This window comes from Bacillus sp. FSL R10-2780, assembly GCF_038006125.1.
GTDB lineage: Bacteria > Bacillota > Bacilli > Bacillales > Bacillaceae_G > Bacillus_A > Bacillus_A cereus_U.
Window position 1 is genome coordinate 3343982 of sequence record NZ_JBBOUQ010000001.1, and the last position, 57671, is coordinate 3401652.

Below are 57671 nucleotides of genomic sequence, written 5' to 3' on the forward strand. Positions count from 1 at the left end.
TTTACTATAAAACATATAAAAAGGAGAAATCATCATGAAAAAATTAGTAGGAATCGGATTAGCAGCAGCAATTTCATTCGGAGCATTATCAGGTTGTTCTTTATTAGGAGAAAAAGCGAACGGCTTTGTATTATACGGAACAGAAGAACAAGTAGCGCAAATTGCAGATAAAAACAAAAAAGAAGTAAAAGAAAAAGATATGTATAAAATGAAACTTACAACACTTGAAGATAAAAAAGTTCTTGTAATGGATAAGAAAACTGGTGAAGAACTCGTAAAGAAAGAATTGCTTAAAAAAGTTGAAAAAGTTGGAAAAGATGAAAATACAAAACCACTTGATAAATTACCAGCTGTAACAGCAGACCAAGGTGTATTATTCGCAAAAGATAAAGTAGAAAATACTACAATTGATGGCGCAAAATTAAACTATGAAGGTAATACAATTATCGGAAGTGGCCGCGCATATGCAGACATGTTCGCAATTGTTGACGATGCAACTTACGGAAATGTAAAAGGTGAAGAAAAATCTGTAGGTGTACTAAAATTCGATAAGGACCCTAGTAAAGAATTCCCTGGAAAGAACGGTGTAGAAGCAGCTCAGCTTGTTACAATTAAAAAGTAAGTAAAAAAGCTTTGCGAAATTCGCAAAGCTTTTTTCTATTTATGGGCAATTTGCTCCATATCCGGACTACAAGTTTGCGACTGACATGACTTACTTAAAGAGCATGCTGCGCATTTTCCCTTTTTACTTCTCTTTACAAAATTAACTAACGTATATGCTGCATAACCAAAAATGATAGCTCCAATTATAATATTGACCATCATTGCAATACATCTCCTTCTAGAATCCGAGTAAGGATCCAACTTGGTATATAATGAGCGTTAATACATAAGCAACAACGAGCGGATAAACGACAGAGAAAACTGTCCATTTCATCGATCCTGTTTCACGTTTAATAACAGCTACTGTCGCTAAGCACGGAACATATAATAAAATAAAGAACATAAATGCATAGGCTGATAGCGCAGTATAATGTGCTCCCATTACATTTCCTAGCACATCTTCTTTAACCGCATAAATAATTGCCATTGTAGAAACGACAACTTCTTTCGCTAAAAATCCTGTTAAAAGGGATGCTGCAGCTTGCCACGTTCCAAAACCGAGCGGTGCAAATAGTGGTGCGATAAATCCACCAATCATTGCTAAGTAACTGTCTCCCATATCAACACCAAATCCTGATGGACCTGCATAGTTTAATAACCAAATGACAACAGAACCACCGAAGATGAATGTACCTGCTTTACGAACAAATCCTTTACCTTTCTCCCACGTGCTGAGCCATAACGTTTTCGCTTGCGGCACACGGTAAGGTGGTAGTTCAATGACAAAAATAGATTTTTCCGCTTTTAAAATAGTAAGAGACATAATTTTTGTAACAAGTAACGCAAGAACAATACCTGCGATATATAAAGAGAACACAACAGTTGCCTGACTATTAGGGAAGAACACTCCCGCAAATAATGCATATACAGGTAAACGTGCTGAACAAGACATAAATGGTGTTACAAGAACTGTAAGTAAACGTTCTTTTTCTTGTTCAATCGTTCTCGCTGCCATAATACCTGGAACGTTACATCCAAAGCCGATAATCATCGGAATGAACGCTTTTCCGTTTAAACCGAAAAACTCCATAATTCTATCCATAACAACTGCAATTCGTGCCATATATCCTGAGTCTTCTAATAATGAAATGAAGAAGAATAGTGCAAAGATTTGTGGAACGAATACTAATACCGCACCAACGCCAGCAATAATACCTTCTGTAACGAGTGCTTGAATAAAGTCAGAAGCGCCAACACTTGTGAGCCCAGCTGTAACCCAATCAGTAAGTTGTCCTCCAAAAAATCCATCAAGCATATCCGATAAAGGTGTACCAATCCACGTAAACGTAACCTGAAAAATAAAAAACATAACTGCTAAAAAGATTGGAAGTCCTAAAATTTTATGTGTAATTAACCTATCGATTTTTTCCGAAAAAGGAATTTTTCCTTCTTTCTCATGCTGCATAACATTTGTTTTTAACTTTTCAATATACGCTTCACGAGTCTTGTAAATGTGCTCCTCCAACGTACAATCAAGTTTTCCATCTAAACGAGATCGAATGGCTATAAGTTCCTTATAAATTGGTAGTGCTTTCATTTCTTTTTCTACTACTTCGTTATTGCTTAGAAATTGTAGGGCTAACCATCTCGGATGCTCATAATTCGCTGTCTCTAAAAGAGCGATTATCTCTCCAATTCCTTCATCCATTTGTACACCATATGAAATAATGAATGGCTTTTTCTCTTTTTGTTTCTCTTCATGCAGAGTAGTAAGTAATTCTTCACAGCCTTTTCCGGTTCTTGCGATGACAGGAACGACTGTTACACCTAATATTTCTGATAACCGTTTTACATTAATCACAATTCCTCTTTGCTTTGCCACATCAACCATATTTAAACCAATTGAAACGGGCTTACCAAATTCAAGTAATTGCAATGTTAAATGCATATTCCGCTCAAATTGAGAAGAATCCACTATATTTAACATATGATGAAATTCGTCTGTTAGTAGAAAATTCGTAACGACACCTTCATCACGTGAAACTGGATTCAAATCATAGACGCCTGGTAAATCAATTAATGTTCCTTGCTTATCTTTTAATTTACCAACCTTCTTTTCTACTGTTACACCGCTCCAGTTTCCTACATACTCATAAGAACCAGTAAGTGCATTAAATAATGATGTTTTCCCTGTATTCGGATTCCCTAGCAAAGCAACCTTATTCACGCTAATTCCACCTTTATCATTTTCGCGTCACAATGACGAATACTAATTAACTGCCCACGACACTCCAATGTACAAGGACCTTTAAACATCGCTTTCTGTTTTATGCGAAGTTCGCTTCCTTCCGCAAGACCAAAAGCAGCTAGTCTACGCTTTAATAACTGATCTAACGACTGAATACTTTTTACTAACACTTTCTCACCAATTTTAATATCTACTAAGCTCATAACCTTCCCCCTCAGAAGAGAATGATAATTATTTTCAAAAAAATTATATCATACTCTATTTCACTTGGACTATACCTTTTCACTTCATATTTATTAACATTTCAATACAATTCTATTTCAATAATTGTCATAAGGTATTCGTTTGCCATTCTCATCCATTTCGCTTACAATAAACAATAACAAATAAAGAATCTCGTTATCGCAGGGGGAGCCTTACCGCTGAGAGGGAACATTTCGTTCCGACCCTTTGAACCTGTTAGTTAATGCTAACGCAGGGATTGTGCAAACGTCCGAAATACATACCTCTTTTTTATTTACGTATTTCGTATCCTCCTATGATATCTATTCTTTTTTGTGCAACTTGGATTTAGGGGGAAACAACATGCGTAACACCAATTTACAAGCGATGATCGAATCTGCTATTCTTGCAGCCTTCGCCTTGATTATCGACATTTTACCATTATCAATTAAACTTCCAACAGGCGGTTCCATCTCATTTGCTATGATTCCTATTTTTATTATTGCATACCGCTGGGGCTTCAAAATGGCTTCCTTAGGAGGCTTAATTTGGGGACTTTTACAAATCGTCGTAGGTAATGCCTACATTTTAACGCCAGTTCAAGCATTCATTGAGTACTTCATTGCCTTTTCCTTTATCGGCTTTGCTGGTTTATTCTATCGTCCAATTCAAAAAGCACTTGCCTCAGACAACAGTGATGCAAAGCATTCAAGTTTTGGTAGTCGCAAAGATAAACCAAAACAAAACAAAGGAAAAAAAGCACTCGTTTACATTATCCTTGCCACATTTGTCGGCAGCTTTGCACGTTATTTCTGTCACTTTATTGCTGGTATTATTTTCTTTGGTCAATATGCACCTAAAGGACAATCAGCTGTCTTATATTCATTAATTGTAAACGGCAGTACAATGATCGGTTCTTTCATACTATGTACTGTATTACTAATTCTTTTATTTACAACTTCACCACGCTTATTCAAAAGCATCGGTGCTTATCAAATGAATACAAAAAAGAAGAGCGCTTAATTAGCGCTCTTTTTTCATATCGTAATATCAATAATAAATACAATAAATGCACAAAAGAAAATAAATACCATCACACCTAGTAAATTGCTATTCACGGCTAATCTACTCCTTACATAATCTCTTTTTCTAACCAGATTATATCGCTTAAAAATAAAGATTAGGTAAAGATAATATGAAATTAAATTAAAAAAAGCGTAACATGTATTATCTACGCTTTTTTCGGTAAATAGAAGTAAAATAACACACCATCTTCGGTATTCTTTACCCCATATTCAGCATTGTGCAGTTCTAAAATATTTTTTGAAATCGCAAGGCCAAGCCCTGTTCCACCTTGTGAACGTTTCCGTGCCGCATCCACACGATAAAAACGATCCCAAATTTTATCTAACTGCTCTTCCTCAATGTGGGCACTTTTATTTTCTATACACACTTTTATATGATTCTTCTCGTCTATTGCGGAAATAATAATATCCTCTTTGTTCGGTGTATAACGTATTGCATTCGTAATGAAGTTCACTATTACTTGTTCAATTCTATTTTGATTCCCAACCACTTCAGCTGGACATATATGCTTGTGCACACTCAGTTCTTTTTTCTCTATCTCCGATGAAAGCTGTTCACATATTTCTTCAATCATTCCATCGATATAGAAAGAATCCATCTTCATGTTGTATGTGCCAGACTCAAATTTAGCTAATTCAAGCATATCCAAAATTAGTATATCCATCTTGTCTACTTCTTTTTCCATCGCCTGAAAATAGTAGTCTTTCTTATGTTCAGCTACCCCATCTTTTAAAATAGAAATACAGCTTTTCATAATACTTAACGGTGTTTTTAATTCATGTGAAACACCTGAAATGAATTCTTTCCGCGTCTTTTCTAACTTTCTTTCCTTTTCAATATCTTGTTCTAACTGTCCAATGTGAGAATGGAGTTTATTAGATAGTACATTAATATTTTTCGATAAATCACCAATTTCATCTTTTGAAGTAATCGGTATTTTTTCTGTGAAATCTAGATGAGCTATTTTCTTCGTTGTATCATTTATTACTAGTAATGGTTTTGCAATTTGTTTTGAATAATAGAAAGAAGCTAGAAAAATAAGAATGACTACAAACGCAATAATGTAAATGTAATAATCTTGTACCATTTGTACAGCCTCATCTACAGGTTGTAAAGAAGCCATCGCGTATATGTATGTCACCGATCCATCTTTTTCTTTTATTGGTTTGATTAATAATTTATATTTTATATCATTCTTTTCATAGTCCATTGTTTGTGTTGCATATTGTATTTGATTGCTTTCTTTTAGTAATAAATCAGCTTGAAATTCTTTTATATTATCCAAAAATAAATTATTTTTATAAATTGGGTTTACAGGTCCTTTTACATTAGGGAACTGTACCTTCGTAATTTTCCCTGATATATTAAAATCTGAATTTTGAGCCGCCCTCTTCTTTTCCTCATCACTCATAATTCCAGCAATTTTTTTTCTTTCCACAGTGATAGAATCTTGAGCAACCTTTGGTTTTTCCTCGCTCATCTTAGGTTCTTTTTCAGCTAACTTCTTACCTAATGGTTTATGAAACCAACTCAAATTCACCTCATCTATCTTTAAATAAGATGTGATGAAACTATCGTCTCTTTTTAGTCCATCGAAATAAACTGGTCGTCCTTCCAAATCAGGTAGTGTTCCACCTTCAATCTCATCTATATTCATGAGATAGTACAAAGGAATGATAATTGTTTTTTGTCCCACTCGCTTCTCTTCTCGTCGATCTAAAGTAATTTCAAAATAAAAATCATCTGCGTGCTTTAAATTCCCATTATGATCTAACGTCGTAATCCAAGTATTATTTTCTCTTAAAAAATCTTGTTCCAGTTTCTGAACTTCCTCCGAACTCCCCGCATAATTTAAGTAACTCTTTTCAAAGGAATCTAAATTCACTTTAATATCTTCCACTTTTCGATTCGCATAATATTGTTTAAAAAATATCGTTTGTCCAATAAATATCGTCGCTAAAATCAACATGCATAAGGCTGTTGTAAGGGTAAATAATTTAAGTACAATCCCTTTTCTCATACATTCCCCTCGAATTTATAACCGGTTCGCACTACAGTTGTAATGTGCTTTGCTTTCTCACCTAATTTATTTCGTAAATTACGAATATGGCTATTAACAGTGCGATCATCTCCAGCAAACTCATATCCCCAAATTCTTGAAATTAATTGCTCTCGTGTTAGAACAATTCCTTGGTTTTTCATAAAATACACTAATATTTCAAACTCTGTATGTGTTAAAGCAATACTTTCTCCATCAACAGTAACAGTACGAGATGGGAAGTGAACATAAATTCCATGAATACATAGTGTGTCATCTTCACTATTTGGAGACTCTTTCAAAGCTTTTCTACTTTCCAATAATCGTTTCGCTCTCGCTAATAAAATTGGCGGGCTATACGGCTTCGTCACATAATCATCTGCTCCAAGTTCAAACCCAAGTAACGTATCATCTTCATCTACGCGTGCTGTCAGCATAATAATGGGTACTTGGGACGTTTTACGAATCCTTCGGCAAACAGACCATCCATCTAGTTCCGGCAACATAATATCGAGTATAACTAAATCAACCTCTTCTTCCTTAAACAAAGCTAAAGCTTCTTTCCCGTCTCTCGCTTCAAGCACTTTATATTGTTCACTCAAAAAATAATCCTTTAATATTTCACGTAAAATATCTTCATCTTCAACAATTAAAATCCTTTTTGACATAACTTATGTATCCCCCTCCCACTTTCAGAAACTACAATTTTATCCCGCTATTTGCGGGCGGTAAGACTCCCACCTCAAAATTCGGCACATGCGAGGAACTTAAGCGGGAGATTAACTTCCCGTAAAAGCCCGATTGGTGAGGGCTAATAATCAGAGGGGGGATGGACAAGACCCCCTCTGATTAAAGTTTCACTTTATTTTGAATAACTACCAGTTAACTTCGCCTCGATAATATATCTATCTGGTGCATCTCCTATATAATCAAATGGATAGCAAGTCGTCAGTGTTAATATTGGTTCTTCTTTTTTTATAATAACAGTACGATCATCCGCATGGGTAATCCATGTCTTTTGAATTTCATATGTGTAAGTTTTATTATCATACTCTAAAATAAGAGTATCCTTTTCTTTTAACTCTCCTAAATCTGTAAACACAGTATCTCGATGCCCACTGAGTACAGTATGTCCTCCTCCAGATGGAGTTGTCGTTAAATCACTAACAAACATACCAACTCCTTTTTTCAAAGTTGCATCATTCGCTCCCCAATAAACAGAAAATTTCTTCTTTATTTTCGGGATATTTAACATAGCCACTTTTTGGCCTTCTTTATGTTGTATTTGAGAAGAAGGTACTTGCGCGTTTACTGGTACTTCACTAGAATGCTGCTTAGATGTTTGCTGCTCAAAATTTTTAATCTCTTCCGTCGTCAAATCTTGTGCAGAACTTTTTCCTTTATACCATTCAAAAGAATAATAAGCCCCCATTAATAGACCTGCTATCATTAACGTAAACCCAATACGATTTAAAATCGTCACTTTTAATCCCTCCATGCAAAAAATGGTAGGGATATCCTACCATTTTTAATATATGAAATTATCCCATTCTTTATAGGCTAATAAACACTTTATTTTTATGCCTTCACTTTATTACGACGATTCAAACCAAATAATGTCCCTATCCCTACAAGACATGCGCTTAGCGCCATCATTGCTACATTATTTGATGCTGTGTTTGGTAATTTTTCACCTTGTACAACTGGCTTTGCTACTTCTTTTTTAACTGCATCATTTTTTTGCCCGTCTTTTATCGCTACTTCTTTTTTTGCCATATCACTTTTTAACTGTTCTTGCGCTATTCTCTTTTTCTCTTCTTCACTCTTTTTCTCTGCTTTTATTGCTTCCTCTTTTTTAGCCATATCACTTTTTTCTTGTACTTGTGCCGCTTGCTTTTTCTCTATATCATTTTTTTGCTGTATCTTAATTGCTTCTTCTTTTTTAGCTGCATCTTGCTGCATTTGCGCTGATTCTTCCTTTGTTAATGTTCCGGTAGAAGCACTCGCTACTGAAGAATATCCTACTGTTAAAAGTGCCATTGCACAAATTGGTAATAGTTTTTTTTTCATTTTATTTCTCTCCTCTTATACGTTTTACATCACTTCGCATCGGATGTATCACTAGAATAAACAACAGATATAAATATAAGATGCAGATGAAATATATTTCATTTAAAGATTTCATTGTAGAAAAATAAAAAAACATCGCAATATATACGATGTTTTTTCGGGTGTGTGTCTCGATATTTATTTGTTACTTTCGCGTGATTGAGAAGTAGAAAGGGCCGGAGTGATAACTAATTGTCTCGGCTCAGTTTTCTTGAAGTGATTTTTGACGTTACACTTACGACATTGAACGACCCATGCTTTAATAGGATTTGTTAAAATAATTTTTTGCCTGTCGTTAGGGGCCTCTTCTTCCAATTCACAACTATCGCTCCACTTACTCCATTTCATTGTAAATTTAGAAGAAGAATGATCGTCTTCTCGATCAAACATCTGCAAAAAATCCATTTCTCCAGCTAGCATTACGGTGTTACTAGTTGCTAAAAAAGAAAAGGTCGTCCAATGTTTCTCCATGCCCTCCTACTCCTTTTTCACATATAGAGTGCCTAAAACTTACTTTACCTAAAATATGCTTGCCTTTTACCTTACACTTATAGTTTATCCAAAACACTACTATGCAACTATCGATTTGTCTTACAAATCACCTTACATTTTTGTAAGAAACGAAAAAACCTTCACTCTATATACGTGAAGGTTTCTCATTTCTTATCTATAGAATCTTTCATATCATCAAGTCCAGCCTCTTGCAGCTGCGACATCATACCGTGGGAAATTGCGCCTAATACTAAAGTCATTCCAATTAGTGAAATGCGAATTGCAGGTACATCAATTATGTAAGCCAACATGCCAAGAACAATTGTTAAAAGCAATGCTTTTATAAATGTTACACTTGTATACTGTTTCTTTTTCATCATAATCACCCTTCATGGAAGCGTTTTCTTAATATAATCAGTATATCATATCATCTGATTATTTTGTGGGGATTTCTGTAAAAACCTTATATCTTCTTTGACTTTTTCCTTTCTATCCTTTACAGTCGAAATGTTCACAAGTTTTGCACTGTAGGAGGATTTAAATGAAAATTGAAATAAAAGACACTTTAATTTCTGAAGAACAATTACAAGAAAAAGTAAAAGAACTAGCTCTTCAAATCGAACGTGATTTTGAAGGAGAAGAAATCGTAGTAATCGCTGTATTAAAAGGATCTTTCGTATTCGCTGCTGATTTAATTCGTCATATTAAAAACGAAGTAACAATCGACTTTATCTCTGCATCTAGCTACGGAAATCAAACAGAAACAACTGGAAAAGTAAAACTATTAAAAGATATCGATGTAAACATTACTGGAAAAAACGTAATTGTCGTAGAAGACATTATCGATTCTGGTTTAACACTTCACTTCTTAAAAGATCACTTCTTTATGCATAAACCAAAAGCATTGAAATTCTGTACGTTACTTGATAAACCTGAACGCCGTAAAGTGGACTTAAAAGCTGAGTATGTTGGCTTCCAAATTCCAGACGAATTTATCGTTGGCTACGGTATTGACTGTGCAGAAAAATATCGTAACTTACCATTTATCGCTTCAGTTGTAACGGAATAATAAAATAAACTTCCATCAATTACTGATGGAAGTTTATTTTCTATCACGATTCGTAAAAGACAAAGGGAGAGAATAAAAATGACAAAGACAAAATTTGAAAAAGTACTCCTCATCGTAAATCCAAAAGCTGGACAAGGCGATTTACATACAAACTTAACGAAAATCGTACCACCACTTGCCGCAGCTTTTCCTGACTTACATATCCTTCATACGAAGCAACAAGGTGACGCAACAAAATATTGTCAGGAGTTTGCTAGTAAAGTAGATTTAATTATCGTCTTTGGTGGTGACGGAACTGTATTTGAATGCACAAATGGCTTAGCCCCTCTTGAAACTAGACCTACACTTGCAATCATTCCAGGCGGAACTTGCAACGACTTCTCTCGCACACTTGGTGTTCCGCAAAATATTGCAGAAGCAGCAAAACTCATTACAAAAGGACATGTAAAACCAATCGATGTCGCAAAAGCAAATGGACAACACTTCTTAAACTTCTGGGGTATTGGACTCGTCTCTGAAGTATCAAACAATATTGATGCAGAAGAGAAAGCAAAGCTTGGTAAAATCGGTTACTATTTAAGCACCATTCGAACTGTAAAAAACGCTGAAACATTCCCAGTAAAAATCACTTACGACGGACAAGTATATGAAGACGAAGCTGTACTTGTTATGGTTGGAAACGGCGAATATCTTGGCGGTATCCCGTCCTTTATCCCAAACGTAAAATGTGACGACGGAACACTTGATATTTTCGTCGTAAAATCAACAGGCATTCAGGCGTTTAAAGATTATATCGGAAAGAAATTATTTGAAGACTCAAATGAAAATGACATCTTCCACGTAAAAGCGAAATCCATTCATATTGAAACAGAAGAAGAAAAAGAAGTAGATACAGATGGAGAAAGTTCGCTTCATACACCATGCCATATTGAATTGTTACAAGGGCACTTTACGATGATTTATAATCCTGCGTTTGTATAATCACTATTTCACTATAACTTTAATAATTACTAAACTTCGCATTTTTCAAAAAAATATAGTATGATGAATAAATAAAAGGTTGTTAACAAAAACGTTAACAACCTTTTTTGTTTTTTCTAAAAAACTTTTCAATTTAAAGGAGCGATCACATGTATTGGAGAAAAAATGATAAACCTGTAGAAGAACCAGAAGCAATTGCTGTGTGGGAATGCGAAGCAGACGACTGCCTTGGATGGATGCGTAAAAATTTTTCTTTAGAAGATAAGCCGCAATGCCCGTTGTGTAAAGGCGACATGAAAAGCAGTGAACGATTACTACAGAAGTTATAATACCTTTCCCTCTTTATCTTTTATATACTGAAAAGATAGAGGATTTTATTTCTCTTTATCTACAGTACAAGTTGCTTCCTAATTATAAATAATGAAAGAAGCAGCTATTACGTAGAATAGCTGCTTCTTTCAATCTATAACTTCTTCATCGCTATAAATTCCATATAATATTCCCCTAAATTTATCTCTATTCATCATCCCCCTTACTCACTACATACTACACTTCTTTCGGAAGAACAATTTTTTTATACAATTGAACTGTAATGAAATAATAAAACACATAAATGACTAAGAAAATAATAATCGGCAGCCAAATACGGAAATATGGATTATCTATTAAGAACGAGAACATGTTCATTCCGACTAATACGTGCATTATACCTACGATCGCTGGGAACAAGAAAACTAAAAGTAACTCTTTATAAATTGATTTCGTTAATAGCTCATAACGCACACCAATTTTACGAAGCATTTGATAGCGAATAATATCTTTTGAAGCACCAGAAAGAATTTTAAACATTAAACAGCTTGCCAGCATCGCTAAGAAAGCTATGCCTAAGAAAAATCCCATAAATACTGTTCCACTGTAAGTACTGTAATATCCTTCATACAGCATATATTTACTCAAAAGATGTACGTCCTTCATATCTTTATATTTAGCTAGCTCTAATTCATCAATTTTTTTCCATTCTTCTTTATACGTTATAAAATTGTCCGTTTTCCCCAGTATTATAATTTCTTCTTTACCTTGTATCCCGTCATACATCTGTTGATCTACAATTTTTATCTTTTGGCTAGGATTCATATATGTCTTTTGAAGAGACCTTAAAACATTTCCCCACTCTTCTGGAATTACATTGGTATTATCCTCATTTTTTTCTTGCCTATGGCTTAAAACGGCTCCGACAATTAGCTCCCTCGAAACAGGAACGAATCGGCTACTATTCTCGTCTTTTCCAGTACGTGTTAGCGGACGATTTCTTTCTAAATCTTCTTTCAATTGATAAATAAACTGCTCATCTACTTTGTATCGATATTCATTCTTTTCTTTAAATGTAATGCTATCTAATATTTTCTTTTCTTCTGCTGTGGGATTTTTAATTTCGACATCATAGTATTCTGCACTCTCCACCATATTTGTGACATTATTTTTTAACGCCATACCACTGGAGATTGCACCCGCACCGAGAGCCACTAACATAGCAACTGTCGCTAATACTTTCGTTAAACTATTAATAGAAAAACTTAACTGTGCAAACGTAAACGCATTGATTCCTTTTTCACTACGATTTTTATTCGCTTTTAGTTTGTTAATAATAATGGGAAGGAATGATGCAAATAGCATGTAAGTTCCTAATGTGACTGTAATTGTAGCAATGATAAATCCTGATTCCTTTAACTCTTTCATATAAATCATCGAAGCATAACCAACTGCTAATAAAATAATTGATAAAAGTGCTACTATATTCGTTAGTTTTCCTTTAATAGGCGTACGCTCTGTGTGACTATTGGAGTGAACGAGTTGTAATAGCGGATTACGCACTAGTTTCATACCATTCATAATTGCGGACAACATAAATAATGCAATGAAAAAGATGAAAGTAACAATAATTGATGGTACATAAAATGCATGATAACCACCTCCAGTAAACTCCAGTTCCTTCATCAGTAAATGTCCAACGCCTTGCGCCAAGATTATACCGACTATCACACCTACTATAAGAGATACTATTCCTAATACAATTGTTTCAATAAACATGAGCAATGTAATTTTATGCTTTTTTGCCCCTAATACCATATACATACCAAATTCTTTTTGCCGAAGTGATAATAAAAATGAATTGGCGTATAAAATATAAAATAATGTAATGAAACCTAATAAAAATGATCCTGTTTGGAAGACTGAAAAAATTCCATCCATGGAATTCCCTTCGATAAACGTTTTATTTAACGCTAACGTTTGAAACATATAAAAAATTGAAATAGACATAATAAGCCCAACTAATAAGACCATATAGTCTTTTCGTTTACTTTTTAGTCCCGACATGGAAAGTTTGAATAACATGTTGAACCTTCTTCCTTATGCTTTTTGTGTGCCTAAATCCGCAAGCACATCTAAAATTTCTTTATAGAACTCATCACGCGTACCTCTGCGATGAATTTCTTTATACAGTTCTCCATCTTGGATGAATAAAATACGTCGGCAGTAACTTGCGCTTAACGGATCGTGTGTAACCATCATAATTGAAACATCCTGTTCTTCATTTAAGTTGGTCATCGCCTCTAATAAACTTTTCGCATTTTTAGAATCAAGCGCTCCTGTTGGCTCATCTCCTAAAATTATTGCTGGCTCATGTACAAGTGCACGAGCCGCCGCCGAACGTTGTTTTTGTCCACCAGATACTTCGGACGGATATTTTTGAAGAATCTCTGAAATTCCTAACATCTCTGCTACCTTTTTCACCTTTAATCCAATTCTTTTCGAATGAACACCTTGCAGAGAAAGCGGTAATGCAATGTTTTCATAGATTGATAAATTTTCAAGTAAGTTAAAATCTTGAAAGATAAACCCTAGTTTCTCTGAGCGAAAATCGGATAATTCCCCTTGCTTCATTTTCGTAATATCTGTTCCAGCAATTTCAACAATTCCACCTGTCGCTTTATCTAATGTAGAAATTACATTCAATAATGTTGTTTTTCCTGAGCCAGATGGTCCCATAATTCCAACGAATTCACTCTCTTGGATTGAGAACGATACATTCTTTAGTGCATGTGATTGACTCTCATCTTTTCTACCGTATACCTTTTGTACATTCTTTACCTCTACAACTGATGCTGTCATTTATATCCTCCTACACTTCTTTTCCTATTTTTATTTTCCTTACATATTTTCTGAGCATTTCTTAACCCATTTCTAAGTATAGATAGCATTTCTTAATAAATAGCAGCGGATATTCTTAACATTTCTTTAAGAATATGAAAAAGCCCCAAAGCTAGTAGCTTGGGACTTTTGGTTTCTATATTCTATTTTTGAGTAAGAAATAAAGACTTTATTTCTCCTCTTTAATCTTAATTTTTGCTTGTTTCTGAAGAGCTGCATCTTCCATTTTATCTATAGATTTATGAACTGATTTTACTTCTTCTCGTGCTTTTCCAAAAACTTCTTTTTCTTTGTTCCATACTTTTTCTTATTCCTCTTAATCTTACTCTACCTAAAAAAAGAAATGATATTCATCTCTTCTTCACTTTTAATAGACACTATTCTTTGCTACTCTTTAGGTTCTACTAAAATGACATCTTCTAAATCATATAAATTCGCCTTGGGTTTTGCATAAATAATATGTGCAAGACCATATTTATCCGGCTCTTGATCTATTACCTCTGCTACTTCAAGACCAGGTGGTATTTTCTGGCTCAATTCAGAGGTAATAATGCTATCACCTATTTTTATTTCTTTCGCTTTATCTGATGGAATATTATTAATTCGAAGAGCTTGTTTTTCCTTATCATACCCTGTGACAAATCCTAAAATGGATGAGTTATTTTGGAAGGTGATTGCTAAACGATTTGTTCGTTCATCTTTCGTAATTAATTTCACAATAGATGTAAATTGATCTACACTCTCTACCTTTCCAATAAGACCACTCACCGTCATAACAGCCATATCAACCTTTACACCATGTTGTACCCCTCTATCAAGAGCGATTTTTCCATACCAATCTTCTGCTACACGCCTTACTACTGTAGCTTGAATTAAATTATATTTTCCTTGTTCCTTTAATTCTCTCGTCTTGTTGATAAGCTTAGTAAGGTTTTCTTTCTCCTCACTTAACATTTGTACTTCACTCTTTAACGATTCTTGGTTCTCAATTTTTTCTTTCAATAATTGATTCTCTTTATATACTTTATAAATGTCTTCTATATTGTGAATAATATTTTGTACATGCCTATTATTCGTACATACATACATCATCAATAAAACAACAAGAATACTTGAAAGAAATAATAATATTTTCCTCTTAGAAACCTGCATAATCATCCTGTTACTCCCTACCATTTTTTATCTACACAATATAGAATACTAGTAGTTGTATACAGAAGAAATGCAGTTTAGATAAAGTTCAGATAATCTTTATCTTCTTTATAAAAAATTTAGAAATTATCATATACTTCCATTACATTTGAAGCTTGATCGTTACTTTATCTATTGAATACAACTTATCATTTCTATAACTAGACATGCTTTATTGTTACTTTTTCTTTTGCTTTAGCGGGCATTTCGTCACCTTGTATTTCTTCCCATTTCATACCATAAGTCCCTTTAGACTTAATCTTTACATATGCTCCTATTCGTAAATGTTTTGAAGAAGTCATCATAATTTTTTGTTCTTTACCAGATTCATCATATCCTTTAAATTTATAGTTCCATCTACCAAAACCATTACTTTTGGCTTCATATTCCCCATCACTGTCGACAACAGCATAATAAATATCTTCTTTAATAAACGGATTGAGTTGATCTACAATCGGTCCACCTTTCACTACAAGTAATGTAACTCCAACTATAATCAATACGATAAACGCACTTAATTTTTTCATATAACTTTCAATTCTCCACTTCTCTGTTTTATTAGTCAACGTCCACCTGAATGATGGAATAAGACTCTCTCTAAATCGATAGCAACACTATCGCTCATTCTTCCCTAATTAGAAGGTAACCGATATTTCTAATGCCCTTCTAATTAAATTGGCAATAAGATAATAAATTGAATAACCCCATTTTCATATTCCGCTCGAATTTCTCCTTTATGCAATTCAACAATGCTTTTTGCAATTGCAAGCCCCAAGCCTGAACCTTCTACAGCTCTACTTCTAGATTGATCTTTTTTATAAAAACGCTCAAACAAGTTCTCTAACTCTTTTTTTGTAAATTCTTCACTATGATTCGCTATAGAAATTTTGATATGCTGTTCTTCTCTTTGAAGTGAAACTTGAATTTCTGCTTTATCTATACTGTATTTAATTGCATTTATTAAGAGGTTTTCAAACACACGCACCATTTTTTCCGAGTCCACAACGGCATATATACGATCTTCCTGAAATTTTTTCACGAATGAAAGATTATGTTCCTCCGCTTGTGGTACTAGCTCTTCTATTAACTGATCAAGTAGTTCATTCATACACACTTCTTGTGAATCTAACACCATATTTTCATCTGTTAGTTTTGTATACTCAAACAAATCCTCTATTAACATCTTCAACTGCTCTGATTTTGAAAAAGCAATTTTTATATACTCATCATGCTGTTCTTTATTTTCATATTTCGCATCACCTAGTAAGCGTAAATACCCCATAATAGAAGTAAGTGGTGTTCTTAAATCATGTGATACATTTGTAATCAATTCACTTTTTTGTTTCTCTATTTGTTTTTCTTTTTCTATATTAGCCAAAAGCTTTTCTGCCATTTGATTAATATTTGAAGTTAATACACCTATTTCATCTTGACCTGCCTGTTTGATTTTGTATTGTAAGTTCCCTTTCGAAAACTCTCTTACTCCTTCTGCCATTGCTTCAATTTGATTCATCTTCCTTTTCGTTATATAAAAGAAAGAAAGTAGAAAAGTAATAAAACCTAGTAAAGATGGGAATGGACTACTACCGTTCACTACATACTTTACATTTCCTTGTGGTATACCACTTGCAATGATATACATATTTTCCGTATTAACAGTAACTGGATAAAAGGTTGTAAACTCCTTACGCTTTTGTTCAGCTCTATCTTGAATTAAATTCTGTGCCTCTACATATCGTACTTGATCCATTTTAAAATCCATTACATTACGCATCGTCTCATGAAGATTAATCTGTTCTTCCGGTGCTCCCTTTGTTTTATAAACCACTTTCCCATTCTCATCTATTATTAAAACCTTCAATTGATTTTGATGATTCAATTGATCAAGCTGTTCTTGTATATTAATTTCCTTCCCTTCTTCCGTTATACTTTCAACAAGTCTTTGTGTCTGTCCATCAATGGCTTCCATACCTGATGCATAATCAATGATAGAAACTTTATTCGCATCCTCGAAAAAGGAAGATGAAGACCACCCTACTAATACACCAAGTAATGTACAGAAAGTAAATGTAGCAATCAACTGTACACGTATACTCTTTTGCAAATAACTAACTGTTTTACCTATCATTTTTTTAAAAACTTGATTCATCCATATTATCGGTTCAAATATCTTTCTCAATCTTGTAGCCAACTCCCCATACTGTTTTAATGTAACGAGGCTTCCTTGGAATTGCCTCTATCTTTTCACGTATTTTCCGAATATGTACCATCACAGTATTATCGGATTGGAAAGCTTGCTCTTTCCATACTCTTTCATAAATTTGTTCTGCATTTAATACCATTCCTTGATTTCGTGCAAGCAATTCTAATATCTCAAACTCTCTCGGTGTCAATTTCACCTCTTCATTTGCAATAATGACCTGCCGCGTTGCTATATTTATCTTTATATCTCCAACTTCAAATACATTTTCATCTTTTACACTTGCCCCGCTCATTTTCATATATCTCCGAAGTTGTGATTTAATACGAGCAATGAGTTCAAGTGGATTAAATGGTTTTGCTACGTAATCGTCTGCTCCAGTTGTTAACCCTAAAATCTTGTCCATATCTTGCGTTTTTGCCGACAGCATAATAATGGGCATTTCCGCTATTTCTCTCACTTTCATACACATATGAATACCATCTATTTTCGGCATCATAATATCAAGTACAATTAGATGCACGTCTCTTTTCCTTACTATTTCTAACCCCTCTTCACCATCTCCAGCTTGTAATACTTCGTAACCTTCATTCTTCAAATAGATGGCGATAAGTTTTCTAATTTCCTTCTCATCGTCCACGATAAGTATCGTTCCTTTACTCACAAAATCTCCTCCAGCATCATTTACCAAACTATGAATGTTGCTTTATTTCACTCACTACTGCATTCTTCTTATGCATATACACATAAGAAATACTAGAAACCATGATAACGATGCCACCAAAATATATACCATACTCGGTCACAAGGGTTACTATCATTTCTATATGCTTTCCAAATATAGAGCCTAGTACAAAGTAAACTAACGTCCAAACAAATCCTGTTACATATGAATAAATCGCATACGTTTTAAATGACATGTTATTCATCCCTACTAAATACGGTACGATATGTCTCACAACGGGGATAAAATAACTTATTACTAATGCATAATGACCATATTTCCCTACTATCTCTTGTGATTTTAAAAGGTACTTCGCCTTTTTCTTTTTCATCAATTTTTTAAGCACTTTTATGCCAAATATTTTCCCTAGTATGTAACCTAAAGAAAGCCCAGATACAACGCCTAAATATGTTAATAAAAACGCAGGAATGACACTTAATACGCCTAATGAAGATACAAATCCACCACTCATTACAATCATTTCATCTGGAATCGGCATACCGATAATACCAAGCCATAAACAAAAAAATAGTGCCCAATAACCATACTGCTCAATGTATGATATTAATTCATGTAGCTCCATTATGCATATGCTCCCCTTAGCTCTTTTTTACAGCTAAAGACGTAGGCTGGCGGGAAATTAAACCAAACTTTTTCTAGTGTAATTTCAGGGAAGAAATGCTGTATAAATCCTTTTTTTACAAGTGAATATTGAAATGTAATGAATTCACCACTCTCATGTATCGCTTCCATTGCGTTGTTTAAAATGCGTTGTGAAACCTCTTCTGGTAAAGATGTGAAAGGCAATCCTGATAAGACGTAATCAATGCATTCTATATTGAGCTCTTCCATATACGTCTTTATATTTTCAGCTGAACCATGTACAACAATGACATTCTGCTCATCTTTAAATTTTCTCTTTAGCTCTTTGAAAAACACTTCATTAATTTCGATAAGAAGAAATATTGTCTCCTTCTTCTTTCGCTTCATAATTTCTTTCGTAAAGACTCCTGTACCAGGACCTAATTCCACAATGCACTTTGCTCTATTAAAATCAATTACATCTACCATTTTCTTTGCTAATATTTTTGAACTTGGCGCAATCGCACCAGTATGTTTCGGGTGTTTAATAAATTCATGTAAGAATGTTATGAGTTGCATGTAAATCTCTCCCCATTCGTTCAATAGTTTTTAACTTGTGTTTAAGTATAACTATCGTTTCTTAATAAAAATTGAAGAGATTTCTTAAGATTTTATGAAGAAATCAAAAAACAGCTACCGCTTATAGCGATAGCTGCCCCTTTATTACTTCGCGCTCACAATCTTATAATAAGAACGAACTGTTAAGAAGTAATATCCGATATAAATAACACCGTATACTCCGATACTAATTAGGAGCGGAATCATAATTTCAAATGGTAGTATGTTCCCTAAACCTTTTAATGCAAACAAACTGTGTAGAATTCCGATTACTAACGGAATCGCAAAGATAAAGCTTACTTGTTTTGCGATAGCTTTTTTCATTTCTTGTTTCGTTACCCCGACTTTACGAAGTACAACATAACGCTCACGATCAGCATTTGCTTCTGTTAATTGTTTAAAGTAAATGATAGAACCTGTTGCTAGTAAGAATACAAGTCCTAAGAACATTCCGATGAACATCATTAGTCCAGTTCCTTCAAGCCCCATTTGGAAACCAGTGTAGAAATCTCTAAATGATGGTACCATTTCTGATTCACCAGCTGGCATCACTTTTGTTAATTTTTCTGTTAATACTTTACTGTTTCTTTCATCTTTTACATCAATATTTTTTACAACACGTGTTCCAAATGCTTGCTTCGCTTGTTCATATGTTTCATCTGAAACGACAACAACTAGTTCACCTAAGTTCGTAATTGCATTATCATTTGCGCCTTGAATCGCTAATTTCTTCGTTTCATTTCCAATTTGGAATACCGCTTTATTTCCTTTATATTGAGGGCTAAACTCATGCCCTTCAATATAAGAACTATCATATATAAATGCTTCACCAGCAGCTACATTCACTGTTTCTGCATCAATTTTTTTAGCAAGTTTATTAAATTCAGATTGAGACATAAATTGATATTTCTCTGAGATACTGTAGTTCATATTAAGGATGAAATCAACTTTATCTCCTTCAAACTTTCCTTTTACAGGAACCATCTCAACTTCAAATTGATCTTTTACAGGATGATTCTCTTTCTCTTCAGCAAAAATCGCATTTACTTTCTTATCTAGTTCTGCATCTTTTTTCTCATAAGAATAGCTGTATGGCGCGAATGCTTTTGATTGTGTAAATGTGTTGTAATACATCGTAACTGACGTACCAACTGCTGTTAATGTTACCGCACTTAAAATAGAAATTGTTGCAAGTGACTTTGCATTCCCTTTAATACGATATAGTAGCTGTGATGTCGTTATCATATTCATACCGTTATAAAACGATGATTTATTATTTCTTGCACGTTTTAATACGAATACTGTAAAGAACATAAATAGTAAGTACGTACCTACTACTGTCGCAAGTAAAATATAAAGTGCAACTGCCATAAAGTCTGCATACTTAACTGCCTTCATGAACATTAATGCTAAGAAATAACCTGAACCGATTAAGAAAATTGAAATTAACGCCATAATTACAGATCCTTTTGGCATTGCTTCTCCTTCGCGTTCTGCGCGGAAAAGTTCAATTAGCTTGAATCGATAAATTAAACGATATCCTTGAAGTGATGTATACAATATAATCACAAAGAAAATAATTGCTGTATCAACAATTGCAGCCATCGGTACTTCAAAATGAACATTTAAATTTAACCCCATCATACTTACTAGTAGTTCAAGGAATAGTTTTGAAAGGACGCTACCAATCGCAATCCCAATAATTAAAGACATTAATCCCATTAACATATTTTCATAAAAGAGCATTTTACCGATCTGTCTTTTTCGAATACCTAGTAACGAATATAGCCCAACTTCTTTTTTACGCTTCCGTGTAAAGAAACCGTTCGAATATATAATGAACACCGCTACGAAGATGATTAGCATGACACTTGAAACTTGAAACGCACCGCTAATTTTTTTAGAACCTTCCGCAGCTTTTTCCATTTGCGAATTATATTGTAGTGCTTTAAATGTAAAGTAAATTACAATACTAAAAATCATAGATGCAAAATATACAAAGTAGTCTTTAAAGTTCCGCTGTATGTTGCGGAGGGCAATGCTAGATAAGGTCATCAGCCATACCTCCAGAAATGGAAGACATTACGTCAACGACTTTTTGGAAGAACTGTTTACGTGTTGATTCACCGCGGTGCAATTCTTTATATAACTCACCATCTTTAATGAAAATAACTCGTTTACAATAACTCGCCGCAAATGCATCATGCGTTACCATTAAAATTGTAGAGTTATCATATTCATTTAACGACTTCATACTTTCTAATAAATCTGTCGCTGATTTAGAATCAAGTGCTCCAGTCGGCTCGTCCCCAAATATCATACTAGGACTTGTAACGATCGCACGCGATGCTGCGCAGCGCTGCTTCTGCCCACCAGATACTTGATATGGGAACTGACTTAAAATATGATCAATACCGAATTTCTTTGAGATTTCAAGAACGCGGCGATCAATCTCATTCGCTTTCACCTTCGATAACGCAAGAGGTAACGCAATGTTTTCTTTTACCGTTAACGTATCTAATAAGTTATAATCTTGGAAGATGAAACCTAAATGATCGCGGCGGAACAAAGCTAGCTTATCATCATTCATCTTCACGATATCTTTTCCATCAATTAAAATTTCACCGTCCGTCGCATTATCAATTGTAGAAAGAACATTTAAAAGAGTCGTCTTACCAGAACCAGAAGGTCCCATAATTCCAACGAACTCACCTTCTTTTACTTGTAAGTTAATACCTTTTAAAGCTGCAAATTTATTCCCACCTGTGTCATATACTTTTTCAATATTTTTTGCTTCTAACACTGTTTTCATCTCGACATCCCTCATTTCTTCTATTCTCTATTTTCAACTATATACACTCTCTACTCTTGCCACTATCGATGTTTCTTACACAAACATGACAGTTATGTAAGGCACATAAGTAAAGACATAAAAATTTAACCTACTGAATGAAAGTACTTTGTTACTATAGCATTGGGATATCATACCATCCATTCATTCTCCTTACAGGAACATTACAATTTTGTAAGGTTAAAAATGCACCCTACAAAGCTGTGCACGAAATGTCGGATGGAGCTATTTTGTTCCTGATATTCTATTTATAGAGGAGGTCATATAATGGATTCACTTAAAAATATGAATGCGGCAATGCAGTATATTGAAGACAACCTTACACACGAAATTGATTTTAAAGAAGTCGCAAAAATAGCTCTCTGCTCCGAATATCATTTCAAAAGAATGTTTTCTTTTTTAGCTGGCATATCACTATCAGAATATATTCGCTGTAGACGTCTTACGCTTGCTGCCTTTGAACTAAAAGATAGCAATGCAAAAGTCATTGATGTCGCTATAAAATATGGATACAACTCACCAGATTCATTTACACGTGCATTTCAAAATTTGCACGGAATAACGCCTTCAGAAGCTCGAAATACTAGTCATTCTTTGAAATCTTATTCACCAATGGCCTTCCAATTATCTATTCAAGGAGGAAGTGAAATGAACTATCGAATTGAAGAAAAAGACTCATTTCGAATTATAGGTATTACAAAACGAGTACCAATCGTTTTTAACGGTGTAAACGAAGAAATTGCTTCTATGTGGAAAAGTTTAGACAGCCAATCAATCGAAACATTAAAGTCCCTTTCAAATATTGAACCTGCAGGAATTATTAGTGCTTCTACGAATTTTTCTGAAGGGAGAATGGAGGAAAAAGGAGAACTCGATCACTATATTGGAGTAACTACGACAAAAGATTGTCCAAAGCAATTCAAACAACTTGAAGTTACTGCTTCAACATGGGCTATATTTGAAGCTGTCGGTCCATTTCCTGATGCATTACAAAATGTATGGGGGCGTATTTATTCTGAATGGTTCCCTTCCTCAAACTATGAACTAGCAGAAGGACCGGAAATATTGTGGAATGAAAGTAAAGACGTATCTTCGCCGAATTTCAGAAGCGAGATATGGGTACCTGTTTTAAAAAAGTAATATAAAGGTCTAAACTTTTTCAAAATAAAAGCTGCTCTTCCTCTTTAAAGGAAAAGCAGCTTTTTATTTTATACTTCTTCTCGACTCGTTCTTATACAAGAAAAGAGTAATAATCGCAAGCACTATAATAACTACAAAAGTAAATACTCTGTAGTTCGAGATCGTAGCAGTACCGATTAAAAAGGCAGGTATAACAGCCGTAATTAAACCACCAAACATACCAACAAACGATCCTACACTTTGTTTTACTATTTGAGTTTCTGATACCCAATCATAATAACCAAATCGATTATTAATAAAAATTCCCCATACTGCCGAAAAGAATGAATATGTTATCGGTGTTATGACGATTAAAAAAGAACTCCAAACATCTAGTTTTAACCCTATTATCAGTAATACGGCACTAATAAGTGATGCAGGTATACTTAATGAAAGATTCATAAGAATTTTACTGTCATAAATTATCTTTGGCGCTATAGGCAATGACTTAATAATCCATACATTTTTTCCTTCTAAAGACAATGACACACATGTTGTACACGTCATCGAAATCGCTGCTGCAATAGCAAATGGAGCAACCTTTTGCAACAGGGGCTCAATTCCAGGATACGCTATTAATTGACTTGGTCCTACTACAACTATAGCTAGCGCGAAAGCTAGCGCCATCACAACTCCCATTCCACTATTTATGACATACACTGTAGAAGAAAAGAAACGTTTCAGTTCTTTTTTATACAACGCGACCAATACACTTTCTCTTCTCATACTATTAATCTCATAATTTGAAAGCATATGATAAGTGGTAATCTCTGTGTTTATTTGCTTATATTTTAACGAAAGTATTTTTACAAAAAGATAATACCAAATAACCGATATCCCAACGAATAGGATGAAAGCTACAAGATCAGCATGAACAATTGCTTTTTGAAACATGTTAGCTAATGGATACACTTTAGTTAGTTGCTCTGAAACAATTGCACCAATCCCATTCATATCATTAAGGCTATATTGAGCATTTCCGTTTTTTAGCATAAAGAAGCCGAATGTAATCATTACTATAAAACTTAAAATCGTAGTTATTTTATTCGTATTTTTAAATTTAGAAGCGATTGCCGTAATCATAGCTCCAAATATCGCTGCGATTGTTGTTGGAATTAAAGATGCTATAAACATACTGATAAACCACATAAAGTAAAAAGAAACTGATGGCTTCTCATGTATGCCATAAACAACTCCCATTGGTAGCATGATTATGATTGAAAAGATCGTATTCAGCAAATATAAATACAAAAACCTACTTGTAATAACAGTACTTACACGAATCGGTAATGACATTAAAAGATCGTAGTCCTTAAAAGCAAAAATCTCTCCATTTGCCTTAAATATAGTGAAAAACAACGTCAATACACTGCTAATAACTAGTGCATAAACTGGGATAATTTCACTTATTCCTAGTTTCACCAACCCATATGCTGAGGCTCCGCAATATAGCATTAACATGACACCCACCAAGGCAATAGATGCTGTCAGCAAAATTTTATTCTGCTTCTTTTTCTTATCTTTTTCATATTTAAAAGTATTTAAACCAAGCTGCGTTATCAACCGGATTTTCAAAAGACCTAGACTATTAGTATTCATTAGCAAGCTCCTTCATAAAGAGCTCTTCCAATGATCCTTCCTTTATTAAAGAATTCACTTCCCCTGAAAGTGCTAATTTCCCTCTATTAATCATCGCTATTTTATTACATAACTTCTCCGCCACATCTAAAACATGTGTAGAAAAGAAAATCGCACTTCCCTTTTCACAAAGCTCCTTCATAATACCTTTCAATACTACGGCTGCCGTTGGATCAAGACCAACGAAAGGTTCATCTAAAACTAATAATTTCGGTTTATGCAAAACCGCTGATATAATCGCCACTTTTTGTTTCATACCATGTGAATAAGAAGATATTAAGTCTCCCAAGTAAGGTGTAATCTCAAAAGCATCCCCATACTTCTGTATCTCCTTTTCCCGATCTTTTGCAGACACCTTAAAAACATCCGCAACAAAGTTCAAATATTGAATTCCTGTTAATTGCTCATATAAATCGGGATTATCAGGAATGTACGCCATTACTTTCTTACATGCAATCGGATCCTTTTTTACTGAATGGCCATCAACAAAAATTTCACCCTCTTCAAAATCTATAACTCCTACTAACGACTTAATCGTTGTACTCTTCCCCGCACCGTTATGCCCAATAAATCCAAAGATATCTCCTGCTTGAACAGTAATATTTAAATGATCTACTGCTTTTTTTCCACCTTTGTATGTCTTGCTAAAATTTATAATTTCTAACATGTGATTTCCCCCAAACTATCCTTTTTAACTGAATTTTCAGACCTAAAAGCAAAAAATTTACTCAGCGAGCTTTTTCATTATCCCCACTGAGTATTTAAATCTCTTAACACATAGAAACTATAAATATAAAATTTGACTCGTACAGTTCAATCGATTATTGCTCACAATTGCATTTCTTTTTTATATAAAACGTAAGAATATAAATTCGTTATGAGGACAGCAATTACTATAATCCCAAGCATCATATAAGATCTCCAATCAGCTGGAGCGAAAACACTTATAATCATAATAAGTCCTAAAGCCACAAATACTTTTCCGCTAAATCGATGTGTTTTCCGCCATACTTCTTCATTACTTAACGTCCAAGGATTACGCATCCCAACGAAAAAGTTAGGCTTACACTGCGGTAAATAATTACCCATCACTAAAAATAAAACACCAACTAATAATTCTGGAACTCGATTAATGAATAAATTATATCCTAGTCCACTTGTAATAATATCTATATTTCCTACAAATAGTAGCAGGAGTATCCCGTTATTCATCATCATAAAAGCTTTAGAAAATTTCTCGTAATTTGCTTTCCTTGGATCAATCTTTGGTATCACATTTAGAAATACATATAACGCAATCATAATTCCAACCATAGAAATCATTCCGTAAAATTTAGAAGAATAGCCATCTACCTTACCACCACTCCAATGTGTCGCGATTGTATCCGGCAAATGAGGCCAAGCAAACGCCCATGCGATACAAGTTATAAGAACTAATATAATTGCAAAAAGATGTTTTTTCATTTCCCCTCTTCCCCCTTATTCGTAAACGTAAATACCCAAGTCAATAAATCTTGAAATACAGTTGTGTTTAAAGAGTACATAACGAATTGTCCTCTTTTTTCATCTTGGATAAGTTCAGCATTTTTGAGCGCATTTAGATGATGTGAAATACTTGGCTTTGTCATATTGAACTGTTCAGCAATTTCGCCAGCTGTTAAATCGCCTTCTTTTAATAAATCTAAAATTTTTCGCCTTGTTGGGTCTGCTAATGCTTTGAATGCTTGATTCAATGTCTTTCTTCCCTTCACTAATTAGACATTTAGATATTTATCTAAATATTAAATTAAAAACCAGTAATTGTCAATTGTATCCATAGCCTTTTTACTTTTTCCACTTTTGACCTATAAATACGCCACAGCTATGCTATATATAACAAACAGGAAACCCTATTCATTTGATTTCTTTGTTTTTACTTCGTACGGGGCAAAAAAGGCTCTGACCGCTTCTATGCATGGCTGGATCCTCTCTCTCCCCTAAAAAGATAGGTTTTATGTTATTTTTAAAATCTTTATATTTATATAGCTCTCATTTCAACATAATGAAAAGACGAGAAACACATGGTACACTATAGCTACAATTGTTTTTTTTAGGAGGAATATACATATGTATAAAATTTTAATCGTTGAAGACGATCCAAATATTTCATCATTACTACAATCTCACATTCAAAAATATGGCTATGATGCTGTTGTTGCGGAGAACTTCGATGATATTATGGAATCGTTTAACGCCGTGAAACCACATCTTGTTTTACTTGATGTAAACTTACCGAAATTCGATGGTTTCTACTGGTGCCGTCAAATCCGTCATGAATCTACTTGTCCAATTATTTTCATTTCAGCTCGTGCTGGTGAAATGGAACAAATTATGGCGATTGAAAGTGGCGCGGATGATTACATTACGAAACCGTTCCACTATGACGTTGTAATGGCAAAAATTAAAGGTCAATTACGCCGTATTTATGGTGATTATGCACCAAATATTTCTGAACGTATCGTTGAAGTAGAAGGTTTAAAACTATTCCCTGAACGTCCAGAAATTCATTTCGGATCTGAGCAAGTTCTTTTAACAAAGAAAGAAGCTATTTTAGCAGAAATGCTATTATCTAAATTCCCTCGTACAGCAAGCCGTGAAGATTTATTAGCTGCCCTTTGGGATGATGAGAGCTTCGTTGAAGAAAATACATTAAACGTAAACATTACGCGTCTTCGTAAAAAGTTTAATGAGCTTGGTATTGAGAACTCTATTGAAACAGTACGTGGACTTGGATATCGTTTTAACACAACTTGGAGTGAATAAGCATGAAGCTATTTTTACGTGATCATTTTGCATTTTTTCTACTATATGTATTAAACTTCGGAATCATTTTCGTTCTCTATGATGCAGTAGATGGATTTCAAAATAATAAGTTTTACTTCATCGTTTTAAGCTTATATTTATTCATCTGTTTCCTCGCTTATCGTTACGTTCGTAATCGTAGAATGTACCACAGATTAAGTGAACCACCAGAGAAAATGGAAGATGCGTTTATTGAAAGAGCGACTGCTCCTATGCCCCACGGTGTAAACGAGCTCGTTCGTACGCAATATCGTCTATTCCAAAAAGACCTACAAACATTTGAAGTAAAACAGCAAGAACACCAATTATTTATTAACCACTGGGTACATCAAATGAAAACGCCCGTTTCTGTTATGCAACTTATGGTGCTTGAAATGGAAGATGAACATTTAATCCCGCAATTTAAAAAAGAATTAGAGCGACTAAATCAAGGACTCGATATGGCTTTATACATGGCAAGGTTAAACAACTTCCATGAAGACTTCCATGTTGAGACCGTTTCATTAAAAGATGCTGTAACAAAAAATATTAACGGATTAAAAGAACTATTCATTCGAAACGGGGTCTTCCCTGTTTTAGAAGTTCATTCAGATTTAAAAGTTGCTTCTGATGCGAAATGGCTAAAGTTCATCATTTATCAGTTAATGACAAATGCTGTTCGTTATTCTGGTGAACGCGGAAAGAAAGTTTTCTTATCAGCTTATCGAAATGGAAAAGATATCATTTTGGAAGTTCGTGATGAGGGCGTTGGTATTCCGCAAGAAGATGTTCGAAGAGTATTTGAACCATTTTACACTGGGAAAAATGGTCGTACATTCGGAGAATCTACTGGTATGGGACTTTATATCGTAAGTAAAATTTGTGATTATTTAGGTCATTCTGTAAAACTAGACTCTGAAGTTGGTAAAGGAACGACGATTAAAATCATCTTCCACAACGCTGCAAACAATCAAGCAGAAAATACGGAGAAGGTGACCAAAGCATGATTGGAACATATGCTAGCAAAATGTATGAGAATATACTCTCATACATTTTTTGCAATAAAACTGCATATTGGCCTTCTAACGGGAGGTACATATTATGACATTTTGGCAATTTGCATTTAAAAATGTAACGCGCAACTCAAGAGCTTATTTTGCCTATTTTTTAAGCAGTTCCTTTTCCATTGCTGTTTTCTTTTCGTTTGCTGTTTATTTATTTCATCCGAAATTACAAAATTTCAGTATGATCTCTGAAATTTCAGGATTAATGATTTTTTCAGAAGTTGTCATTGTACTGTTCTCTTTCTTCTTTTTACTATATTCAATCGGATCGTTTTTAAAAGTTCGTAAAAAACAATTTGGTATTTTAACCGTTTTAGGTATATCGAAAAAGCAATTACATCGTCTCGTTTTTACGGAAAATATGTTAATTGGTATTTTATCTATCTTTTTTGGTATGCAGTTTGGGCTTGTCTTTTCGCAATTTTTCTTATTAGTGACGGCGAAAATTACGCACGTACCAGGGATATATTTATATATACCTACGAATGCTTTCATTTTAACAACGATTGTGTTTCTTGTTCTCTTTATCGCTGTATCTGCATTCACACCAATGCTTATTCGAACAAAAAAAGCATTGCACCTTTTAAAAACAAACAATGTAAAACAAAAAGAAAGAAAACCATCCATATTAATTTCTCTGTTTGGTGCTATCTGTTTATTAGGTGGTTATATTTTAGCTGTAAATCCTAAATATTTCTTCTCAGTAAACCCGCAAGTAGGCGTTATATATATGGTTTCAAGTATTTTTGTGATTCCAGCACTTGTTACAATTGGGACATATTTTTTCTTTTCTCAAATTAGTTTCTTACTTATTTATATTTTAAAGAAAAGAAGAAGTTTTTATATGAAACGGATTAATATGCTTTGGATTTCTGATTTAGCAAGTCGTATTCGAACAAATATTAATATGCTTTTTATTGTAGCGATGCTATCTACAGTAGCCTTCACAATGATTACATTTCTATATGGATTTGGAAAGTTTACAAAGCTAGATGTTACGAGAAGTTCACCTTTTCCATTTTCTTATTTTTCATATGACGCAAATCCTTTTGCTAACAAGCATTTAACTTGGCTTGAACAGCAGTTACAAAAAGAAAATTTCTCTTATAAAAAGATAGAAGCTGATTTATATGAAACACCACTGAAAGAAGATGCAGGTATAACGACTTACAATGACATCTATGCAATGAAACAAAGTGACTATAATAAACTTGCAGCTTCCCTGCGAATGAAACAACTATTCATGAGCGATAACGAAGCATATGTCTTAAGCGGCAGCGCTTATTTCACCTTATTCAGCCAATTTGATCCAAGCTTCAATAGAAAATCCATTACACTTTCTAGCACAAATACGATATTACAAGTAAAGGGCTATGAACAAGCAGGGGCCATTCCATCTAACTTTTCATATCAAACTTTAATTTTACCTGATGTTGTTGTAAACAACTTACCAAGTACAACAAAGCATGTATCAGCGTACAATTATAACGTACAAAACTGGGAAAAGACGTATGAAATTGCTAATGATTTTATGAAAAAAATACAAAAAGATCGACAGGAATTCCAATACGAAGGCCCCCTTATACGCTCCTATGAATCAGCAGACTCATTATATAGAATCACATCAGGAAGTGCTGCATACTTCCTAATCGGGACATTCTTAGGTGTCATTTTCTTTATTGGAGCAGGTAGCGTTCTTTACTTCAGAATGTATACAGATTTAACAAACGAACAAGAAAAATATGTAGCAATTTCAAAAATTGGTGTAACAAATGCAGAGATGAAACGATCTGCAACCATTCAACTTAGCATTTTATTTTTCGTTCCATATGTTATGGCATCCATTCATACAATGTTCGCAACAAAAATGCTTCAAGATGTAATTGATTTATCACTATTCAAAGAAATTTCAGCCGTTCTTATTATTTTTGGCATAGTTGAAATCGTCTTTTTCTTATTCATTCGTTCCTTTTACATGCAAAAGTTATCAGAGTATACGAATGGTTAAGTTTTATGAATATATTAGTACAGGAAAAGGGTATCTCTTATATCCTTTTCCTCTTCACTCTATTAGGAGGTTCAGGTGAATGACATTTTGGCAGTTTGCCTTTAAAAACGTAACACGGAACGCCAGAGCTTATTTCGCCTATTTTGTAAGCAGTGCGTTTTCCATTGCTATTTTTTTCTCATTTGCAGTTTATTTATTTCATCCTAAATTGCATATGACAGACGTGAATTATGCTCTGAACATATTAATGACAATTTCAGAAGTTATTATTGTATTCTTTTCATTTTTCTTCTTACTATATTCGATCGGTACGTTTTTGAAAGTACGAAAAAAACAATTTGGAATTTTAACAGTACTTGGCATATCTCAAAAGCAGTTAAAACGGCTCATATTTCTAGAAAATATGTTAATTGGTGTCCTATCCATATTTTTCGGCATTCAATTTGGCCTTGTCTTTTCACAGTTCTTTCTACTAGTTACTGCCAAAATTACACATGTACCTGGTCTATATTTATATTGGCCGACAAGTGCTATTATTTTAACAATAATAATCTTTTTCGGACTCTTTATTCTCGTATCTTCCTTTACACCGATGCTGATTCGTACGAGAAAAGCTGTACGACTTTTGCAAGAAGGTGAAAAACAAAAAGAAAGAAAAGCATCTGTACTCATCTCTCTCTTTGGCGTGACATGTTTACTATCTGGATATGCGTTAGCAGCAAACCCGCTATATTTTATGTCACTAGGAGATATTGCTGGAGTTTTGTACGCCGCCACCAGTATATTTGTCATTCCATCACTTGCTGCAGCTGGGACATATTTTTTCTTTTCACAAATTAGCTTCTTACTCATTCGTATATTAAAAGCGAGAAGAAAGTTTTATATGAAACGTATTAATATGCTTTGGATTTCTGATTTAGCAACCCGTATCCGGACGAATATTAACATGCTCTTTATTGTGACGATGTTATCAACGCTCGCTTTCACAATGATTACATTCTTATATGGGTTTGGGAAATTCACAAAGTTTGATGAAATAAGGCAAAACCCTTTCCCTTTTACTTATTTATCACATACCGAAAATACGTTAGCTGATGAACATTTAAATTGGTTAGAACAAAAATTTAACGAAGAGCAGTTTACTTATAAGAAATTTAAAACAGATATATATGAAGTATCTTCGGCGGAAGAAAGCCCGCAGCTCTATTATGCAATTAAACAAAGTGACTACAACATACTGGCTAATGCATTAAGCTGGGAACATCTCAACGTAAAAAATAATGAATCTTATATCCTTATTAAAGATTTAGACAGTCAAGTTATTGGAACCATTCATGATCAAAAAGCAAAAAATACTCTTACGCTGAACCAAAATTCTTTACAGTTACAAATAAAAGAATATAAAAGTTATAACCCGTTCCCAAATAGCTTAATATCACAGTTACTCGTATTATCTGATGAAAATGTAGAAGCATTATCAAACGTTTCAAAACAGATGAGTGTATATAGTTTCAAAGTGAACGATTGGGAAAAAGCACATGACATTGGTTCAGCATTTACAACAAAAATTAATAAAGATGATGAAGCTATCCAAGCAGAACACCCACCGTTCCATGCAAGTGAAGCGAGCGATTCTCTATACAAAACAAAACTAAATGTCGCTTCGTTCTTCTTAATCGGTACTTTCCTAGGTGTCATTTTCTTTATCGGTGCTGGCAGTGTTCTTTACTTCCGAATGTATACAGATTTAACAACTGAGCAAGAAAAGTATATAACGATTACAAAGATTGGTTTGACAGAAACCGAAATGAAGCAATCTGCTACAATCCAACTTGCTATCCTATTCTTTGTTCCTTATATTATGGCATCGATCCATACGATGTTTGCGACAAAGATGTTGCAAGAAATATTAAATCTCTCATTTTTTGCTGAAATTACAGTCGTGCTTATGATTTTTGGAACGGTTGAAATTCTCTTTTTCCTTTTAATTCGTTCCTTTTATATGCAAAAATTATCACAACATATTAAGTTTTAAAAATAGAAAGGTGATTATTATGGAAGAAGTATTACACATAAAAAACGTCTCAAAAGTGTATGAAGGAAAAGTCCCTCATACTGCTTTAAAAAATATAAATTTACACGTAGATAAAGGTGAATTCGTTGCAATTATGGGGCCGTCTGGAAGCGGAAAATCTACATTTTTAAACGTTATCTCTACAATTGATTCACCTACTTCTGGTGAAGTCATTATTAATGGAAAACAACCGCACACGTTCCGCAGAGAGAAGCTTGCTATTTTCCGTCGCCAAGAGTTAGGATTTGTTTTCCAAAACTTTAACCTATTAGATACACTAACAATCGGTGAAAATATCGTGCTGCCTTTAACGTTAGATAATGTCCCTTTGAAAGAAATGGACGAGAAGCTCGATAACATTTCAACAAAACTTGGAATTGATCATATTTTGGACAAGCGTATTTTTGAAGTTTCTGGAGGACAAGCACAACGTACCGCAGTAGCACGTGCTGTTATTCATCACCCATCACTTCTACTTGCGGATGAACCGACAGGAAACTTAGATTCGAAAGCGGCAATTGATGTAATGGAATTATTTACGAAATTAAATAAAGAAGAAGATGCAACAATTTTAATGGTTACTCACGATCCGTTTGCAGCAAGTTATTGTAACCGAGTTATTTTCATTAAAGATGGTGGGCTTTACAACGAATTACACCGCGGATTATATCGCGAGAAGTTTTATCAAGAAATATTAGATGTTTTAGCATTATTAGGAGGAAGACGTGGATGACGTTTTGGCAGTTTGCATTTAAAAATGTCTCACGTAATTCTAAAGCATATTTCGCTTATTTTGTAAGCAGTGCGTTTTCCATTATGGTTTTCTTTTCCTTTACTGTATACGCGTATCATCCGCGGTTACAAATTATAAATAAATTGCATGAACAAGATCCGCTCATGAACTTAGCTGGCATGGCACAGTTTATTATCGTTTTGTTCTCGTTCTTCTTTCTCTTATATTCTATCGGGACGTTTTTAAATGTACGAAAACAACAATTTGGTGTTTTAACTGTTCTCGGTATATCTCAAAAACAGTTAAAACGGCTTTTGTTTACTGAAAATATGATAATTGGAATGCTCGCTATCTTTGCAGGTATTCAAGGCGGCCTTGTGTTTTCTAACTTTTTCTTACTCGTTACCTCTAAATTAACAAGTGCAAAAGGCCTCTATTTATATTGGCCAACACAAGCAATTATCGTTACAACAGTAACTTTTATTATTTTATTTTTCATCGTTTCTACATTTACACCGATGTTCATTCGTACTCGTAAAACAACTCGATTAATTAAAAATAATAAAAATGAAAAAAATGAAAAAAGGCCGTCTATACTCATTTCATTATTTGCCTTAATGTGTTTAGGGCTATGCTATTGTATTGCCGGTTACCCGCAAAGCTATATAACAGAAAAAAATTTACAAAACGGCTCTGTATACCTTATTATTTTATCTATTTTACCGCTCGTAGTAGTCGGAACATATTTATTCTTTTCACAAACATTTCTCCTCTTTATCTTTATCTTAAAAAAGCGGAGAAAGTTTTATATGAAACAAATAAACATGTTATGGATTTCAGATTTAGCTAGTCGTACTCGTAGTAATATTAATGTGCTCTTTATCGTTTCTATGTTATCAGCACTTGCATTTACAATTATTATTGGATTATTTGCTGCTAATAATAATACGAAAGCATCGACATTAGAACGATATCCTTTCCCCTTCACATATACGTCCAAAGGTGAAAATCCCTTTGAACAAAAGCACATTGCTACAATTGAAACGGAGCTTACAAATGCTAATTTTCAATACAATAAGCATAAGGTTACAATGTTACAAGATACAGCTTTAAACAAAGACATTACTCTTATGAAAATGAGTGACTATAACACACTTGCGAAACAATTAAAGAGGCCGGAAATAACCCTTGATTCTACACAAGTTTATATTATTTCTCGGTACTCGCCAGAACTCTTAAATCTTGTATCAAATCCATTTGCAAAACAAAATACAATTACACTCGGATCTAATAAAAAGGAATTTCATATTAAGGGATTTATTAATAAAGGGATCGGACCAGTCTTTCTTTTCCCACATATAATTGTTGTACAAGATTATGTATTTGATAATATGATTCCTCATATTGAAACGACCATAGTTTATAACTACTTCGTTGAGAACTGGGAAGATGCAATTGTTCCGACGAAAAATATGTTAAAACATATTTGGAATGATACGGATAGCTTCCGTGAGGCATATAAAAATACAGACATCCCATTTGCTATTTATACAGCTGCTGATGATCTAAACTACAGTAAAGGAAATTCAATTGCTACTTTCTTTATTTGGACATTTCTCGGCTTTATTTTCTTTATCGGGGCAGCAAGTGTTTTATACTTCCGTATGTATAACGACTTAACGACTGAAAAACAAAAGTACATTACGATTACAAAACTCGGCTTAACAGAATCAGAAATGTTTCGTTCTGCAACGATTCAATTAGGAATTTTATTTTTCATTCCTTATATCGTTGCTGGTATTCATACAATATTTGCGATTAAGTTTTTACAAAGCATGTTTTCTTTCTCTTTATTAAAAGAATTAATCATTATACTTACGTTATTCGGGATTATCGAGATTATTTTCTTCTTCTTAATCCGCTCCCTGTACATTAATAAATTATCACAGCATATAAAAATATGAATAAAATAGCCTTGTGCAATATGCACAAGGCTATTTTCAATAGTTTTTAAATAATTAGCAGCAGTATCCACCATAGCCGCCGCCATAGCCACCATAACCGCCGTAACCACAAGAACCGCCGCCTCCGCCGAAGCAGCTAGCACCGATAATGATTAATAAAATAAACAATACGATTAGAAGCGCAAAACCGCCTCCGCAGCCACGTCTACGGTCGCAATCATCATGTCTGTGTTCACACTTTTCGCTCATTACTCTATTCCTCCTTTAGTATCATTCATAACAAGTTCAACTTGCTCTAAATGAGGGGATTCCATTTATATTATGTTTTCAGGGCAAATAGGAAGCTTGGCATTCCTAAAAACGGGCTTGTTTCGTGAAAAGAACCCCAACACAAAAAGAGGATACCTTTAAATAGGCACCCCCTTCTTTTAAACGAACATATTAAGTAAAAGTACAAAACCAAATGCAATAAATGATAATAATGTCTCAAGTACAGTCCACGTTTTAAACGTTTCCTTCACTGTTAATCCTAAATACTCTTTTACAAGCCAAAATCCCGCATCATTTACATGAGAAAACATTAATGATCCTGCCCCTGTTGCAATAACGAGCAATTCTAAATTTACACCAGACATATGCTGAATGACTGGTGATACAATTCCTGCCGCTGTCGTTAATGCTACTGTAGCTGATCCTGTTGCAATTCGAATTAATCCAGCTACCATGAAAGCTAATACAATTGGTGATAATGAAATATGCTCTGCCATTTGAGCGATTGCTGTTCCGACACCGCTTTCAATTAATATTTGTTTAAATCCACCACCTGCACCGATAATTAAAATAATTGAACCGACCGGTAATAAACTTTCATCTGTTAATTTTTTAATCATCTTTTTATCAATACCTTGTCGTATACCTAATAAATAAAACGCTGCGAAACATGAAATAAGTAAAGCAATCACTGGGCTTCCAATAAAGTTTAAAAATTCCGTCATTTTTTTCGGTAATGAAATATATGGTGCGACTACTGATAAAATCATTAAGACTACTGGTAATAAAATGATAAAGAATGAAGCTTTACGACTTGGTAAATCGGTAGATACTGTTGTAACACGAACAAGTTCTGGTTCATTTTCAGGTATAACTCGCTTATGTACCCACTTTGCAAATACAGGCCCTGCGATAATTGCTGTTGGTAACGCGATAATTAATGAATACAATAGTACCTTCCCTAAATTCGCATTATAAATACCGATTGCTGTCATCGCACCTGGATGCGGCGGCACTAGCCCATGTACTATGGATAATCCCGCAATAACAGGCAAAGCAATTAATAATATATTTTGCTTCGTTGTTTTTCGAATAGAAATAACGAGTGGTAATAAGATGACGATCCCTACTTCAAAAAACACTGGAATCCCGATTACAAATCCAGCAAATAACATTGCCCAAGGTAATTTTTTTACCCCGAAGAATCGAATGAAGAAATCTGCTACTTGCATGCCAGCCCCTGAATCAGACATCATTTTACCCAAAATCGTACCGAGAGCTAAAATACCGACTAAATGCCCTAGTACACTTCCAACACCAGTTTCATAGGCAGTAACAATTTTGGTCAAGTTCAATCCAGACATGATAGCTAAAAATAGACTAGCAACTGTTAAACTAATAAATGCATGCCATTTCCACCACGATACCCCTAAAATAACAATTGCGATTGCAATTAACGTGACGATTAATAAGTATATATCCATATCCCATTCCCCTTCGATATGAAAAATTTTTACAAAAAAAGAGGGAATTAGTCCCTCTTCACTTTTTACACATCATAATTTACTACATAATGCTGCATTTCCGTATTGTAGTAGCCTTCACTATATTCAATTACTTCACCAACTTCATCGTAAGAATAACGCATACGTTTTAATAATGCTGTCCCTTCTTGTTCACCTAACTCTTCTGCAACGAAGCTAGGTGCAAATCCAACAGCGAATTCATCTCTGAAGTTTTCTAAATGTATACCTCGGTCCTCAACTAAATCATAAAGCGATTGTAAATCAAAGTCCGATAAGTCTGTACTTGCCATGCGCGCTGAAAAATAGTGCGTATAATGAATGTACGGGGCATCATTTAAAGCGTATAGACGCTCAATTCGAAAACTCTCTTTACCGAATAATCGAAACGGCACTGTTCCCTCTTCATTATGAACTACTTCTGCCTTTAACAATTTCTTTTGTACTTTATATCCTTCTTCTACTAACACTTCTGTAAATTTCTTACCCTTTGAAAGCTTTGTCGCAGAAGTATTACGGATGACTTTCGTTCCTTTACCGCTTTTCTTTTCCAAATATCCTTCTTGAGCGAGTTCTTTAATCGCATTTCGTACTGTAATTTTGCTCACTTTGAACTCTTCCTCTAATTGCGGTTCTGAAGGAATATTCGTATGAATCGCATATACACCATGTAATATTCGATCACGAATAATATTTTTTATTTGTAAATATAATGGTCCTTTTTTCCTCGTTACGTTCACCGTTACACCCACTACCTTTCTACATCACCTACTGATGCCGTCATTGCCCGAAGTATATCTTTCTCTGATGACATTGGCGTATCACCGACGATTGTATGTGCAAGCATTCCAGCTGCTGACGCAAATGAAACAGCTTTCTCTGGTGCAAACTCTTCTATCTCGCCATGAATAATCCCGCTCGTATAAGCATCTCCAGCACCTATTCTATCATATACAGAAAACGTAAGTGTTTTTGCAAAAGTGAACGATCCATCTTTATATATGAATCCGTGAAGTGAGTGTGTATTATCGCTATTAATAGAACGATGTGTACCAGCAATTGTAGCGATATGATATATTTCAGCCACTTTTGGAATAAGGTCAACAAGTTGTGCTTCTCGCTCTGTCTCTTCTGTTTTCATTCCAAGAACGAACATTGCATCTTTTTCGTTCATCATAACGATATCAGCAAGGTCCAGCATTTCTTCATAATGTGGTTTCGCCTGTTCATATCCGTCTTCTCCCCAAAGCGATGGACGATAATTGCAATCAAAAACGACAGTACCTCCGTTTTCTTTAACTGCTCTCGCTAAAAATTTCATATGATGGCGCACCGTATCATTCATCGCAAGTGTAATACCGCAAAAATGAACGATATCAATTTCCTTCGCGATTTCTTCAAATTGGTACATCTCTTCAGATGCTGTGTTGAAACTACTTTCTAAACGATTGGAATACGTAACGCGGCTTGCACGTGCGCCAAATCCATTTTCTAAAAAGTACATGCCAACATATTTACCGCCCCTTGAAATAAACGGTGCCTGAATGCCTAACTTTTGAATATGCGATACCGCAGCATCTCCAACTGAGTTTTCCGGTAAAGTTGAAATAAGAAACCCTTCATGACCTAAATGAGAAAGTGCTGCTGCAACGTTTACACCTGTACCTGAAAAAGAGTAATTTAATGTGTTTGCTTGCGATAGTAATTCATATCCCGGCACTTGCAGGCGCATCATTACTTCACCGAATGCTGCAATTTTCTTACGCATATTGATCAACTAACTTCTTCACTACCGCTAATAGTTCGCGAACATCTTCTACTTTCGTATTGCCAGTTTCTTTATCAATAATAGAAGAGTACACATGCGGGATAACTTGCTCTACGTTTGCTTCTAACGCAATACGTACAATTGTTTCAAAGTTCTCTTTATCAATTCCGCCTGTTGGCTCTAATGCGAATCCTTCTTCAGCACAAGCTTTCGCAACAGCACGATATTCGTCTTCATGAGCTAAGCCTTTCATCGGGAAGTATTTCAATGAATTTCCGCCCATATCACGTACAAGTGCAATCGCTGTTTTAATTGGAACGATCGCCTTTTCTTCTCCAGCCGCACTTATTGGACCAGTAGAAATATTTACATAACCTACTTTTCCTGTTGGTGATACTAAACTATTAATCCAGCTATCTTTTCCGCCAAGATTTGCGCGCGTTGCCCCAACTGAAGGGAACACTTGGTTAATATGACTACCAGGATAATGCTTCGCAATTTCAGCTACAACCGCCGCTTGACGATTATCTCCAGCACCTAGTCCGATTGATACAGCGTCATCAATTTCTTTTCCGTATGCTTTCATCGCTGTAACTGCTTCTTCTACTGTCGGATAATCTTTTGATAACACGCCGACTACTACATAACCTTCTGCTGCTTCAAAAATGTCTTTCGCATTTCGGATATTGTTCGCTAATACATTTAATGCTACGCGGCCTTTATAAAAACGTTTTTGAATGTTTGTCATTTTAGTTTCCCCCTACAATTTCTCTCATTTTTTCTTCAATCACATGTATATCATCACCTTGAAGTGGACGTGGATCGATATCAAAGAACCCTTGTCTTACTCCGTAATCACGTGTGTAAATTGCGATTTCCCCTTCGCGTAACGCGGTCACAACATCTTTTGCAGTTTTATTTAATTCGTTCTCGTTAATATGAATACGCGCTCTAAAGATCGATCTTCCAGCTTCATCTTGAACGATTGTTACATTTACACCGTTTAACTCTTTCAGCGGCATAAGTACTTGCAACAATTCTTTTTCTTGTTCACTCTTATCTTCTTTCACTCCGTATTCATCCAGTGCTTGAAGTAAACCGAAAGTCGTCTCTTTCCCAACTTTCATACTTCTTCCGATGCAATGTAATTGCACCTTTAGCCATTCAATATATTTTCGTTTACCGCCAACAATACCAGAAGTAGGTCCTTCAATCGCCTTTGAACCGCTATAAATTGCTAGATCTGAATACTTCACATATTTTTGAATGTCTTCTTCAGCTGCCGCATCAACGATAAGTGGTACATTATTTCGCTGTGCAACTTCCCATGCTTCTTCAACAGAAATCATATTTTTTTGCACTGCATGATGGGATTTTACATAAAGAATAGCTGCTGTATTTTCACCAATCGCATCTTCAATATGCTCTGCTTTCCCTTCATTTGCGTAACCTACTTCAACGAGCTTACCGCCGCCTAAATAAATCATCGTTTCAACAGGAGCACCGTATTGAACGTTATGACCTTTCAGCATGATCACTTCATTTTTCGCAATAACCTCTTGATGAAGCCGTTCACTTTTACGACGATTTCCTCCCGTCACAATACCAGCGATAGAAAGCGCAATTCCGCTCGATGCTGAGTTCACAACAACTGCTGCCTCTGAATCTAGAATGCTAGCAATATGGTCTCCCGCTTTATCTACTAAATCTGCAATTTCTACATAATTTTGTCCACCATGTTTCATCGCATCCATGACTGTATTTGTCGGAGCCGATACACCTAAAATACTCATTCTACCGCTCGCATTAATAACTCTTTTTAATCCATACTTAGCATTCAATGAATGACCCATTAATTACAACCCCTTTCGTATCAATTCTTCTTTCAGCAATGCGCTGATCCCCTTCTGAATCAATTAACGTAATCGGTTCATCTTTAACCGTAAACAAAGTTAAGTTCGCAATATCCCCTTCTTGAATGCGGCCAAGCTCTGGTTTCTTAAGCCATTCTGCTGCATTTTTCGTAACCGCATCAATCACTTCTTCGAGCGTGTAACCTAAGTAAAGGAATTTCGAAAGAACGTTAGCCATACTATAAACTGGACCGTGTATACGATTCTTCCGGTAAATATCTGTACTAATTGTATTAAGAGCAATGCCGTGACGCTTCGCTGCTTCTGCTACTTTAAAAGAAAAGCTAGCATTGCCATGCCCAACATCTAAGTGAACACCGCGATTCACTGCATCGATTAACACAGGTAGCGGTTTGCCTTCTTCATCAAATAAATTATTTTCTTTCCCGTTTAAGTAATGTGTAATGACATCATCTTTTTCTAAAAGAGGTACAACTTCCTCTATACGTGGAGGCGCTGAACCGATATGTACCATAATCGGTAATGATGTTTCACGAGATAAAGAGCGCGCTACGTGCAGCGGTTCAATTCCGCTATCACAAACGACACTTTTACTCATTCTCGCTTTTAACCCAACGATTACATCTTTATACTTTTCTACTGCATCTATTACTTTCTCTTTATCTATCCATTCCATATTGGATAATTCATCAATTCGTTTCAAACCGATGCGAGAAATATTTAAAAAGGCAAATAAATTCGTTTTTGCCTGTTCTCTACTTAATACTAAATCCGTAATGCGATCAGCCCCGCAGCTACCCGCATCAACAATTGTCGTTACCCCTTGCTTAACGCCAATTTCATCCACCTCATCGCCATACGGATCAAACTCTGGAAAAGCATGAACGTGTAAATCAATCCAACCACTCGATACGTAAGTACCTGAGTAATCAAGAACCTCTACACCTTCGCCAGCACCAGCTTTTGTCACCTCAGCGATTTTATTATTTTCAACTACAATGTCAATCTCTTCCCCGTTCACACGTTTCACATTACGTAGTACGAATCGTTCTGTCATTGTATTTCCACCCTTTTCTATAAGAAGCCATAAGAATACGCTTACATTAAAATTTCATTTTTCATATCTCTTTCACACGTTTAGCGTAACATAAAAAAAGGAAGAAGTAAATATAACGTTATAATGTTTAAAAGCGATTAAAAAGCTATCTATTTCAGATAGCTTTCTTCTCTATTCCTGAACCGTCACAATAACCCCGTCCATATTGTTCCCCGAAATTTCATACTGCTTATTCACCGGAACATTCACGTTCATACGATCTGAAACTTTATAATAAGAAACCGTATATTTCTTACCTTCCACATCCGTTGAGATCTCTTTTTTCTCTTTTAGAAAGTCCAAGTATTCCTCTAATGTAATTTTCTCTTTTTGCATAATCGCACTATGAGGTAAGCCTACATAGCGTATATGCCATGGCTCATATTGAATACCCGTAATATTACTTTTATTTTTCGGATAACGTAAAACAAATCCATATTTCCAGACGTTCTCTTCAATCCATTTTCCTTCAGGAGCCTTCTCCATTTTCTTCTGAGTAGACCCTACATCGAGTGATAACCCTAAATTATGTTCACTGTATCCTGCTGGAAGTGCATAATCGGATCCCATTTCTTTATATAATTTACTTTGTTCTTTAAAATCTCGATACCCGCTACTCATTAAGAAATGCTGTACTCCATCTTTGCCAGCTGCATCGACAACGTTTAAAAACTTTTTTACAATATCCTTTGATAAACGAAGATTTCTATCAAATACCACATAACCTCTTACTAATTCACTATTGTGATTTACATTTATAATGTCGGACCTAATGCTATCTTTTTTAACTGGGTAATCTTTATTAACTAATAATAGATTTCCCTTATAAATCTCTTCTTTTGTAACCTCTACCTTTTCAATATTCGCCGATTTTACCTTATTATCTTTTTCTGCAATTTTAACATCGATATCCTTTTGAAATAATGGTGATATATAAAAGCCTACACAGACTGTACATAATATAAAAAGAGAAATAAATACCCACTTTTTCATTTCTAGTTCCTCCTTAACGTAACTTACGTATAGAATAGAAAAAACTATTAAAATAAAAAGTGGGGTAAAGTTTAAATTTTTATTAAATCGCCTGATTCTCTTCTTTTGGTAATCTCACTTCAAATATCGTTCTAATTACATTACTTTCAGCAGAAATGGTACCGTTATGCTGCTCGACAATATTTTTCGCAATAAATAACCCAAGGCCTGTACTACCTTGCTGCTCTGATCTTGCCTTATCACCTGTATAAAACATATCAAATAAATATGGTAAATCCTCTTCTGGAATGCTATCTCCGTAATTAATAATTTGTACAACTACCTCTTCATGATCAATATATCCGTTCATATCAACAAAATTCCCATCATATCCGTAACGAATCGCATTCGTTAAAAGATTTTCAAAGACTCGAGCTAATAATTTCCCATCACCATTAATAGGTAAATGCGGATTCATATTCAATCTCGCCTCTAAATCCTTTTTTTCTAATAACGGATACAATTCTTCCTCTAACTGTATAAGTAATTCACTTATATCAATTGGTCTTTTTTCCAGCTGCAACATGCCATAATTCATTCTCGTTATTTCAAATAATTCATCAAGTAAGCTTTCAAGCCTTTCCGATTTCGTAAAAGCAATTGTGGAAAAATGTTTAATTTGTTCCTTCGTCAAATTCTCATCTTTAAGAATTAAATCTAAATAACCTAAAACAGAAGTTAATGGTGTTCTTAAATCATGAGCTAAGTTAACAATGAGCTGATCCTTACTACTTTCCGCAAAGTCTCCTCGTTCAACTGCTTCTTTTAATTTCTCACTCGCTACATTTATTTCACGAGCAATATATCCAAACTCGTCATTTGATGAAACGCGAACTTGATTTGTAAAATCACCGTTCGCCAAATGATGAATCCCGTTCGAAATCTCATCAAAATATTTTAAGTATGGTCTAGTAAGGAAGAAGAAAAACATAATGGATAGAGGGATGAAGATAATTAAAAAGAAATTAATATCCCCAATTTGTCTTACCATTGAACGAAATTGGGCTAAAGGATCCTCATAACGAACTACTAATTTATAATAGATCCGTAATCCTTCATAAAGTAAATACGTTACGCCAGCAGCTAATATCATACTTAACGCAAATAGCATAACCATCTTCGATCGAAAGCTTCTCATCTTTTTAGCCATTGAAAGTATACCCTACTCCCCACACTGTTTTTATTAACTTATTCTTTCTTTTATCTTCTCCAAGTTTTTTCCGCAAAGTACGGATATGTACCATAACTGTATTTCCACTTTCGTAATACCCTTCAGCCCATACTTGCTGAAAAATATTTTCCACACTGTACACTTTCTTCGGGTGACTTGCTAATACATATAAAATATCAAATTCTTTTGGTGTTAATTCAATTGGCTCTCCGTACACATTTACTGTTCTTCGCTCAGGATCAATAGCGACTCCGCCTATTTCTAAAGCAGATTTATTCTCCGCTACTTTCGGTTGATTTAACGTAAGAAATCGACGTAATTGTGCATTTACACGTGCGACTAATTCAATCGGTGTGAAAGGCTTCGTCATATAATCATCTGCGCCTAGCACAAGACCTGTCACCTTATCAAAATCAGATGTTTTCGCACTTAAGAAAATGATTGGCATGTGGTGCTTGCCGCGAATCTGCCTCGTCACTTCATATCCATCCATTTTCGGCATCATAATATCTAAAACCACTAAGTCGATTGGTTGAGTTTGAATAATATGCATGGCTTCTTCTCCATCAGCTGCTTTAACGACGTGGTAACCCTCTTTTTCTAAATGTATCTCAATTAAATCAGCAATTTCCGCTTCATCATCAGCTATTAAAATTGAAATGTGCTTCATTTTAGTCCCCCTACCTCATTCCGTTTTCATAAGCTCGATTGTAAACTAGTCTATCCAATTTGTACAATACGAAAAGGCTACCCGTAAGAGTAACCTTTTCGTATTTTTTTATAAAATAGTGCATCGCGTATTGGTGAATGAAATTATATCGGCGATTTTCCAAATATATCGACCACAACTTGAATTATATCGGCGATTTTTCAATTATATCGACCGTAACTCGAATTATATCAGCGATTATTGAAATATATCGACTTACCGACAATTAACGACAAAATTCTCCCGCTATTTGTGGGCATCCTGATTAAAGATTAAATTTACCTCTCCAAAATAATCCGCTGCTTCGTGATTTCTTCCAATCTTCCGCGGTCAATTTCATACTCAGCTTCAACACTTTGCGGCACAACCACTTTCCCGCCCTCAAGCATCACTTCCGGTGAAATAATATCTTTCTCCCAATGTCTGCTAGAAGCAGATATATCTCCAGGAATCGTAAAGTTCGGCAATGAAGCAAGCGCAACGTTTTGCGCTCGTGAAATCCCCATTTCCACCATACCGCCGCACCAAACCGGGATATTATGCTCCATACAATAATTATGGATTTGAATGGATTCTGTTAATCCGCCCACTCGCCCCGGTTTAATATTAACGATTTGGCAACTACCAAGCGTAATCGCAACACGTGCGTCTTCTAAACTATGGATGCTTTCATCTAGACAAATCGGTGTTTCAATTTTCTTTTGCAGTTGTGCATGATCAAGAAAATCATAATCCGCTAACGGTTGTTCAATCATCATCAATTGAAATTCATCTAGTCGTTTCAATTTCTCCGTATCCGCTAATGTATAAGCTGAATTCGCATCAGCCATTAACGGGATATGCGGAAACTCTTTGCGAATTTCTTTCAGTAATTCGTAATCATGTTCTGGCTTTATTTTCACTTTAAAGCGCTCGTATCCTTCTTGCGCGTACTTCTCGAGTTGTTTTAACATAACCGGAATCGTATTGATCCCAATCACAACGCCGACTTCAATTTCAGTCCTAGTTCCACCAAGTAATGTCGCTAATGACTGCTTTTGACGCTTCGCATATAAATCCCAAACAGCACCTTCAATTCCGGCCTTTGCCATTCGGTTTCTCTTTATATGTTGGAACAAAGACGGTACTTCATTCGGATGAGGGATTTCAGCTTTCAATAAATCTGGTAATAAAAAATCCTGAAGTACATGTAGCGCTGTCTTCACCGTTTCTTCCGTATACCAAGGCTCAGAAAACGCAACGACTTCCCCAAAACCAACATATCCATCCGTATCTTCTAATTCAATGACGATACTTTCACGTTTTTCGTAAGTTCCGTAACTTGCGGCAAATGGGATAACGAGTGGCATTTCTGTTATATAAAGTGTCGCTTTTTTTATCTCCACTTACATCTCCTCCACTAATTGTCTTAACTCTCGTCTTAACAATTTCTTCGAAGCATTTCGTGGTAATTCCTCTAAGAAACATGCTTTCTTCGGCACTTTATATTTCGCTAATTTCTCTTCGCAAAAACGAAGAATTTCTTCTTCTGTTACCTCTCCACTTTTTACAACAAAAGCAGCAGGTACTTGGCCCCAACTTTCGTCCTTCATACCGACAACACCCGCTTCCACTACCGCTGGATGAGAGAGCAATACTTCTTCAATTTGAGCTGGATATATATTTTCCCCACCAGAAATAATTAAATCACTGCGGCGATCTAATACGTATAAAAATCCTTCCTCATCTAAATAACCGAGGTCACCAGTATGAAGCCAGCCATTTCTGATCGCCTCACGCGTCGCATCTTCACGGTTAAAGTAGCCACCTGTTACGTTCGGTCCTTTTACAACAATTTCACCTTCAGCACGGGGCGGCACTACTACGCCGTCTTTTTCAATACGAAGTTGGCATTGAAATAGAGGTTTTCCAGCTGATCCTACTTTCGTTAACATATAATCTGCTGATAACGTACAAATTTGCGACGACGTTTCTGTCATACCGTACGTTTGATACACAGGAATTCCTTTTTCCACACACGTTTCTAATAACGGCTTCGGCGCTGGCCCTCCGCCAAGTAACATGCATCGTAAAGAAGATGGATATGTCTCTTCTCCAAGTCTCTCTAATAAATCAGTTAACATTTTAGAAACGACAGAAATAATCGTAACACCTCTCGTTTGAAGTGCTTTATGAATAAAATTAGCATCATATTTCGGAACGAGTAAAATGCGCATACCATACATAATATTTTTCATTAAAAGAGATAGCCCGCCAACATGGAACATTGGCATACAAGCTAACCAACAATCATCTTCGCGAAGCCCTAAATTAAGCGCGGAACCAACTGCACTTGCCCAGTGGTTACCGTACGTTAAAATAACGCCTTTCGGTTTCCCTGTCGTCCCTGACGTATAAATAATTGTCATCGCTTCTTCTAAAGAGAATTCTTCTTGTATAGATGCTTCCGCCTTCGGTCCATTCATCACTTCAGCAAATGAATATACGGGAACATCCTTAGCCCCAAAATCTTGATCCGTTACTAAACAAACAACTTCAGCATCATCCATTTGCCAAAGTAGCTCTTCTCTTGAAAGACGCGTATTTAAAAGCACAGCTACTGCACCTACGTAAGATAAGGCGTGAATAACTGTAATCATCTCCATACCATTTTTCATCAGAACAGCCACCTTTTGCGCCCGCTTCACTCCTACATGTGAAAGTTGTTCACAAACAGATACTACTTTTTCATGCAGCTGCATAAAAGTAACCTTTTCATCCTCTATTTCAATTGCAGTGCGATCTGGTGTTAAAAATGCACGTTGCATTAACCAATTCGGCATCGTCTCCATTATTCATTCTCCTTTCATGAAAGAAAGAGACTTGATATAAAATCAAGTCTCTTAGTTGTTTTGTTTCCGGTTTTGATCTTCGGGCTGCGTCTCACATTGTGTGCGGGGCAAAAAGCGCCTCTTTGTCAGAAGCTCCATCCCCCTCACATTCTAAGCGAGCTGCTTCCGCTTTTGATCACATCCAGCTGCGCCTCCTAGCCCCTTCCGTCTAAGAACCTTCCGCAAGAGAAAGTAAAAAACACTTTCTGTGCGAAAGAACCTTAGCCTACGGGGCTAAACAGTCGGCTCCGCTTTTGATCACGGGAAACGAGGGAATTGACCGAAGTCCGGAGTACGTTTTTCTTTGAACGCGTCGCGGCCTTCTTTTGCTTCGTCAGTTGTGTAGTACAATAACGTTGCGTCTCCAGCTAGTTGTTGTATACCAGCTAAACCGTCTGTGTCTGCGTTGAATGCAGCTTTTAGGAAACGAAGTGCCATTGGGCTGTTTGCTAAAATTTCTTGTGACCATTGTACTGTTTCTGCTTCAAGTTGCTCTAATGGTACAACTGTGTTTACTAAGCCCATATCAAGCGCTTCTTGTGCACTATATTGACGGCATAGGTACCAAATTTCACGAGCTTTCTTATGGCCTACCATACGAGCTAAATAACCAGCTCCGTATCCACCGTCAAAGCTTCCTACTTTAGGACCTGTTTGTCCGAATACAGCGTTGTCTGCAGCGATTGTTAAGTCACATACAATATGAAGTACGTGTCCACCACCGATTGCATAACCTGCTACCATTGCGATAACTGGTTTAGGGATTGCGCGAATTAGACGTTGTAAGTCCAATACGTTTAAACGTGGGATTTGGTCGTCACCTACATAGCCACCATGACCGCGAACTTTTTGGTCGCCGCCAGAACAGAATGCACGTCCACCTTCACCTGTTAAAATGATAACGCCAACATTTGCATCATCACGAGCGTGCGCAAAAGCATTGATTAACTCCATTACCGTTTTAGGACGGAATGCATTATGTACTTCAGGGCGGTTAATCGAAATCTTTGCGATGCCATTGTATGTTGAATAAATAATATCTTCGTAATTGCCTTCTTTTACCCATTCAATAGTCATTACTATTACCTCCTTTTATATTTCTGATCTCCTCTATAAGTGCAACTTCCTTCTTGCTGAAAAAAGCATCACTGCATAGTTTTTAGAAATCCCTTTACTATTGTATCAAACTTTTCCGGTTGTTCCACATGAATTGCATGGCCAGCACCATCAATTTTGACAAAATTCGCGCGAGGGATGCATTTTTCTATGTTTTTTAATAGGCGAAAGAACTTTTCATCGCTTTCTCCATTCAGTAAAAGGACAGGCATTTTTAAGTTTTGCAATTCGTTCCACCATGAAGGCTGAGCACCTGTTCCCATGCCACGAAGGCTATTTGCAAGTCCTTTTGGATTATTAGCAAGTCGTTCTTTTCGCACCGCTTCTTTTACGTTTTGCGCTAAACGTTTTTGCGTTTCAAATAGCGGAATATTTTCCCACATCGATACAAAAATTCGGATACCTTCTTGCTCAATTTTATCGGCAAGTCGTTCATCTTTTTCCCTGCGTTCTTTTCGCTCTTCCTCACTCTCAAGTCCAGCTGTACAGTTTTCTAAAAGAAGCGAACGCACATATTCTGGATATAAGCATGCCATCGTAATCGCAAGTCTCCCGCCCATTGAATAGCCAAGTACATGTGCATTTTCAATATGAAGATGATCCAGTAGTTCTTTCATTTGCAGCGCCACATTTTGAATATCATAATGCGTCACATCTTCAGGACTTTCCGTTTTCCCGTGTCCAACAAGATCTACTAAAATGACTTGAAACTGCTCGCTCCAAGAAGGAATAAAGGAACGCCACGTTTCCATGCTTCCCGTAAAACCATGAAGAAGTAGAAGTGGTTCCCCGCTTCCGACTACTTCATATTCATACGATACACCTTGCAATGTTACTTTCATTTTGATTCACCTTGCAAAGATGTAGTAATAACGTCCATTGTTTTTGTCCATAATTCACGATGTAATTTCAAGTTTTCTTCGCGATTCGTACAAATTTCCACAACGTGTAATCCTTTCGTTGTCGTTCCAGTTTGTACTTCTTCTCGGAAGTTTTCCCATCCATCTACACGGCTAAATGAACCACCATACATTTTGACAACATGCTCGTAATCAAGCCCAATTGGTGTTCCAAATAATGATTCGAAATGTTCCTTTTTCTCGTATTGTGGTAAGAATGAGAAAATACCTCCACCATCATTATTTACAACAACAATCGTTATATTTAATTCATGTAATTTTGCAGCTAATAATCCGTTTAAATCGTGATAAAATGATAAATCACCGATTACTAATACGAGCGGATCACAAATAATACTCGCTCCTAAAGCAGTTGAAATAATTCCATCAATACCATTTACACCGCGGTTCGCCATTACTTGAATGTTTTTATCCGATGTGAAGAAAAATGAATCTGTATCGCGAATTGGCATACTATTACTCGCAAATAACGTTGCCCCTTTTGGTAATACACGTACAATATCCGTAATTACTTTTCCTTCAAATGCTGTTTCATATGTTTCCATCTCATGAAGTGTTTCTCTCGTTTTCTCGTTTATATGTTTCCACATTCCGAACCAATCATTCTTTTTCATAACTGGCATTTTCTCTAGTAATGCTCTGCAAAATTCAATGTCACTTGCTTGTACCACTTCTGTCGCAACAACAGCCGGATCTCTCCATTGTCCGGATTCATCAACAACGATATGAACTGCCTTCGTTTGCTTCTTTATGAACTGCGTTAATGCTTTAGAAACAGGCATTCCGCCGAAACGAATTACAACATCTGGCTTCCACGTTTCTTTTAACAATTCATTTCGTAAAAATGTATCATAACAATCTATAATCATCGTTTTATCATGATTACCACTACGGAGGTTAGAAAGTGGATCCGCTAATATTGGATACCCTGTTTTCTCAGCTACTTTCATAACAACTTCTGTGATTTCTGGATGACTGCCGTCTCCACAAATAATAAGCCCCTTTTCCATATTTGAAAGGCGCCCTACAAGAGAATTTACATATTCACTCGGCATCGTCACATTTCCTTGCTGAACTACTCCTGTATATTCACCACGCCCTTTATCCCATAAGCTTTCTAATGAAAAATCTGGGATTAACGGCTCGCGAAGCGGAAAATTGAGATGGATAGGTCCTTGCGGTGCTAGAAGTGCGCTTGCTATCGCACGCTGTGTCGTCATACGAGCGTAATGATACATCGTTTCGCTCGCCTCCGGAAGTGCCATCTCCATAAATTGCTTCACAAAAGTACCGTATAAATTAAATTGATTCATCGCCTGTGGTGCACCCACATCTCGTAATTCATGCGGTCTATCCGCCGTTAATACGATAAGCGGCACTCGTGAATGAAACGCTTCACATACAGCTGGATAATAGTTCGCAGCTGCCGTCCCTGACGTACATAATAGTGCAACAGGACGTTTTTTTGCTTTCGCAATACCAAGCGCAAAGAATCCTGCTGATCTTTCGTCTACATGTAAATATGTTTTTATTCCTTCATGTTGTTCCATTAGTAAGGCAATCGGCGTTGAACGTGAGCCTGGACTAATAACAACATCACATACATTTAGACGCGTCAGTTCGTCCACGAACGCGCCTAAATAATATGATAATGCTTCTATATGATTGTTCATTTCATTAATTCCTCCAAAGCACCAAGCATCGGTCTAAACTTCAAACTTGTTTCTTCATATTCAAGCTGCGCTACTGAATCAATTACGATACCACAGCCGGCAAATAAGGATGCTTTCTCGCCGTTTAATAATCCGCAGCGAAGTGCAACCGCAAATTCACCATTTCCTTCATCATCTATAAAGCCAATTGGGGCACCATATAATCCTCTATCTAAAAGCTCTACATCACGGATTAATTTCAACGCCTCATGACGAGGTGTACCACCAAGAGCTGGTGTTGGATGTAATTCTTCTACCATCGCTAAAAGACTTGCATCGCCTTTTGCTTCTACTGGCGTATATAAATGGATTAAATTTTTCGTCGTTAATAAGCCCGGGCTCTCCGGAATATTAACAGATTCGCAATGCTCACTTAGCACACCTCGAATCATGTTAACTACATAACCGTGTTCAGCCAAATTCTTTTCATCATGAAGAAGCGTCTCACCATTTTGTTTACTTTCTTCTATAGAATTGCCATGACCAATTGAACCAGCAAGGCACATCGATGTAAACTTCTCGCCTTCTTTTCGAATCAATCGCTCAGGTGTCGCCCCTAAGAAGCATGCTCCTTTATAATCAAAAGAAAATACGTAACAATCCGGTTGCCCAATGCGAAGCGCTTCTAAAACAAGAACGGAATCAATATGCTGATCCATCGTTAATTTTAGCTCCCTTGCTAATACAACCTTCTGCACGTTCCCTTGCTTCATTTCATCCTGAACTTTTCCAATCGCATTCATCCAGCCCTTCGGATCAACTTCTACTTTAGAAGTAACTGTTAATTTTGATCCTTCTAGTGCACATTTACTCTCTTGTAAAATTCTCTCTTCTACAGAAATAATTTCGTTATAAAGAGTTTCTGCACAATCTTCAGCTGAAACGAACTGATTAATGGTTAACCACGCTTTTTCATTTTTTACAGTTAATAAAAATGCTGGTAGTGAAAATGTGGTATCATCAAATTCTTTCCAAAGATTCGTTTTTTCTTTTTCTTGGTCAAATGAAAATCCACCAAATAAAAGAGGACCTGTTCCAAATTCATATCCTTCTCTTTGTACAAATGCTTTCTCTTTCACTTTATCCCACTCGTCACGAGCAGTTTGAAAGCGTTTGTGAGAAGAATTTGCTATAGTGAAAACAGAGCCAATTCCAGCAAATATTACATGCTGAGCTGGGTCTGCAAAATAACATCTATTTTCGAATGAGACCCTTTTTCCTGCTGCATAAAACAGAAGTGGATCCACCCAATCTATTTGTTTTACAAAACTAACTAATGTTTTTTCATCAGTCGCACGCTTAATAGCTGTAACAAGAACTTCTTGTAAGCCTTTTTGTTTCGTTTGAATCACAATTGTCTCCCCCCTATGGGCGAAAAATAGTCATAATTACGCTTGATTTTAAGATACACCTCAAAGGAAAGGCCTGTCAACGTTTAGCATTTCTGAGAAATTCACCTTCTCTTCCTAGAAAATAAACGTTGACACTAAATGATGCTTTTTCTACACTTAATTGTGTACAATATGTGACCAAGGAGGGTTCAACATGGAAATGAACGTCGAAACGAATTCCTCTCCTACAGCGCAAAAGCCAAGTAAACAAACCGGCTGGCGCATTTGGTGGAGTTTATTACGTCCCCATACATTAACAGCAGCTTTCGTTCCTGTTTTCATCGGAACAGCTTATGCAATGCAGGTCGGAGGTATAAATCAAATACATCTTCCTCTTTTCTTTATGATGCTTCTTGCTTGCCTTCTCATTCAAGCAGCAACGAACATGTTTAATGAATACTTTGATTATAAAAGAGGACTCGATCATGAAGGTTCAGTTGGAATCGGCGGTGCTATCGTCCGCGATGGCATTAAACCAAAAACCGTGCTTAACTTAGCATTCGGATTTTTAGGCATCGCAACGCTATTAGGTGTTTATATTTGTATGAACTCTAGCTGGTGGCTTGCTGCAATCGGTCTTGTTTGTATGGCCGTTGCTTACCTTTACACTGGCGGCCCCATTCCAATTGCATATACACCATTTGGAGAGCTAACAGCAGGATTATTTATGGGTGTCATTATTATTGGTATTTCATTCTTTATCCAAACAGGGGCAGTAACATCAGAAGTGATTTTATTATCTATTCCAAGCTCCATTTTAATTGGTGCAATTTTACTATCTAACAATATTCGTGATTTAGATGGTGATAAAGAAAATGGTCGTAAAACGTTAGCAATTCTCGTTGGACGCGAAAGAGCAGTTGGTGTACTTGCTTCTATGTTCATCGTTTCCTACATTTGGACAATCGCTTTAATCATCGTTAACATCGTATCACCATGGATGCTTATCGTATTCTTAAGTGCACCGAAAGCATTTAAAGCGACGAAAGGCTTTATCGGCAAAAGCATTCCAATGGAAATGGTACCTGCGATGATTTCAACAGCAAAAACAAATACAATTTTCGGTCTCCTAATGGGAATCGGATTATTGCTTGGATACTTCCTATAAAAAGGAGCTGCTTACGCAGCTCCTTTTTTCATATACCAACTTCCCAGCTGAAATTCATCTCATAATTCCTACTGCGAACGCTCATACTATGTAAAGAAACCGAATTGTAGGAAGGTGGACGACTATGTTAACTCCACAACAAATAAATCAATTTAAATCTATTTTAGAAAAACAACAGCAAGAAGTTGAACAAACGATACAAACTCATGAAAATGAAAACCGTGCATCTGAACGTGATTCAGTAGGAGAATTGTCTAGCTATGACAACCATCCAGGTGATATGGCTACAGAATTGTACGAACGTGAGAAAGATTTCGGACTCATCGAATTTTGGCATAAACAGTTAGAAGATACGAAACATGCTCTGCAAAAAATTGAAGCTGGTACGTACGGAATTTGCGAAGTGTCTGGTGAGGAAATTCCATTTGAAAGATTAGAAGCAATGCCAACTGCTACAACGTGTATTCAGCACACTACAAATAAATTAGATATGAACACGCGCCCAGTTGAAGAAGAGGTGCTAGCTCCTTCGTTTCACAAGCACGACGAAGATCATTCTGTTGAATACGATGCTGAAGACGCTTGGCAAGACGTCGCAAATTACGGAACATCAGAAACACCCTCCGATTTAGAAAGACAGGATTCAAAAAACTATAACGGTATGTATGTAAATAGTGAAGAAAATGTTGGTTATGTAGAGGATTTCGAAAACTTTATCGGAACAGATATGTATGGAAAAAACCCACAAGTTTTCGCTACAGAGGAACATGAAGAATATGAACAATTGCTTGATGATTTTGAAGAACGCACCTTTAAAGGTGAATTATCTTCAGATGAGTCTAGTTCTAAAGCATAAAAAAAGCATTCCGAAGTTCGGAATGCTTTTTTTCGCTAGCTAATTAGTTTTTTGTAACGTTAGCTGCTTGTGGTCCGCGGTTTCCATCAACGATTTCGAAAGAAACTTCTTGACCTTCTTCTAAAGTTTTGAAGCCGTCGCCTTGAATAGCTGAGAAATGTACGAATACGTCTTCTCCGCCTTCAACTTCGATGAAGCCAAAACCTTTTTCGCCGTTAAACCATTTAACTTTACCTGTTTGCATGTCATGTACCTCCTAAATAAAAATGAAACTATGAATCCACATGAAAAGGTGGATATAAAGGACATGAATGTATAACAAGCTTACAGCCTTTAATACAACGTGCTTTATTTCCGTACCACATTATGTAGCTCAATAGTGTTTTCACTATATCACGCTGAATCCAAAACGTCAAATGAGAATACTTTCATCCTATCATTTTTTATAATCCTAGTATAATCTTAAATTTCCATTCTATTTTTGTTCAAAAATTAACAAAACTACAGTATTTTAATTCCGTTGATTTCTGTACAATATAATTACTACATATGATGAGGTGAAAAAATGCAAGCACATGAAATCGAGTATAAATTATATGGCGATGATATGCAGTTTGTTGAAATTGAATTAGATCCAGAAGAAAGCGTTATCGCTGAGGCTGGCGCAATGATGATGATGGAAGATCATATCGAAATGGAAACGATTTTCGGTGATGGTTCTGGACCATCTAGTGGTCTATTCGGTAAATTAATGGGCGCAGGTAAACGTCTCGTTACAGGTGAAAGTATGTTTATGACTGTATTTACAAATACAGGTCATGGCAAACGACACGTATCATTCGCCGCTCCTTATCCTGGAAAAATTATTCCTGTTGATTTAACAGAATATCAAGGAAAAGTAGTCTGCCAAAAAGATGCATTTCTTTGTGCCGCAAAAGGTGTTTCTATCGGAATTGAGTTTACTAAAAAAATAGGAACTGGTTTCTTCGGCGGTGAAGGTTTCATCATGCAGAAACTTGAAGGTGATGGTCTAGCTTTCATGCATGCAGGCGGAACTGTATATAAGCGTGAATTGAAACCTGGCGAGAAACTTCGCATTGATACAGGTTGTCTCGTTGCAATGACAAAAGATGTTAACTACGATGTTCAATTCGTTGGAAAAGTAAAAACAGCTCTATTTGGCGGCGAAGGTTTATTCTTCGCTACGCTAGAAGGTCCTGGAACGGTTTGGATTCAGTCCTTAACACTTAGCCGCTTAGCAGCACGTCTTACAAGCCCAGCAGCTCAAAATAGCGGTGAAGGCAGCGTTTTAGGCGGACTTGGTCGCCTTTTAGATGGGAAAGAATAAAACACTAGAAAAAGATAGTCCCCTCCTTCATAGGGAACTATCTTTTTCTTTTGGACTGTATAAACCATTTTGAATCATATAGTATTCCATCGCTTTATTAAGCCATGTCTCTTCTTCCTATAATAAGATAATAAAATTGTTTAAAAAACAAATAAAAGTGTTATAAAGTATAGAAATAGTACTTGACGGATTTGTATTATATACTTATATAAATAAGAAATACATTTAAATGTGGGGCTGATTAAGTGTTTAAATATAACGTATGTTTCTTAAAAAGTAAGGATAAAGTCTTGATGTTGAATCGTGAAAAGGCACCGATTATGGGCGTGTGGAACGGTGTTGGTGGCAAAAATGAAATAGGTGAAACTGCTGATGAGGGTGCAATTCGTGAAGTGTTTGAGGAAACAGGATTCAATGTAAATCAGTACTATTCAAAGGGGATCATTACATGGAATACTAGTGATCATAAAAAAGATGGATTATATGTGTATTTATTTGAAGTAGATACAATATTAGAGAGTGAATCTATAAAAAAAACTAGAGAAGGTATTCTCGATTGGAAGCAAATCGATTGGATACTGAATCCCTCTAATTTAGGGATTGCTGAAATGGTAAAAGAATATTTACCTGTTCTATTAGAAAAAGCGGGCGATTACTCATTTGAATATAAAAATGATATATTAATACTTGTAAAATAAAAGTTTTTACATACAGATTTCATAATTAAACACCTTTATTATCCATTTTAAATGAGGAATTTAATAAAGAAACTTAAAGAGTCTTGCTACATGTGAATTGTAATAAGGCTCTTATTTTGCTATTTAAAATTAAACACTTATATTCTCTCTATACACTTCCTCATTACAAGTATATCGCACCATCTTATTATAATGTTTTCATAAAACCCTTCTACATCCTCTACTTTTTCACTTAAAGAATACACCGCCTCTTCTCCGCGACATACTTAAGAGTTACCTTCATATGCTGACCGACAAAGTTTTGAACTTCTGGATCATCAACTGGTTTTCCAAATAGCCTTTTTTCAAAAAGAATGAATCAAGTCCCTCACTGCATATATTGAACTATACCTTTTCTTAAGGAGGGCTTTCTTGATGCGTACTCCTTTATCCTTCGATAAAGATACTGCCATACTGTTAGCATCTTGCTGCGATCTAACGTATGAACAATATAAACAAAATGGGA

57 protein-coding genes, 1 pseudogene and 1 riboswitch (1 of these 59 cut by a window edge) are annotated in these 57671 nt (G+C 35.6%); of the genes and pseudogenes, 17 read left to right on the forward strand and 41 right to left on the reverse strand.

Annotation, left to right across the window (positions count from 1 at the left end; genetic code table 11):
* Positions 1–34 precede the first annotated feature (34 nt).
* Complete coding sequence (locus tag NSQ47_RS17480; RefSeq protein WP_341037515.1) at positions 35–622, forward strand: lipoprotein BA_5634 family protein; 588 nt, start codon at positions 35–37, stop codon at positions 620–622.
* Positions 623–657: 35 nt separating this feature from the next.
* On the opposite strand, the gene NSQ47_RS17485 is transcribed toward NSQ47_RS17480, so the two are convergent.
* The 3 genes from NSQ47_RS17485 to NSQ47_RS17495 are packed head-to-tail and all read right to left on the reverse strand — an operon-like array spanning position 658 to position 3054.
* Positions 658–825 (reverse strand): FeoB-associated Cys-rich membrane protein, encoded by a 168-nt coding sequence (locus NSQ47_RS17485; protein ID WP_000989601.1) that lies wholly within the window; start codon positions 823–825, stop codon positions 658–660.
* A 16-nt stretch (positions 826–841) separates the two neighbouring features.
* The gene (gene feoB / locus NSQ47_RS17490) at positions 842–2830 is read right to left on the reverse strand and encodes a ferrous iron transport protein B (protein WP_002160102.1); all 1989 of its coding nucleotides are present in this window, start codon (positions 2828–2830) and stop codon (positions 842–844) included.
* Positions 2827–3054, reverse strand: a complete 228-nt coding sequence (locus NSQ47_RS17495) for a FeoA family protein (protein ID WP_000060510.1) — start codon at positions 3052–3054, stop codon at positions 2827–2829. The genes feoB and NSQ47_RS17495 overlap by 4 nt, the downstream gene beginning before the upstream one ends.
* A gap of 194 nt (positions 3055–3248) precedes the next feature.
* A riboswitch (TPP riboswitch) is annotated at positions 3249–3350 on the forward strand.
* A gap of 86 nt (positions 3351–3436) precedes the next feature.
* On the opposite strand from NSQ47_RS17495, the gene thiT reads away from it, so the two are divergent.
* Positions 3437–4096, forward strand: coding sequence for an energy-coupled thiamine transporter ThiT (gene thiT / locus NSQ47_RS17500; protein WP_002160101.1), 660 nt, complete (start codon positions 3437–3439; stop codon positions 4094–4096).
* Positions 4097–4304: 208 nt separating this feature from the next.
* Here the strand turns inward: thiT and NSQ47_RS17505 are convergent, their stop codons facing one another.
* From NSQ47_RS17505 to NSQ47_RS17530, 6 genes are all read right to left on the reverse strand, one after another.
* Entirely contained in the window at positions 4305–6179 is a 1875-nt protein-coding gene (locus tag NSQ47_RS17505; protein ID WP_341037516.1) for a sensor histidine kinase, read from the reverse strand.
* Positions 6176–6865 carry a response regulator transcription factor gene (locus NSQ47_RS17510; protein WP_341037519.1) on the reverse strand — a complete coding sequence of 230 codons (690 nt, stop codon included), beginning with the start codon at positions 6863–6865 and terminating at the stop codon, positions 6176–6178. The genes NSQ47_RS17505 and NSQ47_RS17510 overlap by 4 nt, the downstream gene beginning before the upstream one ends.
* A 194-nt stretch (positions 6866–7059) precedes the next feature.
* The gene (locus NSQ47_RS17515; protein ID WP_341037521.1) at positions 7060–7680 is read right to left on the reverse strand and encodes a class D sortase; all 621 of its coding nucleotides are present in this window, start codon (positions 7678–7680) and stop codon (positions 7060–7062) included.
* Positions 7681–7775: 95 nt separating this feature from the next.
* Positions 7776–8267 carry an LPXTG cell wall anchor domain-containing protein gene (locus NSQ47_RS17520; protein ID WP_341037524.1) on the reverse strand — a complete coding sequence of 164 codons (492 nt, stop codon included), beginning with the start codon at positions 8265–8267 and terminating at the stop codon, positions 7776–7778.
* 177 nt (positions 8268–8444) lie between these two features.
* A complete protein-coding gene (locus tag NSQ47_RS17525; RefSeq protein ID WP_078180942.1) occupies positions 8445–8777 on the reverse strand; it encodes a hypothetical protein in 333 nt (110 codons plus the stop codon).
* A gap of 185 nt (positions 8778–8962) precedes the next feature.
* Entirely contained in the window at positions 8963–9178 is a 216-nt protein-coding gene (locus tag NSQ47_RS17530; RefSeq protein ID WP_000976189.1) for a hypothetical protein, read from the reverse strand.
* Positions 9179–9339: 161 nt separating this feature from the next.
* Here NSQ47_RS17530 and hpt point away from each other — a divergent pair, with 161 nt between their 5' ends.
* From hpt to NSQ47_RS17545, 3 genes are all read left to right on the forward strand, one after another.
* The gene (gene hpt / locus NSQ47_RS17535) at positions 9340–9867 is read left to right on the forward strand and encodes a hypoxanthine phosphoribosyltransferase (RefSeq protein WP_000687586.1); all 528 of its coding nucleotides are present in this window, start codon (positions 9340–9342) and stop codon (positions 9865–9867) included.
* 78 nt (positions 9868–9945) lie between these two features.
* The gene (locus tag NSQ47_RS17540) at positions 9946–10848 is read left to right on the forward strand and encodes a diacylglycerol/lipid kinase family protein (RefSeq protein ID WP_341037527.1); all 903 of its coding nucleotides are present in this window, start codon (positions 9946–9948) and stop codon (positions 10846–10848) included.
* A gap of 149 nt (positions 10849–10997) precedes the next feature.
* Complete coding sequence (locus NSQ47_RS17545; RefSeq protein WP_002067775.1) at positions 10998–11177, forward strand: cold-inducible protein YdjO-related protein; 180 nt, start codon at positions 10998–11000, stop codon at positions 11175–11177.
* Positions 11178–11394: 217 nt separating this feature from the next.
* On the opposite strand, the gene NSQ47_RS17550 is transcribed toward NSQ47_RS17545, so the two are convergent.
* The 10 genes from NSQ47_RS17550 to NSQ47_RS17595 all read right to left on the reverse strand — a co-directional run bounded on the left by NSQ47_RS17550 (position 11395) and on the right by NSQ47_RS17595 (position 22185).
* Positions 11395–13242, reverse strand: coding sequence for an ABC transporter permease (locus tag NSQ47_RS17550; RefSeq protein ID WP_341037528.1), 1848 nt, complete (start codon positions 13240–13242; stop codon positions 11395–11397).
* Positions 13243–13257: 15 nt separating this feature from the next.
* The gene (locus NSQ47_RS17555; RefSeq protein ID WP_341037530.1) at positions 13258–14019 is read right to left on the reverse strand and encodes an ABC transporter ATP-binding protein; all 762 of its coding nucleotides are present in this window, start codon (positions 14017–14019) and stop codon (positions 13258–13260) included.
* A gap of 426 nt (positions 14020–14445) precedes the next feature.
* Entirely contained in the window at positions 14446–15216 is a 771-nt protein-coding gene (gene mreC / locus NSQ47_RS17560; RefSeq protein ID WP_341037532.1) for a rod shape-determining protein MreC, read from the reverse strand.
* Positions 15217–15410: 194 nt separating this feature from the next.
* Positions 15411–15776 carry a YxeA family protein gene (locus NSQ47_RS17565; RefSeq protein WP_215569360.1) on the reverse strand — a complete coding sequence of 122 codons (366 nt, stop codon included), beginning with the start codon at positions 15774–15776 and terminating at the stop codon, positions 15411–15413.
* Positions 15777–15919: 143 nt separating this feature from the next.
* Complete coding sequence (locus NSQ47_RS17570; RefSeq protein ID WP_341037534.1) at positions 15920–17428, reverse strand: sensor histidine kinase; 1509 nt, start codon at positions 17426–17428, stop codon at positions 15920–15922.
* Positions 17412–18113 carry a response regulator transcription factor gene (locus NSQ47_RS17575; RefSeq protein WP_215557613.1) on the reverse strand — a complete coding sequence of 234 codons (702 nt, stop codon included), beginning with the start codon at positions 18111–18113 and terminating at the stop codon, positions 17412–17414. The genes NSQ47_RS17570 and NSQ47_RS17575 overlap by 17 nt, the downstream gene beginning before the upstream one ends.
* Before the next feature lie 28 nt (positions 18114–18141).
* A complete protein-coding gene (locus tag NSQ47_RS17580; protein ID WP_341037537.1) occupies positions 18142–18756 on the reverse strand; it encodes a DedA family protein in 615 nt (204 codons plus the stop codon).
* Positions 18756–19334: a class I SAM-dependent methyltransferase gene (locus tag NSQ47_RS17585; RefSeq protein WP_341037539.1), complete on the reverse strand. Its 579-nt coding sequence runs from the start codon at positions 19332–19334 to the stop codon at positions 18756–18758. Before NSQ47_RS17585 ends, NSQ47_RS17580 begins: the two co-directional genes overlap by 1 nt.
* Before the next feature lie 144 nt (positions 19335–19478).
* Positions 19479–21428 (reverse strand): ABC transporter permease, encoded by a 1950-nt coding sequence (locus NSQ47_RS17590; RefSeq protein ID WP_002160084.1) that lies wholly within the window; start codon positions 21426–21428, stop codon positions 19479–19481.
* Positions 21415–22185 carry an ABC transporter ATP-binding protein gene (locus NSQ47_RS17595; RefSeq protein ID WP_002067765.1) on the reverse strand — a complete coding sequence of 257 codons (771 nt, stop codon included), beginning with the start codon at positions 22183–22185 and terminating at the stop codon, positions 21415–21417. The genes NSQ47_RS17590 and NSQ47_RS17595 overlap by 14 nt, the downstream gene beginning before the upstream one ends.
* A gap of 306 nt (positions 22186–22491) precedes the next feature.
* Here NSQ47_RS17595 and NSQ47_RS17600 point away from each other — a divergent pair, with 306 nt between their 5' ends.
* The gene (locus NSQ47_RS17600; RefSeq protein WP_341037541.1) at positions 22492–23364 is read left to right on the forward strand and encodes an AraC family transcriptional regulator; all 873 of its coding nucleotides are present in this window, start codon (positions 22492–22494) and stop codon (positions 23362–23364) included.
* 63 nt (positions 23365–23427) lie between these two features.
* On the opposite strand, the gene NSQ47_RS17605 is transcribed toward NSQ47_RS17600, so the two are convergent.
* From NSQ47_RS17605 to NSQ47_RS17620, 4 genes are all read right to left on the reverse strand, one after another.
* Positions 23428–25002, reverse strand: coding sequence for a putative ABC transporter permease subunit (locus NSQ47_RS17605; protein WP_341037542.1), 1575 nt, complete (start codon positions 25000–25002; stop codon positions 23428–23430).
* The gene (locus NSQ47_RS17610; protein ID WP_341037543.1) at positions 24992–25708 is read right to left on the reverse strand and encodes an ABC transporter ATP-binding protein; all 717 of its coding nucleotides are present in this window, start codon (positions 25706–25708) and stop codon (positions 24992–24994) included. The genes NSQ47_RS17605 and NSQ47_RS17610 overlap by 11 nt, the downstream gene beginning before the upstream one ends.
* A 161-nt stretch (positions 25709–25869) precedes the next feature.
* Positions 25870–26505, reverse strand: coding sequence for an SdpI family protein (locus NSQ47_RS17615; protein ID WP_002112514.1), 636 nt, complete (start codon positions 26503–26505; stop codon positions 25870–25872).
* The gene (locus NSQ47_RS17620) at positions 26502–26774 is read right to left on the reverse strand and encodes an autorepressor SdpR family transcription factor (protein ID WP_002089211.1); all 273 of its coding nucleotides are present in this window, start codon (positions 26772–26774) and stop codon (positions 26502–26504) included. Before NSQ47_RS17620 ends, NSQ47_RS17615 begins: the two co-directional genes overlap by 4 nt.
* Positions 26775–27147: 373 nt before the next feature.
* Here NSQ47_RS17620 and NSQ47_RS17625 point away from each other — a divergent pair, with 373 nt between their 5' ends.
* The 6 genes from NSQ47_RS17625 (at position 27148) to NSQ47_RS17650 (ending at position 35704) form a co-directional block, all read left to right on the forward strand.
* Complete coding sequence (locus tag NSQ47_RS17625; protein WP_002034497.1) at positions 27148–27843, forward strand: response regulator transcription factor; 696 nt, start codon at positions 27148–27150, stop codon at positions 27841–27843.
* A 2-nt stretch (positions 27844–27845) separates the two neighbouring features.
* The gene (locus NSQ47_RS17630; RefSeq protein WP_002034498.1) at positions 27846–28868 is read left to right on the forward strand and encodes a sensor histidine kinase; all 1023 of its coding nucleotides are present in this window, start codon (positions 27846–27848) and stop codon (positions 28866–28868) included.
* A gap of 94 nt (positions 28869–28962) precedes the next feature.
* Positions 28963–30933, forward strand: a complete 1971-nt coding sequence (locus NSQ47_RS17635) for an ABC transporter permease (protein ID WP_341037545.1) — start codon at positions 28963–28965, stop codon at positions 30931–30933.
* Positions 30934–31012: 79 nt separating this feature from the next.
* A complete protein-coding gene (locus tag NSQ47_RS17640; RefSeq protein ID WP_341037547.1) occupies positions 31013–32968 on the forward strand; it encodes an ABC transporter permease in 1956 nt (651 codons plus the stop codon).
* Positions 32969–32987: 19 nt separating this feature from the next.
* The gene (locus tag NSQ47_RS17645) at positions 32988–33740 is read left to right on the forward strand and encodes an ABC transporter ATP-binding protein (RefSeq protein WP_002112520.1); all 753 of its coding nucleotides are present in this window, start codon (positions 32988–32990) and stop codon (positions 33738–33740) included.
* Complete coding sequence (locus tag NSQ47_RS17650; protein ID WP_341037550.1) at positions 33737–35704, forward strand: ABC transporter permease; 1968 nt, start codon at positions 33737–33739, stop codon at positions 35702–35704. Before NSQ47_RS17645 ends, NSQ47_RS17650 begins: the two co-directional genes overlap by 4 nt.
* Before the next feature lie 54 nt (positions 35705–35758).
* Here the strand turns inward: NSQ47_RS17650 and NSQ47_RS17655 are convergent, their stop codons facing one another.
* The 16 genes from NSQ47_RS17655 to NSQ47_RS17730 form a co-directional block, all read right to left on the reverse strand.
* A complete protein-coding gene (locus tag NSQ47_RS17655; protein WP_002112522.1) occupies positions 35759–35953 on the reverse strand; it encodes a YjcZ family sporulation protein in 195 nt (64 codons plus the stop codon).
* Positions 35954–36132: 179 nt separating this feature from the next.
* Positions 36133–37458, reverse strand: coding sequence for a gluconate permease GntP (gntP, locus tag NSQ47_RS17660; RefSeq protein WP_341037553.1), 1326 nt, complete (start codon positions 37456–37458; stop codon positions 36133–36135).
* Between the two features lie 65 nt (positions 37459–37523).
* Positions 37524–38249 (reverse strand): GntR family transcriptional regulator, encoded by a 726-nt coding sequence (locus NSQ47_RS17665; RefSeq protein ID WP_341037554.1) that lies wholly within the window; start codon positions 38247–38249, stop codon positions 37524–37526.
* Positions 38249–39265, reverse strand: coding sequence for a sugar kinase (locus tag NSQ47_RS17670; RefSeq protein ID WP_341037555.1), 1017 nt, complete (start codon positions 39263–39265; stop codon positions 38249–38251). Before NSQ47_RS17670 ends, NSQ47_RS17665 begins: the two co-directional genes overlap by 1 nt.
* Complete coding sequence (gene dagF, locus NSQ47_RS17675) at positions 39258–40013, reverse strand: 2-dehydro-3-deoxy-phosphogluconate aldolase (protein ID WP_341037556.1); 756 nt, start codon at positions 40011–40013, stop codon at positions 39258–39260. The genes NSQ47_RS17670 and dagF overlap by 8 nt, the downstream gene beginning before the upstream one ends.
* Before the next feature lies 1 nt (position 40014).
* A complete protein-coding gene (locus tag NSQ47_RS17680; RefSeq protein ID WP_002112526.1) occupies positions 40015–41118 on the reverse strand; it encodes a DgaE family pyridoxal phosphate-dependent ammonia lyase in 1104 nt (367 codons plus the stop codon).
* The gene (locus tag NSQ47_RS17685) at positions 41096–42196 is read right to left on the reverse strand and encodes an amidohydrolase/deacetylase family metallohydrolase (protein ID WP_341037558.1); all 1101 of its coding nucleotides are present in this window, start codon (positions 42194–42196) and stop codon (positions 41096–41098) included. The genes NSQ47_RS17680 and NSQ47_RS17685 overlap by 23 nt, the downstream gene beginning before the upstream one ends.
* A 171-nt stretch (positions 42197–42367) precedes the next feature.
* A complete protein-coding gene (locus tag NSQ47_RS17690) occupies positions 42368–43228 on the reverse strand; it encodes a D-Ala-D-Ala carboxypeptidase VanY (protein ID WP_002160065.1) in 861 nt (286 codons plus the stop codon).
* A gap of 82 nt (positions 43229–43310) precedes the next feature.
* Positions 43311–44417 (reverse strand): sensor histidine kinase, encoded by a 1107-nt coding sequence (locus NSQ47_RS17695; RefSeq protein WP_341037560.1) that lies wholly within the window; start codon positions 44415–44417, stop codon positions 43311–43313.
* Complete coding sequence (locus NSQ47_RS17700) at positions 44410–45108, reverse strand: response regulator transcription factor (protein ID WP_002160063.1); 699 nt, start codon at positions 45106–45108, stop codon at positions 44410–44412. The genes NSQ47_RS17695 and NSQ47_RS17700 overlap by 8 nt, the downstream gene beginning before the upstream one ends.
* A 317-nt stretch (positions 45109–45425) precedes the next feature.
* Positions 45426–46532, reverse strand: a complete 1107-nt coding sequence (menC, locus tag NSQ47_RS17705) for an o-succinylbenzoate synthase (RefSeq protein WP_341037562.1) — start codon at positions 46530–46532, stop codon at positions 45426–45428.
* Complete coding sequence (locus NSQ47_RS17710; RefSeq protein ID WP_341037563.1) at positions 46533–47978, reverse strand: o-succinylbenzoate--CoA ligase; 1446 nt, start codon at positions 47976–47978, stop codon at positions 46533–46535. It abuts the gene before it with no gap.
* A gap of 297 nt (positions 47979–48275) precedes the next feature.
* Positions 48276–49094: a 1,4-dihydroxy-2-naphthoyl-CoA synthase gene (gene menB, locus NSQ47_RS17715; RefSeq protein WP_002112539.1), complete on the reverse strand. Its 819-nt coding sequence runs from the start codon at positions 49092–49094 to the stop codon at positions 48276–48278.
* 68 nt (positions 49095–49162) lie between these two features.
* Complete coding sequence (menH, locus tag NSQ47_RS17720) at positions 49163–49975, reverse strand: 2-succinyl-6-hydroxy-2,4-cyclohexadiene-1-carboxylate synthase (RefSeq protein ID WP_341037566.1); 813 nt, start codon at positions 49973–49975, stop codon at positions 49163–49165.
* Entirely contained in the window at positions 49972–51726 is a 1755-nt protein-coding gene (gene menD / locus NSQ47_RS17725; protein WP_341037567.1) for a 2-succinyl-5-enolpyruvyl-6-hydroxy-3-cyclohexene-1-carboxylic-acid synthase, read from the reverse strand. The genes menH and menD overlap by 4 nt, the downstream gene beginning before the upstream one ends.
* Positions 51723–53117: an isochorismate synthase gene (locus tag NSQ47_RS17730; protein WP_002112544.1), complete on the reverse strand. Its 1395-nt coding sequence runs from the start codon at positions 53115–53117 to the stop codon at positions 51723–51725. The genes menD and NSQ47_RS17730 overlap by 4 nt, the downstream gene beginning before the upstream one ends.
* Before the next feature lie 193 nt (positions 53118–53310).
* Here NSQ47_RS17730 and NSQ47_RS17735 point away from each other — a divergent pair, with 193 nt between their 5' ends.
* Positions 53311–54264, forward strand: coding sequence for a 1,4-dihydroxy-2-naphthoate polyprenyltransferase (locus tag NSQ47_RS17735; RefSeq protein WP_002112545.1), 954 nt, complete (start codon positions 53311–53313; stop codon positions 54262–54264).
* 124 nt (positions 54265–54388) lie between these two features.
* Positions 54389–55120 (forward strand): yteA family sporulation protein, encoded by a 732-nt coding sequence (locus tag NSQ47_RS17740; protein ID WP_002112546.1) that lies wholly within the window; start codon positions 54389–54391, stop codon positions 55118–55120.
* Positions 55121–55163: 43 nt separating this feature from the next.
* On the opposite strand, the gene cspD is transcribed toward NSQ47_RS17740, so the two are convergent.
* Entirely contained in the window at positions 55164–55364 is a 201-nt protein-coding gene (gene cspD / locus NSQ47_RS17745) for a cold-shock protein CspD (RefSeq protein WP_001193051.1), read from the reverse strand.
* A 321-nt stretch (positions 55365–55685) separates the two neighbouring features.
* On the opposite strand from cspD, the gene NSQ47_RS17750 reads away from it, so the two are divergent.
* Complete coding sequence (locus tag NSQ47_RS17750) at positions 55686–56468, forward strand: TIGR00266 family protein (RefSeq protein WP_002160055.1); 783 nt, start codon at positions 55686–55688, stop codon at positions 56466–56468.
* A 27-nt stretch (positions 56469–56495) separates the two neighbouring features.
* Here NSQ47_RS17750 and NSQ47_RS17755 read toward each other — a convergent pair.
* A pseudogene (locus NSQ47_RS17755) lies at positions 56496–56585 on the reverse strand (MerR family transcriptional regulator); the annotation flags it as partial.
* 128 nt (positions 56586–56713) lie between these two features.
* Between NSQ47_RS17755 and NSQ47_RS17760 the strand changes: the two are divergent.
* Together NSQ47_RS17760 and NSQ47_RS17765 are read left to right on the forward strand one after the other, a co-directional pair.
* Positions 56714–57166 (forward strand): NUDIX hydrolase, encoded by a 453-nt coding sequence (locus tag NSQ47_RS17760; RefSeq protein WP_033714891.1) that lies wholly within the window; start codon positions 56714–56716, stop codon positions 57164–57166.
* 414 nt (positions 57167–57580) lie between these two features.
* Positions 57581–57671, forward strand: the 5' portion of a protein-coding gene (locus tag NSQ47_RS17765; RefSeq protein ID WP_002112553.1) for a lipase family protein. 632 nt of this gene lie beyond the right edge of the window; 91 of the gene's 723 nt are visible here — the first part of the coding sequence; it begins with the start codon at positions 57581–57583; the stop codon falls past the right edge of the window.

Excerpts from the sequence above, each read along its gene's own strand:
- NSQ47_RS17480 (WP_341037515.1), top strand. The coding sequence starts at position 35 with ATGAAAAAATTAGTAGGAATCGGATTAGCAGCAGCAATTTCATTCGGA.
- NSQ47_RS17485 (WP_000989601.1), bottom strand. The coding sequence starts at position 825 with ATGATGGTCAATATTATAATTGGAGCTATCATTTTTGGTTATGCAGCA.
- NSQ47_RS17495 (WP_000060510.1), bottom strand. The coding sequence starts at position 3,054 with ATGAGCTTAGTAGATATTAAAATTGGTGAGAAAGTGTTAGTAAAAAGT.
- thiT (WP_002160101.1), top strand. The coding sequence starts at position 3,437 with ATGCGTAACACCAATTTACAAGCGATGATCGAATCTGCTATTCTTGCA.
- NSQ47_RS17505 (WP_341037516.1), bottom strand. The coding sequence starts at position 6,179 with ATGAGAAAAGGGATTGTACTTAAATTATTTACCCTTACAACAGCCTTA.
- NSQ47_RS17510 (WP_341037519.1), bottom strand. The coding sequence starts at position 6,865 with ATGTCAAAAAGGATTTTAATTGTTGAAGATGAAGATATTTTACGTGAA.
- NSQ47_RS17520 (WP_341037524.1), bottom strand. The coding sequence starts at position 8,267 with ATGAAAAAAAAACTATTACCAATTTGTGCAATGGCACTTTTAACAGTA.
- NSQ47_RS17525 (WP_078180942.1), bottom strand. The coding sequence starts at position 8,777 with ATGGAGAAACATTGGACGACCTTTTCTTTTTTAGCAACTAGTAACACC.
- NSQ47_RS17530 (WP_000976189.1), bottom strand. The coding sequence starts at position 9,178 with ATGATGAAAAAGAAACAGTATACAAGTGTAACATTTATAAAAGCATTG.
- hpt (WP_000687586.1), top strand. The coding sequence starts at position 9,340 with ATGAAAATTGAAATAAAAGACACTTTAATTTCTGAAGAACAATTACAA.
- NSQ47_RS17540 (WP_341037527.1), top strand. The coding sequence starts at position 9,946 with ATGACAAAGACAAAATTTGAAAAAGTACTCCTCATCGTAAATCCAAAA.
- NSQ47_RS17545 (WP_002067775.1), top strand. The coding sequence starts at position 10,998 with ATGTATTGGAGAAAAAATGATAAACCTGTAGAAGAACCAGAAGCAATT.
- NSQ47_RS17550 (WP_341037528.1), bottom strand. The coding sequence starts at position 13,242 with ATGTTATTCAAACTTTCCATGTCGGGACTAAAAAGTAAACGAAAAGAC.
- NSQ47_RS17555 (WP_341037530.1), bottom strand. The coding sequence starts at position 14,019 with ATGACAGCATCAGTTGTAGAGGTAAAGAATGTACAAAAGGTATACGGT.
- mreC (WP_341037532.1), bottom strand. The coding sequence starts at position 15,216 with ATGATTATGCAGGTTTCTAAGAGGAAAATATTATTATTTCTTTCAAGT.
- NSQ47_RS17565 (WP_215569360.1), bottom strand. The coding sequence starts at position 15,776 with ATGAAAAAATTAAGTGCGTTTATCGTATTGATTATAGTTGGAGTTACA.
- NSQ47_RS17580 (WP_341037537.1), bottom strand. The coding sequence starts at position 18,756 with ATGGAGCTACATGAATTAATATCATACATTGAGCAGTATGGTTATTGG.
- NSQ47_RS17585 (WP_341037539.1), bottom strand. The coding sequence starts at position 19,334 with ATGCAACTCATAACATTCTTACATGAATTTATTAAACACCCGAAACAT.
- NSQ47_RS17590 (WP_002160084.1), bottom strand. The coding sequence starts at position 21,428 with ATGACCTTATCTAGCATTGCCCTCCGCAACATACAGCGGAACTTTAAA.
- NSQ47_RS17595 (WP_002067765.1), bottom strand. The coding sequence starts at position 22,185 with ATGAAAACAGTGTTAGAAGCAAAAAATATTGAAAAAGTATATGACACA.
- NSQ47_RS17600 (WP_341037541.1), top strand. The coding sequence starts at position 22,492 with ATGGATTCACTTAAAAATATGAATGCGGCAATGCAGTATATTGAAGAC.
- NSQ47_RS17605 (WP_341037542.1), bottom strand. The coding sequence starts at position 25,002 with ATGAATACTAATAGTCTAGGTCTTTTGAAAATCCGGTTGATAACGCAG.
- NSQ47_RS17610 (WP_341037543.1), bottom strand. The coding sequence starts at position 25,708 with ATGTTAGAAATTATAAATTTTAGCAAGACATACAAAGGTGGAAAAAAA.
- NSQ47_RS17615 (WP_002112514.1), bottom strand. The coding sequence starts at position 26,505 with ATGAAAAAACATCTTTTTGCAATTATATTAGTTCTTATAACTTGTATC.
- NSQ47_RS17625 (WP_002034497.1), top strand. The coding sequence starts at position 27,148 with ATGTATAAAATTTTAATCGTTGAAGACGATCCAAATATTTCATCATTA.
- NSQ47_RS17630 (WP_002034498.1), top strand. The coding sequence starts at position 27,846 with ATGAAGCTATTTTTACGTGATCATTTTGCATTTTTTCTACTATATGTA.
- NSQ47_RS17635 (WP_341037545.1), top strand. The coding sequence starts at position 28,963 with ATGACATTTTGGCAATTTGCATTTAAAAATGTAACGCGCAACTCAAGA.
- NSQ47_RS17640 (WP_341037547.1), top strand. The coding sequence starts at position 31,013 with ATGACATTTTGGCAGTTTGCCTTTAAAAACGTAACACGGAACGCCAGA.
- NSQ47_RS17645 (WP_002112520.1), top strand. The coding sequence starts at position 32,988 with ATGGAAGAAGTATTACACATAAAAAACGTCTCAAAAGTGTATGAAGGA.
- NSQ47_RS17650 (WP_341037550.1), top strand. The coding sequence starts at position 33,737 with ATGACGTTTTGGCAGTTTGCATTTAAAAATGTCTCACGTAATTCTAAA.
- NSQ47_RS17655 (WP_002112522.1), bottom strand. The coding sequence starts at position 35,953 with ATGAGCGAAAAGTGTGAACACAGACATGATGATTGCGACCGTAGACGT.
- gntP (WP_341037553.1), bottom strand. The coding sequence starts at position 37,458 with ATGGATATATACTTATTAATCGTCACGTTAATTGCAATCGCAATTGTT.
- NSQ47_RS17670 (WP_341037555.1), bottom strand. The coding sequence starts at position 39,265 with ATGCGTAAGAAAATTGCAGCATTCGGTGAAGTAATGATGCGCCTGCAA.
- dagF (WP_341037556.1), bottom strand. The coding sequence starts at position 40,013 with ATGACAAACATTCAAAAACGTTTTTATAAAGGCCGCGTAGCATTAAAT.
- NSQ47_RS17680 (WP_002112526.1), bottom strand. The coding sequence starts at position 41,118 with ATGGGTCATTCATTGAATGCTAAGTATGGATTAAAAAGAGTTATTAAT.
- NSQ47_RS17685 (WP_341037558.1), bottom strand. The coding sequence starts at position 42,196 with ATGACAGAACGATTCGTACTACGTAATGTGAAACGTGTGAACGGGGAA.
- NSQ47_RS17690 (WP_002160065.1), bottom strand. The coding sequence starts at position 43,228 with ATGAAAAAGTGGGTATTTATTTCTCTTTTTATATTATGTACAGTCTGT.
- NSQ47_RS17695 (WP_341037560.1), bottom strand. The coding sequence starts at position 44,417 with ATGGCTAAAAAGATGAGAAGCTTTCGATCGAAGATGGTTATGCTATTT.
- NSQ47_RS17700 (WP_002160063.1), bottom strand. The coding sequence starts at position 45,108 with ATGAAGCACATTTCAATTTTAATAGCTGATGATGAAGCGGAAATTGCT.
- NSQ47_RS17710 (WP_341037563.1), bottom strand. The coding sequence starts at position 47,978 with ATGGAGACGATGCCGAATTGGTTAATGCAACGTGCATTTTTAACACCA.
- menB (WP_002112539.1), bottom strand. The coding sequence starts at position 49,094 with ATGACTATTGAATGGGTAAAAGAAGGCAATTACGAAGATATTATTTAT.
- menH (WP_341037566.1), bottom strand. The coding sequence starts at position 49,975 with ATGAAAGTAACATTGCAAGGTGTATCGTATGAATATGAAGTAGTCGGA.
- menD (WP_341037567.1), bottom strand. The coding sequence starts at position 51,726 with ATGAACAATCATATAGAAGCATTATCATATTATTTAGGCGCGTTCGTG.
- NSQ47_RS17735 (WP_002112545.1), top strand. The coding sequence starts at position 53,311 with ATGGAAATGAACGTCGAAACGAATTCCTCTCCTACAGCGCAAAAGCCA.
- NSQ47_RS17740 (WP_002112546.1), top strand. The coding sequence starts at position 54,389 with ATGTTAACTCCACAACAAATAAATCAATTTAAATCTATTTTAGAAAAA.
- cspD (WP_001193051.1), bottom strand. The coding sequence starts at position 55,364 with ATGCAAACAGGTAAAGTTAAATGGTTTAACGGCGAAAAAGGTTTTGGC.
- NSQ47_RS17750 (WP_002160055.1), top strand. The coding sequence starts at position 55,686 with ATGCAAGCACATGAAATCGAGTATAAATTATATGGCGATGATATGCAG.